Genomic DNA, 45,496 nt, shown 5'->3' with positions numbered 1-45,496 from the left:
ATTTTTATACGTCAGCAAATAAACCGGAACAGACGGTTGCAACTGCTGCTCCTGGTAACCCTTCTGAGATCCTGCCCGGGAAAACCCATGCCGTACTGACTTTGGCTGATGGCCGCAAAGTTACTCTGGATGATGCTTCCGGCCCTGAGATCGCTAAAACAACAGGCATCCGGATCACGAAAAAGAGTGGAGGTGAACTTGTTTACGAAGTGGTCGGAACAGCTGCAACTGCTGAGCCTTTATACAATATTGTAGAAACACCCCGTGGCGGACAGTACCAGATCACGCTCTCTGACGGAAGTAAAGTCTGGCTGAACGCAGCTTCCTCACTTAAATTTCCTGCTTCGTTCGCGCAAAGTGAGCGGCGGCGGGTGGAGCTGAAAGGTGAGGCCTACTTTGAGATAGCACATGACAAATTACACCCCTTCGAGGTGATCACGGATGAACAACAGGTAGAAGTTCTGGGCACCCATTTTAACGTCAATTCCTATGAGGATGAGCCCTTCACCACTACAACTTTGCTCGAAGGATCGGTGAAGGTAACGGCAGGCAGCCAAAGTAAAATGATCAGACCGGGACAAGAGACTAAAGTAAGGGAAGGGATCAGGCTCGGCCAGGCTGCGGATGATGCAATCGCCTGGAAGAACGGGATTACTTCTTTTGATAAAGCGGATATCAAATCGATCATGAGAAAGGTCGCCAGGTGGTATGATCTGGATGTACAATATGAAGGCGCCATTCCAAGACGCTCATTTACAGGTGGCATTTCAAGGAAAGACGACTTATCTGCGTTAACAAGAATATTGGAATCCAGTAATATCAGGTACAGACTGGAAGGCCGCCTCCTCACCATCATGCCTTAAATAACCCGCATAATTAAAAATCAATAAACCAAACATGTATGAAACAAAACTACAAAAAAGCGTATCCCTAGACGGAATAATAAAACCAGTAATGCGCTAACATTACCGGTTTTATTGTCAGGCTCCGGCCAATAACTTATTCACGAGATATTACACTTAAACCTAACAAAGTAAAAGTATGGATTTTTATTCTATCTGCAGGCCCCGGTATGGGAAAACGGGAAGCCTCAGTAAAATTTTTCTGATCATGAGATTAACCTTTTTTATTGTAATTGTCGCAGGATGCCTTCAGGTAAGTGCTTCAGGGTACGCACAGGGGATTACAATGTCAGTTAAAAATGCACCTCTCGAAGAGGTTTTTAAACAGTTAAATAAGCAAAGCGGGTATTTGATCTGGTATGAGGATTCTTTGCTTGATGCCGCCAGGCCTGTAAATGTCAATTTGAACAAGAGCAGTGTCACGGAGGCACTGGAGGCTTGCCTGAAAGATCAGCCGCTCAGCTATGAGATTGTAGGAAAGACCATTGTGATCAAAGCAAAGCTACTCAAACGAATTTTAGAACGCGTGATCAAGGGGGTAGTGTCTGACTCTATCGGGCCGATACCAGGGGCAACCGTAAAACTTAAGGGCAATACAAAAGTAGGCGGTAATACCGATATTCATGGACGGTTTGCCATCACTGTACCTGATGACAATGCAATTTTAGTGGTCAGTATGGTAGGCTACATTACACAGGAAATTCCCGTGGAAAAAGCTCAGGAATTAAATATAATCTTAAAACCTGAAGTCAGTACGCTCGACGATGTAGTGGTTGTTGCATTTGGAACACAGAAAAGAACCGATATGGTGGGTTCGGTTACTTCTGTAAAGCCCGCTTCGCTGAAAGTGCCTTCCAGTAATCTGACAACCGCGCTGGCGGGCCGTGTACCGGGCATGATTGCCTTCCAGAGGAGTGGAGAGCCGGGTCAGGACAATGCCAATTTCTTTATCAGGGGAGTTACCACTTTCGGTTATAAAACCACGCCACTGATCCTGATTGATGGGGTGGAATTGACCACGACCGATCTGGCGAGGCTTTCACCGGATGACATCGCCAGTTTTTCAATTATGAAGGATGCCACATCTACTGCATTATATGGAGCAAGAGGTGCAAATGGTGTGATCGCAGTCACTACAAAACAAGGTGCTGTGGGTAAGGCAAAGTTGTCATTCCGGCTCGAAAGTTCGGTTTCGTCTCCAACCAGGGAAGTGGAGCTGGCCGATCCTGTAACTTATATGAGGATGGCCAATGAAGCTGCGCTGACCAGGGATCCGACCGGACTAAAGATCCAGCCTATGTACTCTGATGAGAAAATTGCAAATACCGGTATCAATGGCTCTAATCCTTTTTTATTCCCTGCAAACGACTGGAGGGAGATCATGTTCAAGAGCAATACCCTCAACCAGCGTGCGAATCTGAATGTAAGCGGCGGGGGCGGAGTGGCAAGATATTATGTGTCTGGCTCCTTTAACAAGGATAACGGGGTCATGAAAGTCGATAAGAAAAATAATTTTAACAATAATATCGATCTCAAAAGTTACACTTTGAGAAGCAATGTTGACATTGACATCACTAAAAGCACCCAGTTAACTGTACGTTTGAACGGTAACTTCGATGATTATACGGGACCTATCACCGGGGGCGCCGATATGTACAGACTTGTCATGCGTTCTAATCCTGTATTATTCCCGGCGTATTATCCGGTAGATTCAGATCATCAGTTTGTGAGGCACATTATGTTTGGTAACGCATCAATCGGATCGTCTACAGGTCCCGATTACATGAATCCTTATGCTGAGATGACTAAAGGCTATAAGGAATCTTCCCGTTCGCTGATGCTTGCACAGCTCGAGGTAAAGCAAGACCTGAAGGCAATCACTGAAGGATTAACCTGGAACACAATGATGAATACCAACCGGACTTCCTATTTTGATGTGAGCCGTTTTTACAATCCGTATTACTATGAACTGGGCGGATACGATGTGTTTTCGAATCAGTACCGGATAGATGTGATGAATGAAACAACGGCAACTGAATACCTTGGCTATACTGAAGGGCCTAAGCAATTGTCTTCTGTCTTTTACCTTCAGTCCATTTTTAATTACAACAGGAACTTCAAGAAGCATGGCCTTAGCGGCATGGTGGTTTACATGATGCAGCAAAATCTTTCTGCCAATGCAGGAAATCTGCAGCTGTCACTTCCGTTTCGCAATCTGGGCGTATCAGGACGAGCAACCTATAACTACGACAGCCGGTATTATGCTGAGTTTAATTTTGGTTACAATGGTTCTGAACGGTTTTATCAGGATAAGCGCTTCGGATTTTTTCCTTCTGCAGGTGTGGCCTGGAGCGTTTCCAATGAAAAATTCTTTGAGCCGCTCAAGCCCATCATAACCAGCTTAAGGTTGCGGGCAACTTACGGACTTATTGGTAACGATGCCATTGGTGCTCCGGAAGACCGGTTCTTTTATCTGTCCAATGTGGACATGAACGCCCCTTCCAGGTTTGCTACTTTTGGCCGGGGCGATGGAGCTACTTATTCGCTCAATGGTGTATTGGTCTCCAGGTACTCGAATCCGGATATCACCTGGGAAACATCCAAAAAGAAAAATCTTGCCCTGGAACTGAGTTTGTTCAATGACTTAAATATTAAAGCAGAGTATTTTTCGGAAAAGAGGGAGAACATTTTAATGACGCGTGCTTCTATTCCTACTACCATGGGTTTCTCTGCGCCGATACGTTCCAATGTAGGTAAGGCGTCTGGCCGGGGAACTGACATTTCCCTGGAATATCAGAAACATCTGAGCAACAGCCTTTGGCTGTCTGCGTTGGGTAATTTTACCTATGCAGCCAGTAAATTCGAGGTCTATGAAGAACCCAAATACAAAGAAAGTTACCGTACAAGGATTGGTACATCAATCAACCAGCAGTATGGTTATATCGCCGAGCGCCTGTTCATAGACGATGAAGAGGCAGCAAATTCACCGAGACAAAATTTTGGTGAATATGGCGGCGGTGATATCAAATTTACAGATGTAAATGGCGACGGTCAGATCACAACAGCAGACATGGTGCCGATTGGCAATCCAACATTACCTGAAGTAACCTACGGCTTTGGCTTGTCGGGAGGTTACAAAGGCATTGACTTTTCCGCCTTTTTTCAGGGGCTGGCAAACGAAGCGTTCTGGATAGATCCTGCTGCTACCTCGCCATTTGCATCATATCGCTATGACGGAGAAGTAGTCCGTGGTACCCTTTCCAACCAGGTTTTAAAGGCTTATGCGGACAGCTACTGGTCTGAAGACCGGCAGGATGTGAACGCGCTCTGGCCGCGGCTGAGCAGCACAGTAAACAACAACAATGCACAGCCCAGTACCTGGTTTATGCGAAATGGTTCATTTTTAAGATTGAAGCAGGTAGAGCTGGGTTATACATTGCCCTCAAAACTGCAAAAAAAGCTTAGAACTTCTGCGGTCCGTTTGTATGTGAATGCCAGCAATCTGGTGACTTTTAGCAGGTTTAAATTATGGGACATAGAAATGGGAGGAAATGGCCTGGGCTATCCTGTACAGAAAGTTTACAACATAGGCCTTAATGTATCCTTTAACTAGACCTGTAATGTGGTCATTTGAAAAATATAATCATATGAAAAAATATATATTCACAGGTGTAATGATGCTGGCGGTTCTTTTAACACTGCATTCCTGTAAAAATTACCTCGATGTGGTTCCGGATAATGTCGCTACAATAGACAATGCGTTTACAATGCGCAGCCAGGCTGAAAAATTTCTCTTTACCTGCTTTTCTTATATGCCAAAGGATGCGGATGCTGCGGCAAATCCTGCATTAGCAGGAGATGAGATCTGGCGCGTGGCCAATAATACTACCTCTTCATTCAATATTGCCAAAGGCTTGCAGAACGTGGTTAGCCCATATGGCGATGATTACTGGACGAATCTGTACCGTGGCTTGCGGGACTGTAATATCTTTTTAGAGAATATTGGTAAAGTTCCTGATTTGGATGAACTTGAGCGTTCACGCTGGATTGCGGAAGCAAAATTTCTGAAAGCTTATTATCATTTTTACCTGATCCGGATGTATGGGCCAATTCCTCTGATCAAGGAAAATTTACCTGTTGACGCTGATGTCAACCAAGTTAAGGTTTTCAGGGCTTCTGCAGATGAATGCTTCAGTTATGTGACCAGCCTGATCGATGAAGCGATAACAGATCTGCCGGAAAGCATTACCAATGCTGCAATGTATGGCAGGATCACCAAAGCGATAGCCTATTCCCTGAAAGCTAAAATCCTGGTTACTGCGGCAAGCCCGCTCTTTAATGGCAATGCTGACCAGGCGGGGCTTAAAAATTCGAATGGAGAACTCCTGTTCAATTCTGTTTACGATAAAGGAAAATGGACAATTGCTGCCACTGCCTGTAAAAAGGCAATTGAGGTATGTGAAGCCGCTGGTATGAAGCTGTTCTATTTCCAGCCAAATTTTGAGCAGGCAGATCTCTCACCGATGTTGAGAACACAAATGAGCATCAGGAACAGCATTGCTCAAAAATGGAACAGCGAGATCATCTGGGCGAATACGCAAAGTGAAGTGATTTCGCTGCAAACTTCAGCTTCGCCCAAACTGGATCCGGCATTTTCAGATAATACGGCCGTTAGAGAGGACATCAACGCGACCTTGAAGATGGCAGAACTTTTTTATACAAAAAATGGGGTGCCGATCAGGGAAGATAACACGTTTGACTACAACAACAGAACCGGTTTGAGAACTGCCGGAGCGGCAGACCAGCTGCTGATCCGAAATGGTTATACAACGGCTTCATTAAACTTCGACCGGGAACCGCGTTTCTATGCAGACCTGGGCTTTGATGGCGGCGTATGGTATGGTCAGGGAAAGTTCAATGATAAAGCGCCGCTAGAACTATTTTACGTAATGGGTAAAAGAGGGCAGCTTCACGGCATGGCCAATCCTGCATATGGTCCGATAACCGGGTATTCGGTCAAAAAGTATGTGCATTATCAGAATGTACAGGGATCCGTGAGTGTTTACTTTCTCACCAGCTACCCATGGCCTCTCATGAGACTGGCAGATTTATATCTGTTGTATGCAGAGGCACTGAACGAATCAGAGGGGCCGGGACCGGAGGTGTATAAATATGTCAATCTGGTAAGGGAAAGGGCAGGACTAAAGAGCGTGGAATCGTCATGGTCGCAGTTCTCGTCCAATCCGACAAAATTTGAAACACCTGCGGGCATGAAAGAGATCATCCATCAGGAAAGATTGATTGAAATGGCTTTTGAGGGACAAAGGTTCTGGGACCTGCGCCGCTGGAAGGAAGCTGCAAAAGAGCTGAACACTCCTGTACAGGGCTGGGGCCTGAGTCAGGAAACTGCCGCGGCTTACTACAGACCAGTCACGATTTACAGGCAGACGTTTGGCGTGAAAGATTACTTCTGGCCAATTTCCGAAAATAACCTTACGGGTAATTTTAACCTGGTACAGAACACAGGCTGGTAACAACTTAAAAAAAACTAAGATGAAAAAGATACTATATTTTGTTATAATCTGCCTGCTGGTAACTATAGGTTATGGTTGCTCTAAAGAGGAGCGTGTTGGCTTAATTGCAGATCCTAATGCTCCGGCGCCATCTCCGGTCACGAATGTAAAGGTGGAAAGCAAACCTGGTGGTGCCATTCTCACTTACCGGGTTCCTGCTGATCCGAATCTTTCTTATGTCAAGGCGGTGTACGAAATTCAACCGGGGATATCCAGGGAAGCCAAATCATCAATTTTCACAGATACCTTATCGCTGGTGGGTTATGGTGATACCTCAATGCATGAGGTGAAGATCTATAGCGTAGGGAAGAATGAAAAAGCTTCTGAACCGCTCGCTGTGCAGTTCAGACCGGAAAGTCCGCCTATATTGTCTTCTTTTGAGAAATTAGCCATGATCCCAACCTTTGGAGGCGTGAACGTCAGCGTTGAGAACAGTAACCAGGCAAACCTGACCATTGTTGTGATCGTTGACAGCACGGGACGTGGTACCTGGGCACCGGTAAATACTTTTTATTCCTCCTCATTAAAAGCTAAATTCTCGGCCAGGGGATTTCTTCCGGATGAAAAGAAATTCGGAGTTTACCTTAAAGACCGCTGGAACAACAAGTCAGATACCCTTATCAAAGTATTGACTCCATTGTATGAGGAACTGATCACGAAGAATACTTTTAAGGAGGTGAAATTGCCTACGGATACTTATTTATTTGTCGAAACCTTTTCGATGCCGAAGGTGTGGGATGACAAGTTTTCCTACAACATATTTGCCACTCCGCACACTTCGAAGATTCCGCAGTGGTTTACTTTTGATATGGGAAAGAAAGTCGTGCTCAGCAGGTTCAAGGAATTCCAGTACCATGAAAGTCCTTATACCGGTGCATCGGTAAAATCTTTTGAAGTATGGGGGTCGGACAATCCCAATCTGGATGGAAGCTGGACTAACTGGACCCTATTGGGAACGTTTGAGTCCTTTAAGCCCTCCGGCAAGCCTTATGGCACTACTACCGCGGATGATGTGAATTACGCCATCACCAAGGGTGAGGATTTTGAATTTACCGATCCTCTGCCTCCTGTGCGTTACATCAGATTTAAAACGACAGCCACATGGGGCGGTACCGCACAGGTGGTCATAACGGAATTGACGTTTTGGGGACAACTGGCACCATGAAAAAACAAGAACTTTTAATCAAACTCAACATGAAATCTATATATAGTTATTTAGCATTGCTAATCATCTGCTTAATGGTCGTTACCGGATGTAAGAAGATGGATAGTACTTATGAGCAATTCATCGTGCCAGGGGGAATTATTTATGCGGGAAAAGCCAATAAGGCAGTCGTTCAGTCGGGAAAGAACAGGGTAAGGATTTCCTGGCCAAGGGGTACTGACCCCAACGTTACCAGGGCAGGGATCTACTGGAATAACTTCAGGGATTCCATTGAACTGTCGATACCCGTTACCGGAGACAGTATCTCGCAGGTCATTAGTAACTTAGAGGAGAAATCCTACTCTTTCACCATATACACTTATGACAACCAGGGGCATGTTTCTGTTCCGGTTGAACTGATCAGCGCTGCTTATGGAGAAATCTATCAGAACAGTCTGCTGAACAGGATTGCCAACGTGAATAAAGTAAATGCCGCCGGAAATGTGGTCAGTATCAATTGGGCAGGGGCTGACATAACAAACGGCGCATTCATGACGGAAGTCCTTTACACCAACACAGCCGGGGCAGAAAGTGTTAAAAAAGTACTGTCAAAAGAGACGGTCACTACCATCAATGACTATAAGCCGGGAACACGCTACGAGTACCGTACGCTATACAGACCCGATTCGCTGTCGATAGATGTATTTAACACCGCCTACAGCCAGGGCCAGGACTTTGCTTTTGATAAGTCAGAATGGAAGATCACAGCATTTTCAACACAGCATCCGGGTGCTGACAATGCAGTGAAGAATGCAATAGACGGTACTGATGCTACACGCTGGCACAGTTTGGCGGGCGGCTCTTCCTATCCACATTTTATGACCGTAGATCTTGGCGGAGAAAAAACAATCTCCAGGTTTGGCGTATGGCGTACAACCTTTGAAACTGGTGGTGATAATCGTGCACCAAACCGCATCCAGTTTTTGGTCAGCATGGATAATGTGACCTGGACTGATCTTGGAATTTATGATTTTAACAGGATGATCAACGGTGAGCAGGTTTATAACATTCCATCTAAGCCGCTCGCCAGGTATTTCAAATTTGTGGCTGTAAGCGGACCGGAAAACAATATGGTCTTAGGTGAAATCAGTGCTTATGGCCTCTAAATAATATTGCTCCCGGTAGCCGCGGGTGCGGCGCCGGGGGTAATATTATTTCAGGTATCTGATGCATCAATATAAGGTTCATTGTATCGAATTTAAGTACTAACTTGTAATAACTGGCACGAGATGTGCATTGTAGTTATTCCAAAATTAAAGATGATGCAGCTTAAACAGAAAACAAATCCTTTCTCTGAGCAAGTTAATGTTGCTGAGAACTATGAGGTTGAATATTGGGCCAACAAATTCGGGATCAGGCCAATGGCACTTAGAGATATCATAAAGTTTACGGGGCCTAATGTGAATGACATCCAGAAATACCTGAGCAAATAATAAAGTCGATAGCATATGGCAAGTTTTAAAGAGATTATCAGTTCAGAACAACCAGTGCTGGTTGACTTTTCTGCGGAATGGTGTGGCCCTTGTAAGATGATGGCTCCGATTCTTCAGCAGCTAAAAGGTATGGTTGGCGATAGCGCCACCATTCTCAAGGTTGATGTTGATAAAAATCCTGACGTTTCCAGACAGTATAATATCCGGGGTGTGCCAACGCTGATTCTTTTCAAGAATGGGGAAGTGAAATGGAGACAAAGCGGCGTGATCCAGGCCAGTCAGTTAAAGAACATTATCAGCAGTATACAGGACTAATCTGAATCCTTCTTTACTTGTATTTTACATAACAATAAACTTTCAAATAAACTATATCGCTATTGTGAATAGAAGGATAGGTATATTTATGCCTTAATTAGTTTATTGCAATGAAAGCATTTTTAGGTATGGGCCTTCTGGGTTCAAATTTCGTGAAGGCAATGTGCCAAAAAGGAGAGGATGTAAATGTCTGGAACCGGACGCATAGCAGAGCTGCTGCACTTGAAGAATTTGGGGCTAAGACATTTGAAAAAGTCGAAGACGCGGTAAGGAACGCAGATCTGATCCATTTGACTTTGAAGGATGATGCTGCGGTGGATGAAGTGCTAATAAAAGCAGCTCCGGGGTTTAAACAAGGTGCAGTTATTATAGATCATACAACGACTTCCGCTGAAGGAGCTATTGAAAGGACAAAGTATTGGAAAGTTCAAGGCTATACCTATTTACATGCACCTGTTTTTATGGGACCGATGAATGCTCTTGATGGATCCGGCTCTATGTTGGTTTCCGGAGATCAGGAGGTGATCGGAAGGCTAAGCCAGGAGTTAAGCGGAATGACTGGCAAGCTGATCAACTTAGGAACTGAAGAAGGAAAAGCAGCTGGAATGAAGCTGGTTGGCAATCTTTTTCTTTTGAGTATGACAGCTGGCGTTTCTGACACTTTGTCCCTGGCCAAGTCCCTGCATATTCCTGCTGCTGATGTACTTGAGCTGTTCAGCAACTGGAACCCGGGCGCTGCCATGCCGTCAAGGATGAAAAAAATAACTGAAGGCAACTTTAGTCAACCTTCCTGGGAATTGAATATGGCAAGAAAGGATGCAGGACTGATGATCAGCGCGGCTGATAAGGCAGGACAAAAACTCACATTGATTCCTGCTATTGCAAAAGTGATGGATGAATGGATTGAGAAGGGACATGGGAGTGACGACTGGACCGTAATTTCAAAAGATAACATATGAAAAAACTAATTTTCTTATTGCTTTTCCTGCCTTGGATGCCAGCAAATGGACAAGCAACGAAAATGATTCCCATTTTTAACGGTAATAATCTGGACGGCTGGACAAAATTTTTACAGCGTCAGGGCGCAGATAAGGATCCTCAGCAGGTGATCACAGCTGAGAATGGAACAATTCACGTAACCGGTCAGGACTTTGGATATATTGCAACAAAAAAAAGTTATAAGAACTTTCATCTCTCTCTCGAATTCAAATGGGGTGAAAAGAAGTTCCCGCCCAGAGAACATGAGAAACGAGATGCAGGGATCTGTTTCAATGTAGATTTGGTGAGCAATAAGATCTGGCCAAAATGTGCGGAATGCCAGATACAGGAAGGCGACGTTGGTGATTTATGGCTCATCGACAGTGTAACGGCCTTCGTGGATGGGTTGCAGACCGAACCCAAAGATTATGCACAAGTTATCAAGATTAAGGATGGTGAGCGTCCGCATGGTGACTGGAATCGGGTAGAAGTGATATCTAATACCGGGAAATTTATATTTATGGTGAATGGGATTCTGGTGAATGAGGGAGAATACCTCAGTATCACAAGCGGAAGGATTTTACTGCAGTCTGAAGGCGCTGAAATTTATTATCGCGATATTAAGATCGAAGAACTTTAACATACTGCAAAGACAATGGATTAAAAAGCTAATCAAGTTTGTTTTTTTAGCCTATATTAGCTTATAAAGCAACTCCTTATGAAAAAAATAATCCTGCTTGTGTTTTTCCTGTTGACGGGAAGCGTTTATGCACAGAAAATAGTTCAAAATAACCTGATAGTAGATCTCAATGCAGATAAAGGTGTAGTTACCAGTGAAGTTGATCTTGTTGAAAAATGGGAGAATCAGGTGACTTCATTTGCAGTTAAAGACTTTTCCCGGCGTGATGAAGGGCGTAAGGTAGCCGGATCGGGCAGGCCCAGGCTGGTAAAGAATGTGGCCGGATTGAAAGGACATAATACACTCGCTTTTAAACAGCAGGAACTGCTGAATATGGATGAGGATGCGTTTGATCACTTGATTACTGGGGGTGGTTATACGTGGTTCTGTGTTGTAAAGCCCGGTAAACAGCCCGGTGAACTGAAAGATGTGAATTGTTTTTTTGGGAACTTGCGAAATGGACCTAATAATGAAGGTTTTTGGGGAGGTTTTGCAGATGACAATAGCTTTTGGATGAGCAGCAGAAACGCGATCACTTTTGGAAGATGGGACAAGAATAACCCATATGTAAGTTCGAAGGAGATACTTAAGCAGGATCAGTACTACCTGATCATGGGCAGAATGGATAAAGGGACAGATACGGTTACACTTTCTTTGTATCTTAATGATGGGACAACCCCAATAGCAACCAGCCCATTTCCGGTAAATACGAAAGCAAATTCTTCACGAATGGCTATCGGTCAGGAGAGAGATGCTATTGAACATCCCGGCAGAGAATCATTTGTTGGGGAAATGGCCAGATTTTTAATCTACGATCGTCCGCTGACTGACAAGGAGATGGCAAAATCCGCGAAGCAGCTTATGGCATTTTATGGTGTGAAGGCTAAATGATTTAACATGGATTAAGATTTTTAGGACTATGATCTGGCAAATCTCAGAACATATTTTATCTCTGGCCTATTGTTTGTTAATAGAAGTTATTTCTAATAACTTTCATATATAAACCCTTGTAATACTGATGATAAAGTCTGTAATTAACGCTAAAAAAACATTTAATCACTTTAAGAAGGCAAGAGTCAGAGTTGATTCCGAACAAATGATAATGTCGGTGCTTGAAGTTATGATAACCAACAAAGAATTTGTACTGCCTGTATTTGAGAGCGGAAAATGTATCGGAGTGGTTTACTTTAAGGATCTTGTACTGTTTCTTGCCCAGAACCTTGAAGACGCAGACTTATTTGTACATAAACTGAATTATACTGTAGAAAGTGCAGTCCTGGTCATGATGAAAACAGACAGAAAGGAATCTGTTTAGATGTTTGGCAGTTTTTGATAAACCTTATAATAGGCCACCAAAACTTTATCCGGAGCCATGTCGCCAATTTTCTTGTGCAGTATCTGGTCCCTTAGACGTTCCTGAATTTTAGGAAGATCAATGTTGTTAAGTAAGATGTGCTCATCGATGAAATTGACATTTGATTGATTCTCTGCTAAAAATTTTTTCAAAGCGTCAATCAGGCGATCAGCCCGCTCAAGGTCGACTCCACTCTGGACCTTTTCGGATGTAGAATGAATGACATATTTAAAATCAAAGCCTAACTCTTTTAGTTTACTAAATATCCTGATGTAGATATCCAGATCATCAGTCTGGCTATGACCGCTTCTGTAAAAGCCCTTAAACAATTTAATAAGATTTTTATCTTCAGTCCGAATGTTACTGGCAGTCATAAAAAGTGATATCAGTTCCTCCTTTCCGGACACTTTGTAGATATATCCATTTTGATCAATCACCATATTCTCAAATCCAAAAATTAAGTAAAAAAACCTGATAAATATCAATTCGGCAGTTTGTTTATTGGCAATTTTTAAATCAGGGAGCAGAGAGAGGAGATCTCTGAAAAGTTTGAGCTTTTTCGGTTTAGTCGCTTTTTTTGGTTCTTGGTGATACATTAAAACTAAAATATATAAAAATTATGCTTCGGCGAAAGTGATGACTGACAATGCATAAAATGAACGGGAATAAAATGTAAATTCGTATATCACATTAATATCGATCCCATATGAAATGCCTTATTACCTTTTTTATATTCATTGCTTTTTTTTCTAATGTTACCGCTCAGCCTTTTAAATACGCTTTTGTATCAGATACTCATGTGGGGACTTCGACCGGTGAAGCAGATCTCCGAAGAACTGTCAATGACATTAATCAACAGGATGATCTCGACTTTATTGTGCTCACAGGTGATATAACTGAAATGGGAACAAAAGTAGAGATCGCTCTGGCCAAAGAAATACTATCCGCTTTGAAAAAACCCTGGTATGTGGTTCCTGGCAATCACGATACCGGCTGGTCAGAATCCGGTGGTGTAGATTTTATTAAGGAATTTGGATATGATAAATTCACTTTCGATCATAAAGGCTACAGGTTTATAGCGTGTGCGTCAGGACCTTATGTAAGGATGTCTGACGGACATATCCCGCGTGACGCGATAGTTTGGCTAGAGAATGTACTCAAAAAAACTCCCGCAACTATGCCTGTCGTGTTCATCAATCACTACCCGGTTGACAATGGTCTGGACAATTGGTATGAAGCCATTGACAGAATTAAACAGCACAATATCAAATATGTCATTTGCGGTCATGGGCACTCCAATCAGGCCTTGGATTTCGAAGGTGTAGCAGGTACAATGGGAAGATCCAACCTGAGGGCAAAAGATAGCATAGGAGGATATAACGTGGTGACAATGCGGAAGGACTCTGTGTTTTTTGCCGTAAAGAAACCAGGAGTACCGGTAGCGTCTGCCTGGAGAAAGATTACACTTGGAAAGTATGAGTCTATAGTTACTGCAAAAATAGAACGGCCGTCTTACAATATTAATAATACTTACCCGGCAGTGAAGGAAGTGTGGAAGTATCATGCACCTGCAAATGTGGTGCTTACCCCCGCATCAGGTGCAAACGTTGTGGTATTTGGAAACAGCATAGGTGAAGTTGAAGCACTTACACTAAACGACGGTCAAAAGAAATGGAAATTCAAGACTAAAGGAGCCATTTATTCTTCACCTGCCATAGCCGGAGACCGGGTGATACTCGGCTCAGGAGACGGGAATATTTATGCATTAAATTTGAGCAAGGGAAAGAAGCTTTGGAAATACAAGACCGGAGCGGCTGTGCTGGGGTCCCCCGTGATAGAAAAAGATACCGCGTATATAGGCGGCAGTGACGGAAGTTTCAGGGCGGTAAATGTGAAAACAGGCAGGCAAGTATGGTCATTTGATGGGGTGGAGGGTGCTATAGTGGGCATGCCTCTGATCTATGAGGGTAAAGTAATCTTTGGTTCATGGGGGAGGCATTTGTATGCCGTAAATCAGGCTACCGGAAAATTGTTATGGAAGTGGAACAATGGAAACGGCAACCGTATGTTTTCGCCGGCCATGTGTACACCTGTTGCCCATAACGGAATTGTCTATATTGCTGCACCTGACCGTTTTCTCACGGCAATAGACGCAGGTAGTGGAAATACACTATGGAGAAGCAAAGAGGCAGGTGTAAGAGAATCTATCGGTATGTCAGAGGACGGCTCTTTGATTCTTGGAAAAACTATGAACGATGAGGTGGTTGCGTATAAAGCCCTGTCTGCAGATCCGGGAGTGTTGTGGCGGCTAAACCTTGGTTTTGGTTATGAGCATGTGCCTTCTATGCTGATCGCTAAATACGGAAGAGTGACATTCGGAACTAAAAACGGCGTGATTTATACATTTGACCCGGCAGTTCCTAAACCATTATGGGCACACAAGGTAGATAATTCGATGGTCAATACCGTCAACGTGCTGGCGGAAGATTCAATTCTGGTGGCCACTATGGATGGTGTAGTAACTTTGCTGAAAATCGGTCAATGACCATTATTTTCTGGTAAGGTCCTGTGCTGCTGATAGGTGCTGTCTTAAGACAGGTAAATATTTAGCCGAAAATGCACTAATGCTGTCGTCTTTAGACCTGCTGCCCGCTTCAAGCATCCTGATAAGAGCTTGATAGTCTTCGATGGTTGTCTGAATATACCCGGTATCGAAGTTAGTCTTGCTTTCTCCGGAAGAGGGTTTGACTCCTCCTGCAGACGGTTCTATAAACTGCAGGCTCGTAATAATAAGCTCCGCACCTTTTACAACCGCATTAGCTGAAAGTTTATCCAGGTCATTTTGAAGTTGCTGATGGCTTTTTATGGTCATGGCGGCATAATCTTTTACCTTTTGACTCGCTGAGTTTGCCAAAGCCAGCTGGCTCATTTTCATCTCCCTGTTGTCAATAGCTGAAATTCTCTTAATGAAGTCCTGACCAGTGATGGTATCAAGTTTTAATTGTGGTCTTCTTATAGCAGCATTTACTTTTGTGATGGCATTATTGGCAATTGCAGTAGCATTTTCCTCCGAACCCGCGCCGTTTCTGTTTGCAGAGTTAATCCCGGGAGTGAGCGCATCTCCGCTGGCATTGATGACGCCAATGCTCGGGGTTTTCACGTTAGGACGGACACCCGTTATTTTGGACTTCTTTGGTCTTGCTTCAGCTGATGAATTTCTTGAAGAAGAGCAGGAAGGTAACAGACAAACAATGATGCTGAAGATTAGCAATAGAAGGAGATTTTTCATAGCCGTATATTTTAAAATACTATTGTCAATAATACAACAATCCTGTATCAAGTGTTTTTTTATTCTTTGATAAACGATAAATTTCTATGCCTGGAGAGTCTGGAGCATTCTATGGCAGTTCCTTATGGAACATTCAGATCAATTAGGAGTGAATAAAATACATTGATTAGTAGTAATTTAACAAAATTTCATTACATTTGTATTACAATTTCAGAAAGCACTATGGGCTTTCTGAATAACAATCCACTTTAATTCAGCACCCGAAATTGGCACATTTGTTTGTTAGCATGAAGTTGATCAAGCAATAGCCTCATGTCTCAAAAACTCAAATTCTCAACATCTTCCGGTTCCCCTTTTTACGCTACAACCAGAAGCAGGGTAGACGAATTCTTTAGGCTGAATCAGCTTAGCCGCAATGCTGACGGTCATATGTGGGCCAAAACCATTTTTTTTCTCACAGGGTTTACAGGATTATACCTGTTGATCATTTCAGGAATATTGTCTCCGTTATTGATGCTGATCATGGCAGCATTGCTGGGTATGTTTAGTGCTTTTGTTGGATTTAATATCTGTCACGATGCCATTCATGGTTCCTTCTCGGATAACAAAAGCGTAAACAAATTCTTTAGTCTTGTTTTTAATTTAGTAGGCGCAAATCCGTATGTTTGGAGCATTACGCACAACATCGTACATCATACTTACACCAACATTCCCGGTCACGATGAGGACATTGAAGTAGCCCCCGGATTGATCAGGATTTCTGATGAAGAAGAGATAAACCATATACAAAGATATCAGCACTGGTATGCATTTCCTTTATACAGCCTTGCCTCATTGTCATGGGTGTTCACTAAAGATTATAAAAAATTCTTTCAGCAGAAAATCGGTGAACACACAACATTGCATCCTAAACTGGAATATTTTAACCTCTTCTTTTATAAAGCGCTGTATTATTTTTTATTTATAGTGCTGCCATTAATGGTCCTGGATATTTCCTGGTGGCAATTCATGGTCGGCTTTTTTGCACTGCATATTGCCGAAGGACTGACCATGGGTTTGGTGTTTCAGCTTGCCCATGTTGTTGAAGGAACGATATTTCCGGTGCCTAACGAGCAGGGAAATATCGAAGAAGCATGGGCTGAGCACCAGATGCGCACCACAGCCAACTTTGCCACTCATAATAAAATTGCCGCGTTTTTCCTTGGCGGACTTAACCGGCAGATCGAACATCATCTTTTTCCAAAGGTTTGTCACATTCATTATGGAGATATTTCTAAGATCGTGAAAAAAACTGCCTTGGAATTTAACCTGCCTTATATCGAAAGCAAGACTTTTTTCTCGGCGCTGCGGTCTCATGTCATTACGCTGAAAAAGTTTGGCAAAGAAGCCAGGGCTCTTTAAAGTCCGGCTAAAAGCTCCTCTATCATTAGTGAAACTCCTATAGTTGCAGGCTGCTCTATTTTTCTGAATGGAATATTTCCTGTATATGGAATCCTGACGTCGACGATGTATTTCAGCGCTTCAGTACGGACATACTGTGTTAAGCCGGCAGCCGGATAAACCTGCAGGCTTGTGCCTATCACGGCGAAAATATCAGCCCTGGCACAGCATGAAACAGCCCGCTGCATATTAGGTACAGCTTCACCAAACCATACTACATGCGGTCTTAATGGCTTGCCATATTCGCAGACATCGGAAGTAACCAGCTCCCAGCCGTTAATTGGATAGGTCAGATCCGGATCAACATCAGACTGAGCGCGTGTAATAATCCCATGCAAATGCAATACATTTTTTGAACCGGCCCGTTCGTGCAAATCGTCTATGTTCTGAGTAATAATTTGAACATTATAGTTTCGCTGCAGTCTTGCCAGGGCCGTATGCCCTTCATTTGGCTCTGCCTCCAAAACGGATTTTCGTCGTTCATTGTAGAATTGCTGCACAAGTTTTGGATTTCGCTGCCATGCTTCTGGAGTGGCAACATCTTCAATGTTGTAGCCTTCCCAAAGCCCGTCAGAATCCCTGAATGTTTTGAGCCCGCTTTCTGCACTTATTCCAGCTCCGGTGAGTACAACAATATTTTTCATGTCTTTGAGCGGAAATATATATATCTTAATGCCAAATTTAATCTAAAGTTCTTAAAAAAATCAATGGCTTTCAATAGACGTATTCTGCTTGCCCTCAGTTGTTCATTGCTAATTTATTGCAAGCCCTCACCCAAAGAACAGACGGATGCTCAAATAAAGGCAATAATCAGAGCAGAAGAAGAACAGGCAGACAATCCCGACAATATCTTCAATCCTGAGACCAGAATAGTTTTTTTGGATTCCGTATTAAAACAGGCCGATGCCTATACCACCTTGCGCGTCAATTATGCCAGGGCTAAAGTCTTTATGCAGCTGGGAAATATAAATGAAACCATTAAATTGTATGAAGCGATCGCAAATGACTCAACAGTGAAGGGTTCTGATTTTGATCTGAACAATTTGCAGGCGGATCTGGCTTTTGCTTATTTAAGAATGGGCGAAGTAAATAATTGCCTGACCAATCATACGGCAGAATCTTGTATTTATCCGATACGGGGAGGTGGATTGCATAAAGACCCGACGGGTTCGGCTAAAGCTATAGCGCTTTATGAAAAGATACTGGACAGGGACCCCGAAGATATTGAATCAAGGTGGCTGATGAATATAGCTTATATGACGTTGAATAAATATCCGGCAGGAGTACCAAAAAAATATCTGCTGGAAAGTCCATATCCTGAAACAGATAAGGTTGTCCCTTTTGAGGATATTGCTGCCTCGCTTAAGATAAATGTAAACAACCAGGTAGGAAGTGTGATCACTGAGGATTTTGACAACGACGGCTATCTGGATATTGTAACTTCCGCATGGGGTCTGGAAGATCCAATGCATCATTTTAAAAATAATGCTGACGGTACTTTTACTGATGTTTCCGGGAAATCCGGATTGGGATCGATCACCAGTGGCATCAATATGATGCAGACCGACTACAACAATGATGGATATAAAGATATTTTTTTAACAAGAGGCGGATGGAAGGCTGAATTTGGCAATCACCACAATTCTCTTTTAAAGAATAACGGTGACGGTACATTTACCGAGGTAACGATAGAAAGTGGCCTGTTGTCTTCTTTTCCTACACAAACTGCCACCTGGAATGATTTCAATAATGACGGCTGGCTGGACCTTTTTATTGGTAACGAGAGTTTCACGGAGAAACTTAGCACACGGTATCCCTGCGAACTTTATATCAATAACCATGACGGCACATTTAGCAACGTGTCCGCGGCTGCGAAAACAGATGTGATCGCTTTCGTTAAAGGAGTATCCTCCGGTGATTTTGACAACGATGGCTGGAAGGACCTGTTCATAAGTGCAATGGATGGCAAAAGAATACTTTTAAGAAATAAGGGTATATCGGGTAAAGTCCCTGTTTTTGAGGATGTAACCGAAAAAGCTTTGTTGGGCATCGATAAAAACAGCAGCTTTATTACCTGGTTTTGGGATTATGACAATGATGGCTGGCTGGATATTCTCGCAGGCGATTATTCTTTTAAAAGAACACTGGCCTATTATGCAGCAGCAGAAAGCCTGAAAATGCCTATGGAGTCTATTGGTCAGCCAGTGTTGTATCACAATAATGGCAATGGCACTTTTACCAATGTAACCAAACAGGCCGGACTCTTCAAATCGGCATTCGCCATGGGGTCTAATTTTGGGGACATTGACAACGACGGCTTTCTGGACATGTTTTTAGGTACCGGAAATCCTAACTTTGAGTCTCTGGTTCCCAATAAAATGTTCAGAAATGTCAATGGAAAAGAATTTTCAGATGTAACGGGATCCGCCAGGGTTGGCAGCTTGCAAAAGGGACACGGGGTAGCATTTGCAGATATGGACAATGATGGTGATCAGGATATTTATATCGAAATGGGTGGTGCATATATCGGTGATGCTTTCCCAAGTTCATTTTTCCTGAATCCTGGTCAGAATAAAAATAACTGGATCAATATCAGTTTAGAAGGAGTCGCTTCTAATAAAGCAGCTATCGGAACCAGAGTTAAACTTACGATAACCGAAAATGGCAAAACACGCTATATATACAGGGATGTCAACTCGGGCGGGAGTTTTGGAGCATCAACATTGAGAAGGGAGATAGGCATAGGAGCCGCAACAACAGTTAATGAAATTGAAATAAAATGGCATGGAAGCGGCAAGATCCAGATTTTCAAAGATATTTCGCCCAATCAATTTATAAAGCTGAAGGAAGGAAGCAATGCGATTCAAAAAATAAAGCTAAAGACGCTTAATTTTAAGAAGGGCCTGCCAGCGCCACATCATCATGCCATGAATATGTGATCGTCATTTTTGTTTTTCAGGTCGTATGATCAGTCTTAGCGTAGGGTCATTGGTTATAAAACTCCAGAACCAGTTAAATGCCAGTTTTCCCTTATTTCTGAACCCTGCGATAGGTATGATGTGAATAAATAACCATACAATCCATGCGAAGAAACCCTTGAAAAATCCTTTAGGAAGGTCTACAACGGCTTTATATTTGGCAATGATTGCCATACTGCCCTTATCATGATATTTAAAGGCTTTCAGCGGTTTGCCCGCTGCGATGTTTAACAGGTTATCAGCAAGTAATTTGCCCTGCTGGATAGCTACCTGTGCCAATTGAGGGTGACCATCCGGGAATTTTGCGTCTGTAAGCTGAAGGCACTGGTCTCCAATGACGAAGATATTTTCAGTTCCTTTTACTTTGTTGTATTCATCTACCGCAACCCTTCGCCCCCTTGTGATTACTTCAGCAGCCAGGCCGGGAGCCTCTCTCGCGATTACTCCTGTGGCCCAGATTAAGGTAGCGCTATTGATATGTTCTCCGGTGCTCAACATTACCTGGTCGTTGAGGTAGTCTTTTACCATAGTATTGAGGTGGATATTCACACCTAATTTTTTTAAGATTTTATAAGCTTCCTCTTGTGATTTTTGGCTCATGGGCCCTAAAAGGGTATCTCCTGCATCTACTAAATGAATCCTGCCCGTACCACTTCTAACCGTTGGATAGTCTTTTTTGATAATGTTACTGCCCATTTCGGCAAGCATGCCGGCAATTTCAACCCCGGTCGGTCCTCCGCCCGCTATCACCACATTCCCCAATTTTTCCTTTTCCCTTACATCAGTGGATCGCACATTTTCCTCCAGTCTGAGCAGTACATGGTTCCGCAGGTGCAGCGCATCGTCAATCGTCTTCATTGGCAGCGCTTTTTGTTTTACGTTTTCCAGTCCGAAATAGTTTGTTTCCGTACCCATGGCAAGGACCAGATAATCGTAATCCAGTGTCCCGTTTTCAGTTTCAATGGTATTGGATTCTGTATTGATCTTTATTAAAGCGCCCATGTAAAAGCTAAGGTTGCGTTTGCCCTGAAACATCCTGCGAAAAGGGTAGCTGATATTTGAAGCTTCAATAAAAGCCGTTGAAACCTGGTAAAGTAGCGGCGGGAAGAAGTGATAGTTATTTCTGTCGACCATTACTACCTGATATTGATCGTGGTTTGCCATTTTCTTAGCAAGGTTCAGCCCGGCAAACCCTCCGCCTACAATTACAATTTTTTGAGTTGAAACATTCATATTAGAAAAACCAGTTGAGGTTAATAAAAGTTAAAAGGGAGATGAAATGGATTTTGTGCGGACTTAATCTTTATCAGATCCGGCGATCACACTATACAACGCATTGATGAGCGCTATAACTATAGCAAGCAATGCAGAAGCAAAAAAACCACTGGTATTAAACCCTTTCATCAGATTGTCCACCAACAGGATCATCAGTACAGTGATAATGAATGAAACCAGGCCAAGGGTTAAAAAGTTAATCGGGAAGGTAAGGACACGGAGAATAAAACCTACGGTTGCATTTGCCAGAGCGATTAATAAAGCGGCAATTATTGCAGTCGTATAACCGTCTACCTGAACTCCGGGTACGATTCTTGCACCCAGGAAAACTGCCAGGCCCATCAGTAATATTTTTATAATCAGTTGTATCATAATCGCTTTTTTATTTAGTTCATCGCAAATAACAAGCCAATTGTTCAACTTTATTTATCCCGTATTATTAAATGCGCGCAATCGATCTGTTCTGGATTTTACTAAAAAATAAAACAGCAGCAAAAGCGCCTATAAGCGCAGTTAGCATATCCGACTGTGTATCCCAGATATAACCCTGAGTACCGAGAAATGCATCACCGGATTCACCGGAATTTACAGAAACAAACCATTCAATGAGCTCATAAAATGCGCTGATGGCCAGAGCAATACTGATGATGATAAAAGAAAGCCATTTCTTTCCATTGACCACAGCCTTTCTTACAAATATTTCCCTTACTATGAGCGCAGGCCCAAAACCCTGGATAAAATGCCCAACTTTATCATAGTTGTTTCTGGACTGATGAAGGGTTTCTTTGATCCAGTCAAACAATGGGACTTCTGCGTAGGTGTAATGCCCGCCGATGATCAAGATCAGGGCATGCAATAAGATCACGAAATAGGTGAAGTTGCTGAACATAAACCTTCTGTAGGTCAACACCAGGATGAGCGCCCCTAGAAATGCGGGAATACATTCTAAAAACCAGGTGAAGACTTCTTTGCAGCCTATAAAAGACAGGACAGCACTCAAAACAAAAATCAGCAGGAGCGAAAGGTGTAATTTCATAGTTTCATTTTCTTATTTCATTGACAGCAATTCCTTCAGCGAACGCCTTGACCATACCCCATATCTACGTCGCAAGTATCGGGGCATTAATTTTAAATCTTCCCTGGCCGCCTGAAATTGCGCCCGTGCTTCTTCTTTTCTCTGTTGCTTTTTTAGGAATAACCCATAATAATACCGTGCTTCAACAGAATGATGAATTCTGATGACCCGCTTATAACCTTCATCAGCAAGCTGTTCTTGTCCGGCCCCATCCTGTGCCCGTACATAGAGCAGGTCATCTTCTACCATATTGAAACGGCTGCTGTTTACCTTATTGAGTTTGTCGAAATATATAATGCTCTCTTTGTACTGTCCATTGTGAAAATATTGACGGGCGAGCTGGAGAAAAATACCAGGATCATCAGCATACAGGCCTTTCAAACAACTTAGGGACAGTTCAATGGCCTTGTCATATTGCTTTCGTTCAGCATAAGCATTCGACAAGCCCAGTATATTAGTTACATTATCAGAGATTTGTACTTTGCGTGTCCATTCGCTGATTTTCTGATTCGGCAGAAAATATTTTTGAAGATTATGCAAAAACCCGCCACGCCTGATATCAGGAAGCACTTCCATAAAGAAATAAATAGCTATTCCGATTACCGGAATAAATACCAGCAAGTAGATCCATTGTCTTCTGCCAGTTTTATAGGCATGGTAAATGGCCAAAAGCTGTAAGGGGATGCTGATATAATAATACTGGCTAAAAAGACCAAACATTGAGGAAAGGTTAATTTTTACCTAAGATAAATAATTACCCATGATTTCTAAATAAATATGAACAGCACATGATACCAAAAAGCGAAATTTTGAGACAGAATATGAAGTGAAAGCTCCTGGGTTTGCTTATTTTGTCCGATAAATACCAATACTAACCACATATATGAACCGCAAAACAACAATTGCTGCCTTAGCTTTTCTGCTGCTGGCTTTTAAGCCTGATAACAACAAAAAAACTGCTGCCAGGAATCCCGGGTTCGTTAAACCCAAATATACTGAAGTTGCGCTGGGCGCCATTAAGCCGGCCGGATGGCTCAGGGACCAGCTTCAGACCATGCTCGCTGGCACAACAGGTCACCTTGATGAAGTATATCCAAAAGTAAAAAATGACAATGGCTGGCTTGGTGGCAAAGGTGATTCATGGGAAGAAACACCTTACTGGCTGGATGGGGCAGTACCATTGGCCTGGCAACTGGATAATGCTGTACTCAAACAAAAGGTATTGAAGTATATCAATTGGGTATTGGAGCACCAGCGGCCATCCGGATACTTTGGAGCGATCACCAATGCCGAGCGCGAGGGTAAACAGGTCGACGTTCAGCATCCTGAAAATGGAGACGACTGGTGGCCGAAAATGGTCATGCTAAAAGTAATGCAGCAATATTATTCTGCCTCTGGTGATAAAAGGGTGATCAGTTTTATGGAAAAGTATTTCGACTACCAAAAATCAGCACTTCAGAAGGCAGGTATTGGAAAATGGACGGAGTGGGCAATATCAAGAGGACATGACAACGCCATGATGGCCCAATGGTTATATACCCTAAATGGAGATCAGTCATTGCTGGAACTGGCGGAGCTCATCCAAAAACAAAGCTTTCCCTGGAGTGAGCTGTTGAGCAACCGCGATTGGGTGATTGGTGCTGCAACACAGCAAAACGATGCCCACTGGATGAACAGACATGGAGTCAATGTGGGTATGGCGTTAAAAACCCCTGCCATTGATTATCAGCGTACAGGTGATGTTTCTTATCTGAAAGGCTTGAAAACCGGCTTCAGGGACTTGATGACACTGCATGGTTTACCAATGGGTGTTTTTTCTGCTGATGAAGACCTGCATGGCAATTTGCCAACACAGGGAGTAGAACTTTGCGCTACAGTGGAGGCCATGTATTCCCTGGAAAAGATCATCCAAATCACCGGAGATACCGAATATATGGATGCGCTGGAGCGCATGACCTTCAATGCACTGCCTCCGCAGACTACAGACGATTTTAACAATAAACAATATTTCCAGATAGCCAACCAGGTCCAGATCAGCAGAGGAGTATTTGATTTTTCGCTCCCGTTTGACAGGCAGATGAACAATGTTTTGGGAATGCGCAGCGGATACACCTGTTGCCTGGCCAATATGCACCAGGGCTGGACAAAATATACGCAAAGCCTTTGGTTTAAAACAGCGCATAATGGACTGGCAGCGCTCGTATACGCGCCCAACGTCCTGAAAACAAAAATCGGAGAACAAGAGATCATTATAAATGAAAATACCAATTACCCTTTTGAAGACGAGATCACCTTCGAATTCAGCACCAAAAAGGCAGTTGGATTTCCCCTGGAACTGAGAATTCCGGTGTGGTGCAAGGAAGCCCGGATATCAATAAATGGGGTTGAGGTACAGACTGCAAAAGGCGGAACAATTGTTTCGCTTTCACAGAACTGGAAGAACAAAGATAAAGTAACGCTGAAACTGCCCATGCAATTGACCACTTCAAACTGGGGCCGCAATTCCAGAGCTATCGAACGCGGCCCGTTGGTGTATGCATTGAAACTGGAAGAACGCTGGGAGAAAGGAAACCAAAAAGAAGAAGGAGATTATTTTAGTGTTTTTCCTAAATCGGACTGGAACTATGGCCTGCTTGAAAAGATTGTAAAAGACCCGGCACAACATCTTCAGGTAAAAATGAAACCTTTGCAGGCCAGATTCGTATGGAACTTGCAAAATGCCCCTATAGAGATCACTGCCAGCGGGAAAAAGATTCCTGCCTGGAAGGCAGTAGACGGAGTTGCCAGACAGCCCGTTACAGACCGCACCGGAATATACAAAGGCGAGGTCGATGCTGGCGCAGAAACATTTACGCTGGTACCTTTTGGTTTTACCAAAGTACGTATCGTCGCATTCCCCGTAGTAAAATAAATTATCAGAAAAATCCTTTAACTTCATAACTATGAGATCATTACTTCTATCAATATTCGGTTTGTTTTGTACGGCCATTACCATGGCCCAGGTCAAGGTTGACCTGAAAAAATTCAATCCAAAAAATGAAGCCGCAATAAGCCAAAAAGCAGGTATTCTTGAAATAAAATGGCCGGCTGGTAACGGGAATACCGGTAAAATCGTTTTTGACCTTAGCGGTTCAAAACCATTATTTAAGCTCATTTCACTGAATAAAGCTGCCGTACAAAAGATCATCTCTGCCGATGTTGACCCGGTCTTTTTGCTGAGTATAGGCAAAAGAGACCTATTGTCACAAAACGGATGGAATATCTTTTTTGATAAGGTCCCATTTAAACCTTACAAAACTTTTCCTGTTACGCTTAAAAAGTCATCTGCAGCTGTCAAAAGCATAGGCAGTCATACCGTGATAACCATTGGCAGCCTGCATTCAGACCGTTTTGACGGCGTGCTGGAAGTTACTTTTTACAATGGCAGTCCGCTGTTCAATATCGCTGCGGTGATGTCTACCGATGTGGATGCGACCGCCATTGTTTACGATGCCGGCCTGGTGAGCAGATCAGACAGCTGGAAAAGCATTTCCTGGACCAGTACCGGTGACACTTTACAGCAGGCAAAAGTTGTGAAAACGGATACCGCAGTTAACCTCGCTGTGAAATACAGGACAATTACCGCTAAAGGCGCCCAGGGTACTCTGGCCTTATTTCCCGCCCCGCACCAATATTTTTATCCGCTTGATGAAGCGTTCAATCTGAAATTTACCTGGTATGGCAATAACTATCGCAAGATGACCGATGGCTATGGCATCGGCATCCGGCAGGACCTGAAAGGTGATAACCGCTTTGTGCCCTGGTTCAATGCCCCTCCTGGAACCAAACAAAGGATGAATTTCTTCTGCCTGATCAGTGATGGAGAGGCTTCAGATGCTTTTACCGCGGTTAAGAAATTTACCCACTACGACAGCTATGTTAAACTTCCTGGTTTTAAAACCATGTCCAGTCATTTTCATAATGAATTTATTATGAGTGTTGTTTTAGCGGGAAAACCGGTTCCGGAGCATCCGGATTTTGTAGATGTATTTAAGAAGGCAGGGATCGATATCGTTCACCTAGCCGAATTCCATTATACCGCACACCCCAAAGGACCAGATGATCAGCGGTTGAAAGAGTTGAAAGCACTATTTGAAATGTGCGAGCGTCTATCTGATAAAGATTTTTTATTGCTTCCCGGCGAAGAGCCAAACGAATTTTTTGGAGGCCACTGGCTGCAGCTTTTTCCGAAACCAATCTACTGGATCATGTCGAGGAAACAGGCCGTACCGTTTGTAGAAGACAGGCCTGGCTTTGGAAAGGTTTATCATATTGGTGATAAAAAAGACATGCTAAAATTGCTGGAGCAGGAAAAAGGGCTGGCCTGGACAGCACATGCCAGAACAAAAGGCTCGGTCAATGCACCTGACGTATATGCACACGAAGACTTCTTCCTGTCGGATCGCTTTATGGGCGCAGCCTGGAAAGCCATGCCGGCTGACCTCTCCCATCCATACCTGGGTAACAACAGGGTGCTGGGCCTGCTGGACGACATGAACAACTGGAGGTTGAAAAAGACAGTGATCACGGAAGCGGATTTATTTACCATTACTCCTCAAAATGAAATGTATGCCCATTTGAATGTCAACTACCTGATGCTGGATAAAGCACCGAAATACACAGAGAGCTGGCAGCCCATACTGGACGTGATGCAAAAGGGTAAATTCTTTGGCTCGACAGGAGAGGTCCTCATGCCGGAGTTGAAGATCAACGGTAAGATATCGGGTGAGACGCTGGCCTTAAATGCCGACGGTACAGCTGATGTTTCTTTGAAACTCCTCTGGACTTTTCCTATGAATTATATAGAAGTGATTTCCGGAGACGGCACGCGGGTTTACAGGGATAAAATTGACCTGACTAAGACCAAAGCTTATGGAGATCAGGTATTTCAGTTTAAGACCAAACTGGCCGGACGGACCTGGGCAAGAGTAGAAGCCTGGGATGTTGCAGCGAATGGTGCATTTAGCCAGACCTTTTATATTAAATAGGCCTGTTCTTCTTCTCAGTCTGCTGGTTATTAAGGTAATCAGTAGGTGACATTCCGAACTGCCTGGAGAAGTTTCTGCCAAATTGCGTTTGTGAGCTGTAACCCACCATTTCAGCAATCTCGTAGATCTTCAAAATGCCTTCATTCAGCAATTCAGCAGCTTTTTTTAGCCGTGTCAGGTTGATCAGTTCATTTGGGCTTAAGTCCGAAATGGCCTTAATCTTACGATAGAATGTGGGCCGGCTCATGTTCATGTGATCTGCCAGGTGTTCGACATCCAGATCAGGATCATTCAGGCTGTTGTTGATGATCTGCTGGAGCTTTTCGAGGAACTGTTCATCTGCCCTGGAATAAGCCATGGTTTTGATGTGCAGCAAAGGAGAGTTTGCAAAATAAGCTTTGACCTTATCCCTGTTTTTGAGCAGACTGGATATCTGGACATGCAAAAATTCCGGGGAAAAAGGTTTTTCTACATAAGCATCTGCTCCGGTTTCCAAACCTTCTATTTTTGATTGCAATGTATTTTTTGCGGTGAGCAATATCACCGGAATGTGGCTGAGTTCTACACTTGACTTGATGATTTTACATAGCTCAAGTCCGTCCATTTCGGGCATCATGATGTCGCTAATGACCATTTGTATAGGCTCGTTCTTTAAGATTTCCAATGCTTTTAATCCGTTTCCGGCAGAAAGTACATGGTATTGATCACTAAGATCATCGGTTATAAAATCAATAATATCTTCGTTGTCATCTACCAGAAGAACGGTAATATTCAGATTTTTTTCCATTTGGTCTTTAGGTTAAACTCAATAAGCTGATGAATTGGCAGCCTGAGCACAAAGATATTAAAATCGGCAGATGGTTGCTGAAGAGTTAGTGAACCATTGTGCAGTTCGGCCAGGGCCCTGGACAAAGAAAGACCAATGCCTGTTCCTGGTTTGATATCAGCCTCCCTGGCTCTGAAAAAGGGTTCAAAGATCTTTTCACTGATCTCCTGTGGTATGGGTTTTCCATCACTGATCACCCTGATGATAAATTGATCGTCCCCTTCTTTAATCTCCGCAAGTTCGACTCTGATGCTCGATTCGCAATATTTCAAGCCGTTTTCTATCAGATTGGTGATGATCTTATGGAACGCCTCGAGATCGATATAAGCAAATAGTTTTACCTCCGGCATCTGAATACTGTACATGATTTGTTTTTGCTCTGCTGCTGGCTGGAAACGGTGTGCGATGTCCCGCAGCACCTCGGAGACATCGGTCTTCACAAAATTAAGAGAGAAGCCCCTGGTTTCAGTTTTTCTGAAATCCAGAAGCTGATTGGTCAGCTCCAGCAAACGGTCTGTATTCTTATTCATGATCCTCAGGTTCTTTTCCATATCCGGGATGTCGTTTGCACGCCTGATCATTTTCTCCATTGGTCCTTTGATCAGGGTAAGCGGGCTTCTGATCTCATGAGCGATATTGGTGAAGAATTCTATTTTGGCATGATAAATCTCTTTTTCCTTTTCGTTTTCAAAGACCTCCATCCGGCGGGCATTTCGCCGCTCTATTCTTTTGTGGTCACGCCTGACCAGGATATAAATCAGCAGCCCTGCAGCTATAATATACAAAGAATAAGCAAGTTTGCTGGCCCACCAGGGCGGAAGGATCACAATGTTCAGTGTTGTTTCTCTCGTGTTCCATATGCCCGAACTATTTGATGCTTTTACTCTGAATGTGTATTCTCCCGGTGAAAGATCTGTGAAATAAGCTTTTCTGTTTTGTTTTAAATAGGTCCAGTCTTTGTCAATCCCATCCATCTTATAGGCATATTCGGTCATTATGGGAGAAGTATAGCTAAGCGCCGCAAAGTCAATACTAAATGTCGATTGCGTATGCTTAAATAAAACCCTGTCAGTAAGTGAAATGGACTTTTTTAACGGGGAGCTTTTGGTGCCAATGAGCAGTTCCTGGTTGTTGACCTGTATGCCGGTAATGAACACAGGAGGTTTAAAAGAATCTGGTTTAAAATCTTCCGGATCAAAGCGGATGAGGCCTTTTACACTGCCAAAATACATTCTTCCCGAAGGATCCTTGTAAGCGGAGCTGTAGTTAAACTGATCACTGAGCAAGCCATCTGACTTAGTAAAATTCTTTAAAGCGCCTGTTTTCGGATTAAACTTCAGGAGCCCTTTCGAGGTACTGATCCATAAGTTTTTATAAGCGTCTTCCAGCATCCCATAGATTACATTACTTGGAAAGCCATCTTTGATCGTGTACCGGATAAAATCATGAGTTCGTTTATTGAATTTACAAAAGCCGGCCTCGGTCGCCACCCATATATTCTTTTCACTGTCTTCAAATATTCTGTTCACCCTGTTGTCAATCAGGCTTTTTTTATTTTTAGGGTCATTTTTATAATAGCCCTGCAATTTCTTCTCCCGGTTGTAATAATATAACCCATCTCTAATGGTGGCCAGCCAGATGGTACCCTGACTGTCTTCTATCAGCCCCGTATAAAAAATATGGTCAGGAGCCTGAGAGATGATGTCAAAATTGTCCGCTTTACGGTTAAAAGAATATAAACCCCTGGTGGTGGCTATTAAGATCTGACCGGCCCTAGTTTTATAGATGCAATAGACAAAATTGCTTTTCAGTTGTTTGGGCCCTGTACCAATAGCATAATGGCGGATCACTTTTTTGGTGTTCAGATCCATTACATCCAGGCCATGCTCAAACGTACCGATCCAGAGTTCATTACCATCAGCGAAGAGGCCGTGTAAATTGGTATGCGATATCCCTTTTTTAGTGCCGTCTGGTCTGTAATTGTCCACTTTGCCACTTGCCGGATCCAACTTATTGAGTCCGGCGTCTTCTGTGCCAATCCACAGGTTGTTTTTATTGTCGGGCGTAATTTCTCTAACCGCATTGCCGCTGATGGAATTCTCTCCAATCTTGTGATAGAATTTTTCGAAAGCAGAATATTGCTTCGGGTAATAGTTTATTCCCCCAAAATAGGTGCAGATCCAGACGCCGCCTTCATGATCCTTTGATAAGAAATATATGGCATTATCTGAAAGCGAGTAGGGGTCGTTGTATTGTTTTTTGAGATTGGTATACCGGCCGGTTTCCAGATTGAGAATGTAAATTCCGGTTTCAGTACCGACCCAGAACGTGTTTTCAGATTGCTTTAAAAATGTTCTGGCATAAATCTCTGTTTTATCATCTGTATGAGACAAGATGTCTTTATACTGATGCGTACTGATGTTAAAATACTTAACACCTTGATTTGAGGTACCAACTAAAATGTGGTTATTGCCGGCATAGTAAATTCGTTCTATTCCTCTGGATGTGCTGGATGGTGATTTCTCAAAAACGGAGTAGCGGGAAAAATGATCACTGTCATGATGATATTGGATCAGCTCTCCGTCCGTCGTAGCAGCCCATAGTTTACCATCATCAGTTTCACATATAGCAGTTACGTAAAAGTATTCGGAAACCGGATATTCTTTGATCGTTTTACTCTTGTTATCGTAACTGCAAAGCATCAGGCCGGAAATAAACCAGATGTTTTGATCCTTATCAAGGAGAACCGTTCTGATTTCTTCGTGTTTACTGTTTTTGAGTCGTGTAAAATTCTCAGTCGATTTGTTATAACTATATAATCCCTTTTCGGTGCCAACCCAGAGCAATCCCTGCCTGTCCTCAGCCAGACACTGGATAAAGCTTCCGCCTATACTCCCGCTGTCATCGGTGTCATTTCTGTAGATTTTAAAAGAATAGCCATCGAAACGGCTAAGGCCGTCTTTGGTGCCAAACCACATGAAACCATCTTTATCCTGCAAGCTGCAGAGTACTGCATTGTTGGACAATCCATCTTCCACCTGGTACCTTCGGAAATAGTAAGGCTGACCAAACAGCAGTTCCGCAAAAAGAAGTAACGATATAAGTAAGCTGAGTTTTTTCAATTCTATTTAGATACCGGTTCAAACTTAGAGAAAATTGCTTTTATATTTAAGGTGTCTTTTGAGGAGACTACTGAGTTTTGATACAAAATGAGGAAATTTTGATACAATTGAATTTAAAGACCAAAATTAAAAAACCAATCTTTGATTGTGATTTTATGCAGTACAGCCAGGGATCACCAAAACACACCACCAAATATAAAAACCGATTTCAATTTGAAAATTTAACCAACACACTGTAAAATGACTAAAAACTATTTATTAGCAACGGCATTGTCCTGCCTGTTGCTGAGTGCAAATGCGCAAACAGGCTGGAAACCAGTTGGGGGGAAGATCATGACTCCCTGGGCCGAAAAAGTAAATCCGGTTAATCCGTTGCCGGAATATCCCCGCCCGCAACTAATCAGAAGCAATAACTGGAAAAATCTGAACGGCCTTTGGGATTATGCCATTACAGGTAAAGAGGAGACTACACCTAAAGCCTACCAGGGTAAAATATTGGTTCCTTTTGCAGTAGAATCAGCGCTGTCCGGAGTTGGTAAAACATTGGATAAAGATAACCTGCTGTGGTACAAAACCAGCTTTACCATTCCTTCAAATATGAAAAACACCATTTTGCTGCATTTTGGCGCGGTCGACTGGAAATCTGAAATATGGGTAAATGGTCAGAAAGCAGGGACGCATGAAGGCGGATTTGACCCTTTCTCTTTTGACATCACCGCTTTCATAAAAAAAGGCGGCAAACAGGAACTGATCATCAGCGTATGGGACCCGACAGATGAAGGCCCTCAGCCAAGAGGCAAACAGGTCAAAAAACCGGAAGGCATCTGGTATACACCTGTAAGCGGCATCTGGCAGACTGTATGGCTGGAAAGCGTTCCTAAAACCTATATTGAATCGACCAGACAAACGCCCGACATAGACACTAAAACGCTTGCCGTAACTGCTGATGTTCAAGCTGCTGTGGCTGGTGACAAAATAAGAATTACTGCATTTGATGGTAAAACTAAAGTTGCGGAGCAGGAAGTAGAGGTTAAAGAAGAAGCTTCCCTTGCCATTGCTAATCCTAAACTCTGGACACCCAATTCTCCTTTTTTGTATGACCTTAAGGTTGCTGTCCTGCGTAATGGTAAAGTGATCGACGAAGTGAGTAGCTATTTTGCCATGCGCAAATCATCAATGGGGCCAGATAAAGAAGGCACACAAAGAATGTTGCTGAACAACGAGTTTGTATTTCAGTACGGGCCTTTGGATCAGGGCTGGTGGCCAGATGGATTATATACCCCTCCTACTTATGAGGCGATGGCATTTGACATCATCAAAACAAAGGAAATGGGCTTTAACATGATCCGCAAGCACATTAAGGTTGAGCCGGCACGCTGGTATTATGAGTGTGATAAACTGGGTATCCTGGTTTGGCAGGACATGCCAAGCGGTGATCTGGGTAACCGCTGGGAACCTAAGCTTGGTCAGATGGGCGGAACGGATAAAGACCGTACCCCTGAATCTGAGGGCTATTACCGCAAGGAATGGGAAAAGATCATGAAGGATTTGCATAACTTTCCGAGCATCGTGGTCTGGACGCCTTTCAACGAGGCCTGGGGACAGTTCAAGACTAAAGAGATTGCAGAATGGACCAAAAAGATGGATCCTTCGCGCCTTGTGAACAGCGCCAGCGGCGGTAACCACGTCATTACGGGTGATATTGTTGACCTTCATCATTATCCTGATCCTCAGATGCCAAGACCTGATCTTTTTGGGCCTACGCATGTAGTGGTTTTGGGCGAATACGGAGGTTTGGGCCTTCCTGTAGCCGGACATGTGTGGAAAGATAAAGACAACTGGGGTTACCAGAGCTTTAAAACTGCGGATGAATTGTTTGCAAAATATGCTTCCTTTATGGACAGAATGGATTTCCTGATCACAAAAGGACTGTCTGCTGCCGTTTATACGCAGACTACTGATGTGGAGAATGAGACCAATGGCTTGATGACTTACGACAGGAAAGTGATTAAGGTGCCTGCTGCCAAGTTAAAGCAGGTAACGGATAAGTTATATACGCATTCGTCGGTTATGCCATAATTCAGGACAATGTGAATGGAATCGCCTGGTGGTAAGAAAAATTACCGTTCTCTTCGAAGACTGCATCTCTTAGGCCCCGATGAAGGATTGGGTCAAAGAGCGCTGATGTCTTTCTCTGAGAAGGTAATTTTTCTTACACCAGGCTTACGCTAAGGGACAGGTGTTAACTATATGCTGCCTTGTTCAGTTGACTGATTATTGACTATATTGTATATCCAAATATTGGGGTGTGAGAAACGATGGGTATAAATTCCTGAATTAAATACAAAAATGAAATATAGATTTTTATTAATAATAATTTTGTGTGCGCTCACATATGGCGCCAGCTCCCAGACTTTTACCAATCCCTTGTTGCCGTCAGGTGCTGACCCCTATAGTTTTTATAAAGACGGCTATTATTACTATACGCATACAATAGGCAGAAATCTGGTGCTGTATAAAAGTAAAACTATACCGGGAATAAAAGATGCTGTTCGCAAAGTGATCTGGACACCGCCGAAAACCGGACCGTATTCCAAAGAATTATGGGCACCGGAAGTGATGTTCCTGCGGGGCAAATGGTATGCTTATTTCGCGGCAGACAATGGGAATAATAACAACCACCGGATGTATGTGCTGGAAAATGAATCAGCAGATCCTATGGAGGGCGAGTGGGTATTTAAAGGGCAAATTACTGACCCAACAAATAAATGGGCGATTGATGGCGATGTGATCGACCACAATGGCAAGCTCTATATGATCTGGTCGGGCTGGGAAGGAGACGCCAATGGCAGGCAGGAGATCTATATTGCTAAGCTCAAAAATCCCTGGACGGTAGATGGCGAAAGAATCAGGATTTCCAGTCCAAAGTTTGAATGGGAGAAATTTGGCGATTTGAATGAGCCAAATTTAAAACACGTAGACGTAAATGAAGGACCACAATTCCTGGTGCACAAGAATAAAATTTTTATCGTGTATTCTGCCAGTGGCTGCTGGACGGACTTTTATGCATTGGGTATGCTGACAGCTTCTGCCAATTCTGATCTGCTGAATCCGTCATCATGGAAGAAATCTGAACAACCTGTCTTTAAAAAATCTGCAGAAAACGGAGTATATGCGCCTGGTCATAATTCCTTTTTTAAATCCCCTGATGGTAAGGAAGACTGGATTCTATACCATGCAAACGACAAGCCCGGTCAGGGCTGCGGTGGTTTCCGGTCTCCAAGAGCGCAAAAATTTACCTGGAATGCTGACGGTACACCTATTTTCGGTATTCCTGTGAAGAAAGGTATAGAACTGAGTGCACCCTCAGGCAGCTGAAAATCTGAACAAACAGGTCTATTTTAAGCGATCAGATGCTTTTGTAACTTACTTGATGTAAAAATCGTTAAATTCGTCATGGGAATTTCAACTACACCATGCAGCAATTTTCTGATAGCCATATTCTTGCTACAGCACAGACCAACAAAACAAAGGCACTGGAACTTGCCTTTGATAATTATTGGGAATTGCTTTTTCGTCATGCCTACAGAAAGCTGCAATCTGATGAGCTGGCCAAAGATGTCGTTCAGGAAGTATTTATCGCGATGTGGGAGAACCTGGAAAAACTGACCGCCCAGAATGAGCTGCTGCCTTACTTATATGCCGTGCTGCGCAACCGGATATTGATCCAATATAAAAAAAACAGTGTCAGGCTGCGATATGCAGTAGATCATGCAAAGAAGGAAGAATCCTTTGAACCCTCTTCGCATCAGCTGCTGCTCAATAAGGAACTGCAGAGTATCATCAATGATGAGATCAGTAAAATGCCTTCCAGGATGCGGGAGATCTATAGCCTTAAGAAAGAGGGTGACTGCAGCATTAAAGAGATTTCCGAAAAATTGAGTTTATCAGAACAGACGGTCAAAAACCAGCTGCAAAATGCATCGAACCGCTTAAAGCAGCGTTTGAACTGCTATGACCCCTCTTTATTTAAGATAGGGTTGATCATTTCAGGAGTGTATACCATCCTTCCATAAACTATTTTAGAAAAAAAGACAAATTCATCTGGTACTTTTCAGTAGCTGAGGTTATATGTATTAAAAGGGACATTTTGAAACTCGGCGAAATACAATTACTTATAGACAAATACCTGTTGGGAACTGCAACACCTGAAGAAAGGGAAGCAGTAGAACAATGGTATGAAAATGTGGATGGAGCAGAAGGAAGCTTTACAGAAAACAAGCTTAATGATAAAAAAAATGAAATGCGGGATTCCATTTTTAGTCAGCTTCCGGCACAGACAGTTACCCGCCCCTTGTTTAGCTATGTGAAATGGGCAGCGGCAGTGCTGGTTGCAGGTCTTGGAGTTGGGCTCTATTATTATAATACTAAACCAGCAGAACAAACAGATACCGTAAAGAATGTTCCTAATGATATTGCTCCCGGTGGAAATAAGGCGATTTTGACCCTTTCGGATGGAACAACTTTGTTATTAGACGATGCGGCCCGGGGTAAAGTAGCCAGCCAGGGCAATGCTGTTGTCAGGAAAGATGGAGAAGGGTTATTAAGCTATAGTGCTGATAAGCAAGTTGAGCTAAACGTACTGACTTACAATGCCATTGCAACTCCAAGAGGCGGTAAATACGCAGTGATCCTCTCAGATGGCACTAAGGTGTGGCTTAATGCAGCTACCTCAATAAAATATCCAACCACTTTTGCCGGTACTGAACGCAAGGTGGAACTTTCAGGTGAAGCTTATTTTGAGGTCGCAAAAAATGCCGGTATGCCATTCAGGGTTGTCAGTAATTCTCAAACCATTGAAGTATTGGGCACACATTTCAACATCAATGCTTATGCTGAGGAGGGCCAGACCAGCAGTACTTTGCTAGAAGGCAGTATAAAGGTGGTCAGCGGTACACAAACCGCAACACTAAAACCAGGTCAGCAATCTGTTATTGCCCCTGCAGCCACGGTTAATCAGGTAATTCAAATAAATGATCATGTAAATACAGAAGAGGTCATCGCCTGGAAAAATGACCTGTTCCAGTTTGAATATGCGGATATCAAAACCATCATGAGCCAGATCGGCCGCTGGTATGATGTAGATGTTATGTATGAAGGGAAGATACCTTCCGATCATTATAAGGGTAAAGTGTCACGTAATGCAAAGCTCTCTCAGGCATTAAAAATATTAGAAGAAAGTGGTATTAATTTTAAAATTGAGGGAAAGAAAATTATCGTAAAATAAAGAAGCCATTTTATAGATTTGCAGCAAGGCTGCAGATCTGCTGTGGCCCTGTAAAAAGCAAAAAAGCCAGATCGTGTTTCGACCACGATCCGGCGATAAGCCTGGGCCAATGATCACCCTATATTGCAATCGACTAACCTATTAACCCAAACAAAACAAAAGTATGCAAATTTTTACTATTTGTCGGCCGTGCCATGCAAACGAACGGCTTAAAAAACTTATCATTATCATGAAGCTAACCACTTTACTAATGATCCTGGGCTGTCTGCATTTAAATGCAGCGGTCTTCAGCCAGACGATCAGCATTTCGGAGAGAAATGTGAGTCTGGAAACCCTGTTCTCGAAAATTGAGAAACAAAGCGGTTATACTTTTTTTTACCGGATGGAGCTGATCAAAGCCATGCCAAACGTCAATGTTAACCTGAAAAATGTAACCGTAGAAGAAGCTTTAGATCAGTTTTTAGGTAAACTGTCACTTTCTTACTCCATCATTGACAACAATATTGTAATAAAATCGGTGCCTGTACAAACCAATATTAAACTGCTGGCTCCACGCATATACATAGGCAAAGTTCTCGATGAGAAAGATCAGCCGATGCCCGGGGTAAGTGTCAGGGTAAAAAATACCATGCTTGTGGTGGTCACTAATCAGGAAGGACAGTTCATTACCCCCGTGATCAATGATGATAAAGCCATATTGCAGTTTACTTACATCGGCTACACCATGCAGGAAATCGCTGTTTCCGAATTAAAGGTGCCAATTGTGATCAGACTAAAATTGACAAGCAGTGATTTGGACCAGGTGCAGATTACAGCCTATGGATCTACAACAAAGCGGCTGGCTACCGGCAATAGTACGACCATAACAGCAGAGGGAATTGCTAAAAATCCAGCTCGTAATGTTTTGGAAGTTATGCAAGGTCAGGTACCAGGCTTATTTGTACAGCAATTGAGCGGATTGCCCGGTTCGCCATTTAATTTGATGATAAGGGGACAGCAGACCCTGACCAATGGGTTCAGAGCCAGCCAACCCTTAATCATTGTGGATGGAGTAGCTTTGCCAAGTGGCCCGCTCCCTTTAAACCAAAATGCAGCCAACATTAGGGAAAACCTGAACAATGAGTTAAAGGGAGGCAATCCGCTGGATTACATTGATCCTTCTACGATTGAGTCGTTGACAGTATTAAAGGATGCTGACGCCACATCAATTTATGGCTCCCGTGGTGCCTATGGTGTAATATTGATCACTACTAAAAAAGGAAAAGCAGGATCGCCTAAGTTAAATGTAAATGCTACTTCAGGTCTTACCATGCGTGGAACCTCTCCCGAGATGTTAAACACTGAGCAATATATTATGCTGAGAACAGAGGCTTACAAGAATGACGGAACCCCCATAACTTCGGCAGCAAACTTTTCTGACATTAATGGCCCCAATGCAAATCGCTACACCGATTTTCAAAAAGAATACGCGGGTTATCACGCTTCAGTAAACAGGATAAATGCCAGTTACTCTGGCGGAACTTCAGATATAAATTTTTTGATTGGAGGAAACTTCCGCAAGCAAACCAGTATTCAGATTGGTGAAGGCTCTGTAAGAGACGGTGGATTAAACTTCAATATCAACAACAGTGTGAAGAACAATAAATTTAACATCAGTCTTTCAGGAAGCTTTTTATCGACTACAGATGACGCAGTGCCATACGATTTTAGTCAAGGTAATGCTTATACCAGTCCACCCAATTCAGCGCCTCTATTTTTACCTGATGGCAGTTTAAACTGGGTCGATTATACCAACAACAGTAATCCGGCAGCCGCACAGAACATCATATTTAAAAACATCACCAATAACTTGTTTTCTACACTCGGATTAAAATACACACCGGTAAAAGGTCTTTCCCTTAATGCCAATATTGGATACAATTACATGAATTCCAAAGCAATAAGGGCACAGCCTTCTACCTATTATCAACCCGGCACTACTTTCAGAACAACCAGCACCTTAAGCTTTTATACTGTTCGCAATATCACAATTGAACCGAATGCCTCCTATCTAACTGCTTTAGGAAAAAAAGGCACATTGACCGTTCAGGCGGGTGGTACACTGCAAAACCAGCTCAACTATTCATCTTCGATAACGGGTAATGATTTTCTATCAGACGCCATGTTATACAATCCAACATTTGCAGATAGACTAACCCCTGGAGCAAACCCTCAGGCAAACATCATTTCAACATATGATCAGGCGCCTAATAAATACCTTGGATTTTTTGGAATCATCAACTATAACTGGGACAATAAGTATATTTTAAATTTGAACGGTCGCCGCGATGGTTCTACAAAATTTGGTGAAAACTACCAATTTGGTAAATTTTGTTCCATCGCATTGGCATATTTGTTTAGTAATGAGAAATGGTTCAAAAGTTTGTTACCTGTTATTTCTTTTGCCAAGTTAAGGGGAAGCATAGGAACTTCCGGCGGTGATGGTATCCCTAATTACTCTTTTATAACCACCTATAGCCAGTCTACTCCTTATCAGGGAAGCTTAGGCTTACAAGCTGATAACCTGGAAAACAAGGATTTGCACTGGGAACACAACAGAAAAACAGATGGTGGTATTTTCTTGGAGTTTTTTAATGGCAGAATTAGTCTTGATGCGACTTATTACGACAGTAAAACAAGTGATCAGCTGATTAACCAGCGCCTGCCATCTACTACAGGGTTTACTGCACGTTCGATAAACTCGCCAGCTATTATTAAAAACAACGGATGGGAGTTTGAATTGATCACCAAAAACCTGAATGGCAAGAAATTTACCTGGAGCACACGCATCAATCTTACACTACCTAAAAACAAACTGGTTGCCTACCCGGGTCTTGGCACAACAATTATTGATTTAGATAAGGTGATTGGTAAATCTGTATATGGGGTTAAATTATATAATTACGTGGGGGTTGATCCTGAAACAGGGTTGCACAACTTTATTAACAGAAACGGACTCAAATCTGCATTTATACTCCCACCTTTTGGAGATGCTGCCCTGGATATAAACCTGGATAAAACAGAATACATAGACTTGTCCCCAAAATTTTACGGTGGATTGGGCAACAGCTTCAGTTATAAAAACATCACACTGGATGTGTTTTTTACTTTTACCAACAGAATAGGCAGAACCTATCTGGGATCACAGTCATTTCCTCCCGGCTTTCCCGGTCTAAATACAACGACAGCAGCGTTAAAACGCTGGCAAAATAAAGGAGACGAGGCAGAGGTACAAAGAGCTGGTGCCGGTATCAGTTCTTTTTTTGCCCAGGGCAATTATGTAACCAGTACGGGGGCTTACGAAAAAGCGACTTATGCCAGACTCAGCAGTCTGAATATCTCTTATACTTTACCCGATGGATTAGCTAAACGCCTTCATCTTGGTAGCTTAACCATTTTCGGACAAGGTTCAAACCTGCTGACCATCTCTAAATACGGAGATCTTGATCCTGAAAACCTGGGCGCAGGGATGGCTCCATTGAGGAATTTTTCGGGAGGTTTAAGAGTTTCACTATAAATAAGAAGAACATGAAATCAAATCATATACATAAAAAGACTTTATTGAAAGAATTACTGTTGTTTCTGGTAATTGTCCTGCTTTCTACTACCGGGTGCAAAAAATACCTTGATATTCCATTGCCTGTTAATAAAATTGCAGGTGAAGGTGCTTATTCAAATGATAAGTCCAGTGCCGGAACAATCAATAATATTTTAGGTATACTGGCTGGAGGAGGATATTTTGACGGTGCTTTAAGCAATAATTTTGCCCTTTATACCGGATTATATACTGATGAACTGCAAAATCTTAACGGGACAAACACTGCCAATATTCCCTTTTACACGAATGCAATTACCCCAGGTACTTCGGGAGCACTATGGAGTAACCTATATAAGCAGATCTACAATGCAAATCTGGCAATTGAAGGAATTACAGCTTCAACAACACTGCAGAATAAAAACCAATGGCTGGGCGAAGCTTACTTTATAAGGGCGTTGTGCTTTTTTTACCTCACCAATTATTATGGTGATATAGCCATAACCTCTTCAAGTAACTATTTAATCAACAAGGACCTTCCCCGTGTTCCCAAAGCAGAAGCCTACAAGCTGATCATTGAAGATCTGTTGAAAGCACAAGGCCTCTTAACCAATGAATATAAAGATGGCAATGGTGTTGTTACCACAAACAGGGGGAGGCCAAACAAATTCACAGCCGCTGCCCTCCTTGCACGTGCCTACCTGTATAGCGGAGATTGGCCTAATGCCGAAACCCAGGCAAACAATGTAATTACGGCGACTAACGGCGGTGCCACGGCCTATGGCTTATTGCCTTCAGCAGATATTGATAAAGTTTTTCTGGCAGCAAGTACAGAAACTATTTTTAACCTCGTGCCGACCAGAGTTAACCAGGATTATGTAGCTTACAACAATAATATGGCTCCGGAACTTGCTTATAATGCGGCAGGAAACTGGGGAAGTGTAACCATAGCGCTTAGCCCATCACTGGTCAATGCCTTCGAAAAAAACACGACCACCTTAACTGACGACCTTAGGAAAACTTACTGGCTAAGGTCTGCAACAATGGCCGCAAGTAACACAACTCCTGTTATAGCTGCACAGACTAATTATTTTCCCAATAAATATAGGTCAGGCATAATCGGCACCGAAAACATTATTCTGTTCAGAATTGCCGAGCAATACCTGATCCGTGCGGAAGCACGTGCAAGGCAAAATAATTTAGATGGTGCAAAAGCAGATCTGGACAGGATCAGAAACAGAGCGGGGCTGAATGGAACCAATGCGACTTTGCAAATAGATATCATCAATGCGATCATCGAAGAAAGGCGCGTAGAACTATTTACTGAATCCAGTCATCGTTTCTTTGACCTGAAACGTTCCGGCACTATAGATGCCGTGATGAACAATGTTGTTTTGCAAAAAGGGGTTGGTGCAACCTGGAACTCACTGAAACAAAACTTTCCAATTGCCACTAATGACATTCTTGCCAATCCTAATCTTGTCCAAACGCCCGGCTATTAATTAAACAGCGCCTATATGCTTTAGTGCGGGCATGATGCAGGGATCACTTGCGTCCTGCCCGCCTTTACACCTTAAACTTAACTCAAATGAAATTGATGAACAGGAAGGTAATCTGTATTACCTCACTATTATTTTGTCTGATCGTTCTTGACCAATTGCCGGTACAGGCACAAAAAAAGGAAAAATCTAAGACGAAAACCCCCGTTTCAGGCGCGGTGCCAGGCGCTGGGACTGCACCGAAGCCGGCAATCTCTGCCCCGGATGCCTTAAAACCTTACGAAGAGATCATTCCCGCAACCGCAAAGAGCTCTCTTGGTTTTTTTAAGGTACATAAAGTTGCTGAGAAGTATTACCTGGAAATCCCGGACTCGCTGTTGGGCAGGGAACTGCTCACCGTAAACCGGATCTCCAGGTCGGCGGCCGACTTCCGAAAACCGGAGTCAAGAACAGTATCCTATGCCGGAGACATGATCGGGGAGAGTGTGTTTAACTTTACCAAAGGGCCTGCAAATAAGCTTTTTCTCTCGGTTACTTCTTATAGGGACCGTTCCAGCGATACTTCTGCAAATGGCTTATCCCGTTCCTTATTAAAAAGCACAATGCAACCGATCGTTTCTTCCTTTCCGGTAAAGGCTGTTCACAAAGACAACAAGACCAGCGTGATCGAAATCACTGACTACATCAATGGTGATAATATCATCTTCGGCTTCAGCAATGCAAAAAAAGCGCTCTCCGGCCTGACTACACCATTACCTGACCGGTCTTATATACAAAGTGCAATGGCTTTTCCGACCAATATCGAGATTAAGACCATCAAAACCTACCAGAAGCAGGATAGTCCGCTGGCCGGGATGTCGGTCTATACCTTCGAGATGAACAGTTCGATGATCCTTTTGCCTGAAGTCCCGATGAAAGTCAGGGAATATGATGAAAGGATCGGCTATTTGACGGAAGATTATACAGATTTTGACCTCAATCCCCGTGGTGTCCGGACTATCGGCAATATCCAGCGCTGGAGAATGGAGCCAAAAGCGGAAGATGCCGGGAAATATAACAAAGGACAACTGGTGGAACCTCAGCACCCGATTGTCATTTACATTGATCCCAGTACCCCGAAAAAGTGGGTTCTTTACCTCATCCAGGGCATCAACGACTGGCAGGCTGCCTTTGAAAAGGCAGGATTTAAAAATGCCATCATCGGCAGGGAAGCCCCCGTTAACGACAGTACATGGAACATTGATGATGCGAGGCATAATGTATTGGTGTATAAGCCTGCTGAACCAGGGGGTTCCAGTGGCGAGGTCATCAGCGATCCGCGCAGCGGAGAGATACTGGAAGCCCACGTCAGCTGGTACCACAATGCATTGAACGAACTGTATAAAACCTATTTGATACAGGCAGGAGCGGTTGATTCAAGGGCCCGTTCGGCACAATTCAGTGACGAGCTGATGGGCAGACTGATACGCGCAGCCTGCAGTCAGCAGATAGGCAGTAAGCTGGGTTTGAAATTCAATACCGGTGCATCTGCAACTGTTCCTGTAGCCAGTTTAAGAAAAGCAGGAGGGGCAGAAAATCAAACAGTAAGCCCGTCAATCATGGACTTTTACAGCTACAATTACGTGGCCCAACCTGAAGACAATATTCCTGCAGCGGCGTTGGTTCCAACAATCGGGGAATATGACAAATGGGCGATTGAATGGGGCTACAGGATCATTCCGGGCAATAAGACCACAGCTGAAGAAAATAAAATACTGGCTGACTGGACGGCCCGGAAGCTTAACTCAGGCAAGCAATATAATTTTGGCCTGGAGCCCGGCCAGCCGGGGATGATTACTGATCCGCGTAACCAAAAGGGTGATCTGGGCGATGATGCCGTGCTTGCTAGTGGATACGGAATTAAAAATTTGAAAAGAATAGCACCGGAGCTCCTGAACTGGACGCGAAAGCCTAACGAGAACTACGACAGGGCAGGCGAGTTGTACCAGGAACTGATCAATCAGTATGAAAGGTATCTGCAGCATGCAGCTTATACCATCGGAGGTATGTATACGGACGTTAAAATGAACGGACAGCCTGGAGTGGTCTATCGCTTTCCTTCCAGGGAAAAGCAGCAACTAGCCATGAAATTCCTACAGCAGGAGGCATTTGTTACGCCGTTATGGTTAAAGAATGATGCACTTTACAAGCTGACCTATACCAGTTTCAATCCGGTCATGACCGCCCAGAAGAACATTCTGCAGCTGCTGCTCGATGCAAGGTGCATTGGTAAACTGTTGTCTGCAGAAGCTTATGATGCTGCAAAAGCTTATACCGCTACACAGATGCTCAGCGATTTGAAAAAAGGGGTATTTGCTGAACTCTCGCAAGGCAAAGCCATCAGCATGGCCCGCAGGGAGCTGCAAAAGACATATGTGGTCAAACTGGGCAACATGCTGCAAGCAGGGGTCAGTACCGACGGAGAATCCGGATCGGTGATCAGGGCACATGCCAAAGTGCTGCTCGGTGATATCAGCCGCGCGCTGCCGGGTACGTCCGAAGGTTTGAGCAAGGCTCATTTGGAGGATCTGAGAGACCGGTTGTACCTGAGTTTGTATAATCCTGCAGCTCTGCCTGCACCGCCGAAGAAAGCGATCTAATGATTATTGTAAAATGAAGAAACACATGAAATTAACATCAGATAAACTGAGGCTTATCGTCCTTTTGCTGCTTGCTTCCATGGTCTTTAGCGAATGTACGCTGCTGGGCCTTAAGAAAAAGAAAAGAAAAGTCGTAGCGGCCACCACCACAACTCCGGCTGCGCCTGTGGTAGTCCCGAAACCGGACGAACCCAAGCCTTATGCGGAAATTGTTCCGGCAACAGCCAAAAGCTCGGCCGGGTTTTTTACCGTCCATTTGGTAGCGGGAAGATATTTATTTGAGCTGCCTGATTCCATATTGAGCCGGGACCTGTTCAGTGTGAACCGCATTGTCCGCTCGGCTGCGGACTACCGCATGCCGATCAGTTTCGGTGCACTTTGCAGTTATGGGGGCGACTGGATGGGACAGAACCTGTTTCATTTTGAAAAGATAGCCGGCAATAAGATCGTGTTGAAAATGATCAGTGTAACGGAGAAAGCGGGCGACAGTACGCAGAATGGTGTTTCCAGATCGCTGTTAAAAAACAATCTGCAACCCATTTATGCCACCTTTCCGGTCAAGGCCGTCAACCAGTCTAAGCATAGCGTCGTAATCGACATGACCGACTACCTGGGTACGGCCAACGGGATTTTTGGATCGCAGCCATTGATGGCGGGATTGATGCCCAGTGGCCCTGTTGCGGCAGACCGGTCTTTTATTAAAGAGATCAAAGCATTTCCAGCCAACATCGAGATCAAGAATGTCAGGACCATGACTGCGGGTTTGAACACCATAACCTTCGAATTCAATAACTCTATTATCCTGCTGCCGAAGGTCCCGATGAAGACCAGGAAATTTGACAACAGGGTGGGTTATTTTGCGATGATCTGGAATGATTATAAAACATTTGACAACAGTTCCCAGGGGATAAGGGATGTACACAACATCTGGAGGTGGCGGCTGGAACCGAAGGATGAAGACCGGGCCAGGTACGACCGGGGGGAACTGGTCGATCCTAAAAAACCGATCGTATTTTACGTCGATCCT

General features: G+C 43.4%; 33 protein-coding genes. 24 read left to right on the top strand and 9 right to left on the bottom strand.

Annotated elements, in window-relative coordinates; all coding sequences use genetic code 11:
* From VK541_RS10560 to VK541_RS10510, 11 genes are all read left to right on the top strand, one after another.
* Nucleotides 1-863 (top strand): FecR family protein (locus VK541_RS10560; protein WP_324369801.1); only part of this gene is annotated, 863 nt, incomplete at its 5' end.
* A gap of 247 nt (nucleotides 864-1,110) precedes the next feature.
* Nucleotides 1,111-4,515, top strand: a complete 3,405-nt coding sequence (locus tag VK541_RS10555) for a TonB-dependent receptor (RefSeq protein ID WP_324369799.1) — start codon at nucleotides 1,111-1,113, stop codon at nucleotides 4,513-4,515.
* Nucleotides 4,516-4,549: 34 nt separating this feature from the next.
* The gene (locus tag VK541_RS10550; protein ID WP_324369797.1) at nucleotides 4,550-6,436 is read left to right on the top strand and encodes a RagB/SusD family nutrient uptake outer membrane protein; all 1,887 of its coding nucleotides are present in this window, start codon (nucleotides 4,550-4,552) and stop codon (nucleotides 6,434-6,436) included.
* 19 nt (nucleotides 6,437-6,455) lie between these two features.
* Nucleotides 6,456-7,640 carry a DUF5000 domain-containing lipoprotein gene (locus VK541_RS10545; protein WP_324369795.1) on the top strand — a complete coding sequence of 395 codons (1,185 nt, stop codon included), beginning with the start codon at nucleotides 6,456-6,458 and terminating at the stop codon, nucleotides 7,638-7,640.
* 29 nt (nucleotides 7,641-7,669) lie between these two features.
* Nucleotides 7,670-8,785, top strand: a complete 1,116-nt coding sequence (locus VK541_RS10540; protein WP_324369793.1) for a DUF4998 domain-containing protein — start codon at nucleotides 7,670-7,672, stop codon at nucleotides 8,783-8,785.
* A gap of 153 nt (nucleotides 8,786-8,938) precedes the next feature.
* Nucleotides 8,939-9,112 carry a DUF3606 domain-containing protein gene (locus tag VK541_RS10535; protein ID WP_324369791.1) on the top strand — a complete coding sequence of 58 codons (174 nt, stop codon included), beginning with the start codon at nucleotides 8,939-8,941 and terminating at the stop codon, nucleotides 9,110-9,112.
* Between the two features lie 15 nt (nucleotides 9,113-9,127).
* Nucleotides 9,128-9,427, top strand: a complete 300-nt coding sequence (gene trxA, locus VK541_RS10530) for a thioredoxin (RefSeq protein ID WP_324369789.1) — start codon at nucleotides 9,128-9,130, stop codon at nucleotides 9,425-9,427.
* 110 nt (nucleotides 9,428-9,537) lie between these two features.
* A complete protein-coding gene (locus VK541_RS10525; protein ID WP_324369787.1) occupies nucleotides 9,538-10,386 on the top strand; it encodes an NAD(P)-dependent oxidoreductase in 849 nt (282 codons plus the stop codon).
* Nucleotides 10,383-11,045: a DUF1080 domain-containing protein gene (locus VK541_RS10520; protein ID WP_324369785.1), complete on the top strand. Its 663-nt coding sequence runs from the start codon at nucleotides 10,383-10,385 to the stop codon at nucleotides 11,043-11,045. The genes VK541_RS10525 and VK541_RS10520 overlap by 4 nt, the downstream gene beginning before the upstream one ends.
* A gap of 78 nt (nucleotides 11,046-11,123) precedes the next feature.
* A complete protein-coding gene (locus VK541_RS10515) occupies nucleotides 11,124-11,975 on the top strand; it encodes a LamG-like jellyroll fold domain-containing protein (RefSeq protein ID WP_324369783.1) in 852 nt (283 codons plus the stop codon).
* 229 nt (nucleotides 11,976-12,204) lie between these two features.
* Nucleotides 12,205-12,399: a hypothetical protein gene (locus tag VK541_RS10510; protein WP_324369781.1), complete on the top strand. Its 195-nt coding sequence runs from the start codon at nucleotides 12,205-12,207 to the stop codon at nucleotides 12,397-12,399.
* Here VK541_RS10510 and VK541_RS10505 read toward each other — a convergent pair.
* Nucleotides 12,396-13,034, bottom strand: a complete 639-nt coding sequence (locus VK541_RS10505; protein ID WP_324369780.1) for a hypothetical protein — start codon at nucleotides 13,032-13,034, stop codon at nucleotides 12,396-12,398. The two genes, VK541_RS10510 and VK541_RS10505, sit on opposite strands and share 4 nt — an antisense overlap.
* A gap of 110 nt (nucleotides 13,035-13,144) precedes the next feature.
* On the opposite strand from VK541_RS10505, the gene VK541_RS10500 reads away from it, so the two are divergent.
* A complete protein-coding gene (locus VK541_RS10500) occupies nucleotides 13,145-14,983 on the top strand; it encodes a PQQ-binding-like beta-propeller repeat protein (RefSeq protein ID WP_324369778.1) in 1,839 nt (612 codons plus the stop codon).
* Nucleotides 14,984-14,986: 3 nt separating this feature from the next.
* Here VK541_RS10500 and VK541_RS10495 read toward each other — a convergent pair whose 3' ends face one another.
* Complete coding sequence (locus VK541_RS10495; protein ID WP_324369776.1) at nucleotides 14,987-15,727, bottom strand: DUF4142 domain-containing protein; 741 nt, start codon at nucleotides 15,725-15,727, stop codon at nucleotides 14,987-14,989.
* A gap of 312 nt (nucleotides 15,728-16,039) precedes the next feature.
* On the opposite strand from VK541_RS10495, the gene VK541_RS10490 reads away from it, so the two are divergent.
* On the top strand, nucleotides 16,040-17,128 hold the full coding sequence (locus tag VK541_RS10490) for an acyl-CoA desaturase (RefSeq protein ID WP_324369772.1): 1,089 nt from the start codon (nucleotides 16,040-16,042) through the stop codon (nucleotides 17,126-17,128).
* Here VK541_RS10490 and VK541_RS10485 read toward each other — a convergent pair.
* Nucleotides 17,125-17,811, bottom strand: a complete 687-nt coding sequence (locus tag VK541_RS10485; protein ID WP_324369770.1) for an SIR2 family NAD-dependent protein deacylase — start codon at nucleotides 17,809-17,811, stop codon at nucleotides 17,125-17,127. The genes VK541_RS10490 and VK541_RS10485 overlap by 4 nt on opposite strands.
* Nucleotides 17,812-17,874: 63 nt before the next feature.
* On the opposite strand from VK541_RS10485, the gene VK541_RS10480 reads away from it, so the two are divergent.
* Nucleotides 17,875-20,106 carry a CRTAC1 family protein gene (locus tag VK541_RS10480; RefSeq protein WP_324369768.1) on the top strand — a complete coding sequence of 744 codons (2,232 nt, stop codon included), beginning with the start codon at nucleotides 17,875-17,877 and terminating at the stop codon, nucleotides 20,104-20,106.
* A gap of 3 nt (nucleotides 20,107-20,109) precedes the next feature.
* On the opposite strand, the gene VK541_RS10475 is transcribed toward VK541_RS10480, so the two are convergent.
* The 4 genes from VK541_RS10475 to VK541_RS10460 form a co-directional block, all read right to left on the bottom strand.
* On the bottom strand, nucleotides 20,110-21,378 hold the full coding sequence (locus tag VK541_RS10475; RefSeq protein WP_324369766.1) for an NAD(P)/FAD-dependent oxidoreductase: 1,269 nt from the start codon (nucleotides 21,376-21,378) through the stop codon (nucleotides 20,110-20,112).
* Nucleotides 21,379-21,441: 63 nt separating this feature from the next.
* Nucleotides 21,442-21,789 (bottom strand): phage holin family protein, encoded by a 348-nt coding sequence (locus tag VK541_RS10470; RefSeq protein ID WP_324369803.1) that lies wholly within the window; start codon nucleotides 21,787-21,789, stop codon nucleotides 21,442-21,444.
* A gap of 70 nt (nucleotides 21,790-21,859) precedes the next feature.
* A complete protein-coding gene (locus VK541_RS10465; RefSeq protein WP_324369764.1) occupies nucleotides 21,860-22,456 on the bottom strand; it encodes a DUF2238 domain-containing protein in 597 nt (198 codons plus the stop codon).
* Between the two features lie 12 nt (nucleotides 22,457-22,468).
* On the bottom strand, nucleotides 22,469-23,215 hold the full coding sequence (locus VK541_RS10460; protein ID WP_324369762.1) for a hypothetical protein: 747 nt from the start codon (nucleotides 23,213-23,215) through the stop codon (nucleotides 22,469-22,471).
* Nucleotides 23,216-23,378: 163 nt separating this feature from the next.
* Between VK541_RS10460 and VK541_RS10455 the strand changes: the two genes are divergently transcribed.
* Together VK541_RS10455 and VK541_RS10450 are read left to right on the top strand one after the other, a co-directional pair.
* The gene (locus VK541_RS10455; protein WP_324369760.1) at nucleotides 23,379-25,406 is read left to right on the top strand and encodes a beta-L-arabinofuranosidase domain-containing protein; all 2,028 of its coding nucleotides are present in this window, start codon (nucleotides 23,379-23,381) and stop codon (nucleotides 25,404-25,406) included.
* A gap of 31 nt (nucleotides 25,407-25,437) precedes the next feature.
* Entirely contained in the window at nucleotides 25,438-27,522 is a 2,085-nt protein-coding gene (locus VK541_RS10450) for a hypothetical protein (protein WP_324369758.1), read from the top strand.
* Here VK541_RS10450 and VK541_RS10445 read toward each other — a convergent pair.
* Together VK541_RS10445 and VK541_RS10440 are read right to left on the bottom strand one after the other, a co-directional pair.
* Entirely contained in the window at nucleotides 27,515-28,309 is a 795-nt protein-coding gene (locus VK541_RS10445; RefSeq protein WP_324369756.1) for a response regulator transcription factor, read from the bottom strand. The two genes, VK541_RS10450 and VK541_RS10445, sit on opposite strands and share 8 nt — an antisense overlap.
* On the bottom strand, nucleotides 28,294-31,470 hold the full coding sequence (locus VK541_RS10440; RefSeq protein ID WP_324369754.1) for a ligand-binding sensor domain-containing protein: 3,177 nt from the start codon (nucleotides 31,468-31,470) through the stop codon (nucleotides 28,294-28,296). The genes VK541_RS10445 and VK541_RS10440 overlap by 16 nt, the downstream gene beginning before the upstream one ends.
* A 240-nt stretch (nucleotides 31,471-31,710) precedes the next feature.
* Here VK541_RS10440 and VK541_RS10435 point away from each other — a divergent pair, with 240 nt between their 5' ends.
* From VK541_RS10435 to VK541_RS10400, 8 genes are all read left to right on the top strand, one after another.
* The gene (locus tag VK541_RS10435) at nucleotides 31,711-33,549 is read left to right on the top strand and encodes a glycoside hydrolase family 2 protein (protein WP_324369752.1); all 1,839 of its coding nucleotides are present in this window, start codon (nucleotides 31,711-31,713) and stop codon (nucleotides 33,547-33,549) included.
* Nucleotides 33,550-33,819: 270 nt separating this feature from the next.
* On the top strand, nucleotides 33,820-34,848 hold the full coding sequence (locus tag VK541_RS10430; RefSeq protein WP_324369750.1) for a glycoside hydrolase family 43 protein: 1,029 nt from the start codon (nucleotides 33,820-33,822) through the stop codon (nucleotides 34,846-34,848).
* A 98-nt stretch (nucleotides 34,849-34,946) separates the two neighbouring features.
* Nucleotides 34,947-35,546, top strand: coding sequence for an RNA polymerase sigma factor (locus VK541_RS10425; RefSeq protein ID WP_324369748.1), 600 nt, complete (start codon nucleotides 34,947-34,949; stop codon nucleotides 35,544-35,546).
* A 74-nt stretch (nucleotides 35,547-35,620) separates the two neighbouring features.
* On the top strand, nucleotides 35,621-36,757 hold the full coding sequence (locus VK541_RS10420) for a FecR family protein (protein ID WP_324369746.1): 1,137 nt from the start codon (nucleotides 35,621-35,623) through the stop codon (nucleotides 36,755-36,757).
* A gap of 229 nt (nucleotides 36,758-36,986) precedes the next feature.
* Complete coding sequence (locus VK541_RS10415; RefSeq protein WP_324369744.1) at nucleotides 36,987-40,313, top strand: SusC/RagA family TonB-linked outer membrane protein; 3,327 nt, start codon at nucleotides 36,987-36,989, stop codon at nucleotides 40,311-40,313.
* Between the two features lie 11 nt (nucleotides 40,314-40,324).
* Nucleotides 40,325-41,833, top strand: a complete 1,509-nt coding sequence (locus VK541_RS10410; protein ID WP_324369741.1) for a RagB/SusD family nutrient uptake outer membrane protein — start codon at nucleotides 40,325-40,327, stop codon at nucleotides 41,831-41,833.
* An 86-nt stretch (nucleotides 41,834-41,919) separates the two neighbouring features.
* Nucleotides 41,920-44,469 carry a zinc-dependent metalloprotease gene (locus tag VK541_RS10405; RefSeq protein ID WP_324369739.1) on the top strand — a complete coding sequence of 850 codons (2,550 nt, stop codon included), beginning with the start codon at nucleotides 41,920-41,922 and terminating at the stop codon, nucleotides 44,467-44,469.
* Between the two features lie 25 nt (nucleotides 44,470-44,494).
* A partial coding sequence (locus VK541_RS10400; protein ID WP_324369737.1) for a DUF5117 domain-containing protein occupies nucleotides 44,495-45,496 on the top strand: 1,002 nt, incomplete at its 3' end.

The organism is Pedobacter sp. (assembly GCF_035317785.1).
In the GTDB taxonomy this organism is placed as follows: domain Bacteria; phylum Bacteroidota; class Bacteroidia; order Sphingobacteriales; family Sphingobacteriaceae; genus Pedobacter.
The sequence above is the reverse complement of the archived record's forward strand: the minus strand, read 5'-3'. Positions and strand labels throughout refer to the sequence as shown.

Coding starts and splice junctions, on each gene's coding strand:
- VK541_RS10555 (WP_324369799.1), top strand. CDS start 1,111: ATGAGATTAACCTTTTTTATTGTAATTGTCGCAGGATGCCTTCAGGTA.
- VK541_RS10550 (WP_324369797.1), top strand. CDS start 4,550: ATGAAAAAATATATATTCACAGGTGTAATGATGCTGGCGGTTCTTTTA.
- VK541_RS10545 (WP_324369795.1), top strand. CDS start 6,456: ATGAAAAAGATACTATATTTTGTTATAATCTGCCTGCTGGTAACTATA.
- VK541_RS10540 (WP_324369793.1), top strand. CDS start 7,670: ATGAAATCTATATATAGTTATTTAGCATTGCTAATCATCTGCTTAATG.
- VK541_RS10535 (WP_324369791.1), top strand. CDS start 8,939: ATGATGCAGCTTAAACAGAAAACAAATCCTTTCTCTGAGCAAGTTAAT.
- trxA (WP_324369789.1), top strand. CDS start 9,128: ATGGCAAGTTTTAAAGAGATTATCAGTTCAGAACAACCAGTGCTGGTT.
- VK541_RS10525 (WP_324369787.1), top strand. CDS start 9,538: ATGAAAGCATTTTTAGGTATGGGCCTTCTGGGTTCAAATTTCGTGAAG.
- VK541_RS10520 (WP_324369785.1), top strand. CDS start 10,383: ATGAAAAAACTAATTTTCTTATTGCTTTTCCTGCCTTGGATGCCAGCA.
- VK541_RS10515 (WP_324369783.1), top strand. CDS start 11,124: ATGAAAAAAATAATCCTGCTTGTGTTTTTCCTGTTGACGGGAAGCGTT.
- VK541_RS10510 (WP_324369781.1), top strand. CDS start 12,205: ATGATAACCAACAAAGAATTTGTACTGCCTGTATTTGAGAGCGGAAAA.
- VK541_RS10505 (WP_324369780.1), bottom strand. CDS start 13,034: ATGTATCACCAAGAACCAAAAAAAGCGACTAAACCGAAAAAGCTCAAA.
- VK541_RS10500 (WP_324369778.1), top strand. CDS start 13,145: ATGAAATGCCTTATTACCTTTTTTATATTCATTGCTTTTTTTTCTAAT.
- VK541_RS10495 (WP_324369776.1), bottom strand. CDS start 15,727: ATGAAAAATCTCCTTCTATTGCTAATCTTCAGCATCATTGTTTGTCTG.
- VK541_RS10490 (WP_324369772.1), top strand. CDS start 16,040: ATGTCTCAAAAACTCAAATTCTCAACATCTTCCGGTTCCCCTTTTTAC.
- VK541_RS10485 (WP_324369770.1), bottom strand. CDS start 17,811: ATGAAAAATATTGTTGTACTCACCGGAGCTGGAATAAGTGCAGAAAGC.
- VK541_RS10480 (WP_324369768.1), top strand. CDS start 17,875: ATGGCTTTCAATAGACGTATTCTGCTTGCCCTCAGTTGTTCATTGCTA.
- VK541_RS10475 (WP_324369766.1), bottom strand. CDS start 21,378: ATGAATGTTTCAACTCAAAAAATTGTAATTGTAGGCGGAGGGTTTGCC.
- VK541_RS10465 (WP_324369764.1), bottom strand. CDS start 22,456: ATGAAATTACACCTTTCGCTCCTGCTGATTTTTGTTTTGAGTGCTGTC.
- VK541_RS10460 (WP_324369762.1), bottom strand. CDS start 23,215: ATGTTTGGTCTTTTTAGCCAGTATTATTATATCAGCATCCCCTTACAG.
- VK541_RS10455 (WP_324369760.1), top strand. CDS start 23,379: ATGAACCGCAAAACAACAATTGCTGCCTTAGCTTTTCTGCTGCTGGCT.
- VK541_RS10450 (WP_324369758.1), top strand. CDS start 25,438: ATGAGATCATTACTTCTATCAATATTCGGTTTGTTTTGTACGGCCATT.
- VK541_RS10445 (WP_324369756.1), bottom strand. CDS start 28,309: ATGGAAAAAAATCTGAATATTACCGTTCTTCTGGTAGATGACAACGAA.
- VK541_RS10435 (WP_324369752.1), top strand. CDS start 31,711: ATGACTAAAAACTATTTATTAGCAACGGCATTGTCCTGCCTGTTGCTG.
- VK541_RS10430 (WP_324369750.1), top strand. CDS start 33,820: ATGAAATATAGATTTTTATTAATAATAATTTTGTGTGCGCTCACATAT.
- VK541_RS10425 (WP_324369748.1), top strand. CDS start 34,947: ATGCAGCAATTTTCTGATAGCCATATTCTTGCTACAGCACAGACCAAC.
- VK541_RS10415 (WP_324369744.1), top strand. CDS start 36,987: ATGAAGCTAACCACTTTACTAATGATCCTGGGCTGTCTGCATTTAAAT.
- VK541_RS10410 (WP_324369741.1), top strand. CDS start 40,325: ATGAAATCAAATCATATACATAAAAAGACTTTATTGAAAGAATTACTG.
- VK541_RS10405 (WP_324369739.1), top strand. CDS start 41,920: ATGAAATTGATGAACAGGAAGGTAATCTGTATTACCTCACTATTATTT.